Origin of the sequence: Thermomonas sp., assembly GCF_046293095.1 — a bacterium.
Lineage (GTDB): Bacteria > Pseudomonadota > Gammaproteobacteria > Xanthomonadales > Xanthomonadaceae > Thermomonas.
In genome coordinates this window covers 1-55615 of sequence record NZ_JBKBPN010000007.1, presented here as the reverse complement: position 1 = coordinate 55615, position 55615 = coordinate 1, and the positions used below count along the sequence as shown (strand labels likewise).

General features: G+C 69.1%; 56 protein-coding genes and 1 other RNA gene (1 of these 57 cut by a window edge). 27 read left to right on the top strand and 30 right to left on the bottom strand.

The features are described 5' to 3' along the window. From ACK4SG_RS11825 to ACK4SG_RS11815, 3 genes are all read right to left on the bottom strand, one after another. Window positions 1-505, bottom strand: the beginning of a protein-coding gene (locus ACK4SG_RS11825) for a citrate synthase (RefSeq protein ID WP_409601982.1). 785 nt of this gene lie to the left of the window's left edge; 505 of the gene's 1290 nt are visible here — the first part of the coding sequence; it begins with the start codon at window positions 503-505; its stop codon lies beyond the left edge, outside the window. Window positions 506-697: 192 nt separating this feature from the next. Continuing rightward, window positions 698-940: a type B 50S ribosomal protein L31 gene (locus ACK4SG_RS11820; protein WP_409601980.1), complete on the bottom strand. Its 243-nt coding sequence runs from the start codon at window positions 938-940 to the stop codon at window positions 698-700. A gap of 96 nt (window positions 941-1036) precedes the next feature. Then, complete coding sequence (locus ACK4SG_RS11815) at window positions 1037-1975, bottom strand: nucleoside hydrolase (protein WP_409601978.1); 939 nt, start codon at window positions 1973-1975, stop codon at window positions 1037-1039. Window positions 1976-2092: 117 nt separating this feature from the next. Here ACK4SG_RS11815 and cydP point away from each other — a divergent pair, with 117 nt between their 5' ends. Genes cydP through ACK4SG_RS11790 form a run of 5 tightly spaced genes read left to right on the top strand, consistent with a single transcriptional unit; the run spans window position 2093 to window position 5381 of the window. Beyond that, the gene (gene cydP / locus ACK4SG_RS11810) at window positions 2093-2251 is read left to right on the top strand and encodes a cytochrome oxidase putative small subunit CydP (RefSeq protein ID WP_409601976.1); all 159 of its coding nucleotides are present in this window, start codon (window positions 2093-2095) and stop codon (window positions 2249-2251) included. 5 nt (window positions 2252-2256) lie between these two features. Continuing rightward, window positions 2257-3858 carry a cytochrome ubiquinol oxidase subunit I gene (locus ACK4SG_RS11805; RefSeq protein WP_409601974.1) on the top strand — a complete coding sequence of 534 codons (1602 nt, stop codon included), beginning with the start codon at window positions 2257-2259 and terminating at the stop codon, window positions 3856-3858. Beyond that, entirely contained in the window at window positions 3851-4984 is a 1134-nt protein-coding gene (gene cydB / locus ACK4SG_RS11800; protein ID WP_409601972.1) for a cytochrome d ubiquinol oxidase subunit II, read from the top strand. The genes ACK4SG_RS11805 and cydB overlap by 8 nt, the downstream gene beginning before the upstream one ends. Next, the gene (gene cydX, locus ACK4SG_RS11795; RefSeq protein ID WP_409601970.1) at window positions 4984-5109 is read left to right on the top strand and encodes a cytochrome bd-I oxidase subunit CydX; all 126 of its coding nucleotides are present in this window, start codon (window positions 4984-4986) and stop codon (window positions 5107-5109) included. Before cydB ends, cydX begins: the two co-directional genes overlap by 1 nt. An 11-nt stretch (window positions 5110-5120) precedes the next feature. Beyond that, window positions 5121-5381, top strand: a complete 261-nt coding sequence (locus ACK4SG_RS11790; protein WP_409601968.1) for a cyd operon YbgE family protein — start codon at window positions 5121-5123, stop codon at window positions 5379-5381. A 10-nt stretch (window positions 5382-5391) separates the two neighbouring features. Here the strand turns inward: ACK4SG_RS11790 and ACK4SG_RS11785 are convergent, their stop codons facing one another. From ACK4SG_RS11785 to ACK4SG_RS11740, 10 genes are all read right to left on the bottom strand, one after another. Next, the gene (locus tag ACK4SG_RS11785) at window positions 5392-6522 is read right to left on the bottom strand and encodes an NAD(P)/FAD-dependent oxidoreductase (RefSeq protein WP_409601966.1); all 1131 of its coding nucleotides are present in this window, start codon (window positions 6520-6522) and stop codon (window positions 5392-5394) included. Then, window positions 6519-7043, bottom strand: coding sequence for a beta-lactamase hydrolase domain-containing protein (locus ACK4SG_RS11780; RefSeq protein ID WP_409601964.1), 525 nt, complete (start codon window positions 7041-7043; stop codon window positions 6519-6521). Before ACK4SG_RS11780 ends, ACK4SG_RS11785 begins: the two co-directional genes overlap by 4 nt. Then, the gene (locus ACK4SG_RS11775; RefSeq protein WP_072756583.1) at window positions 7040-7396 is read right to left on the bottom strand and encodes a carboxymuconolactone decarboxylase family protein; all 357 of its coding nucleotides are present in this window, start codon (window positions 7394-7396) and stop codon (window positions 7040-7042) included. Before ACK4SG_RS11775 ends, ACK4SG_RS11780 begins: the two co-directional genes overlap by 4 nt. A 20-nt stretch (window positions 7397-7416) precedes the next feature. Continuing rightward, window positions 7417-7857, bottom strand: coding sequence for a thioredoxin TrxC (trxC, locus tag ACK4SG_RS11770; RefSeq protein ID WP_072756582.1), 441 nt, complete (start codon window positions 7855-7857; stop codon window positions 7417-7419). Window positions 7858-7908: 51 nt separating this feature from the next. Next, window positions 7909-8331, bottom strand: coding sequence for a phosphate-starvation-inducible protein PsiE (locus tag ACK4SG_RS11765; RefSeq protein ID WP_072756581.1), 423 nt, complete (start codon window positions 8329-8331; stop codon window positions 7909-7911). Window positions 8332-8358: 27 nt separating this feature from the next. Continuing rightward, entirely contained in the window at window positions 8359-8832 is a 474-nt protein-coding gene (locus ACK4SG_RS11760; protein ID WP_409601960.1) for an OsmC family protein, read from the bottom strand. A 21-nt stretch (window positions 8833-8853) separates the two neighbouring features. Next, window positions 8854-12075, bottom strand: a complete 3222-nt coding sequence (locus tag ACK4SG_RS11755) for an efflux RND transporter permease subunit (RefSeq protein WP_409601958.1) — start codon at window positions 12073-12075, stop codon at window positions 8854-8856. A 10-nt stretch (window positions 12076-12085) separates the two neighbouring features. Continuing rightward, window positions 12086-13177 carry an efflux RND transporter periplasmic adaptor subunit gene (locus ACK4SG_RS11750; RefSeq protein ID WP_409601956.1) on the bottom strand — a complete coding sequence of 364 codons (1092 nt, stop codon included), beginning with the start codon at window positions 13175-13177 and terminating at the stop codon, window positions 12086-12088. Then, window positions 13164-13370 carry a DUF2892 domain-containing protein gene (locus ACK4SG_RS11745; protein WP_072755991.1) on the bottom strand — a complete coding sequence of 69 codons (207 nt, stop codon included), beginning with the start codon at window positions 13368-13370 and terminating at the stop codon, window positions 13164-13166. Before ACK4SG_RS11745 ends, ACK4SG_RS11750 begins: the two co-directional genes overlap by 14 nt. Window positions 13371-13481: 111 nt before the next feature. After that, window positions 13482-14771 carry an NAD(P)/FAD-dependent oxidoreductase gene (locus ACK4SG_RS11740; protein WP_409601954.1) on the bottom strand — a complete coding sequence of 430 codons (1290 nt, stop codon included), beginning with the start codon at window positions 14769-14771 and terminating at the stop codon, window positions 13482-13484. Between the two features lie 142 nt (window positions 14772-14913). Here ACK4SG_RS11740 and ACK4SG_RS11735 point away from each other — a divergent pair, with 142 nt between their 5' ends. Then, the gene (locus tag ACK4SG_RS11735) at window positions 14914-15267 is read left to right on the top strand and encodes an ArsR/SmtB family transcription factor (protein WP_409601952.1); all 354 of its coding nucleotides are present in this window, start codon (window positions 14914-14916) and stop codon (window positions 15265-15267) included. A gap of 14 nt (window positions 15268-15281) precedes the next feature. Then, on the top strand, window positions 15282-16166 hold the full coding sequence (locus tag ACK4SG_RS11730) for an MBL fold metallo-hydrolase (RefSeq protein ID WP_409601950.1): 885 nt from the start codon (window positions 15282-15284) through the stop codon (window positions 16164-16166). Window positions 16167-16250: 84 nt separating this feature from the next. Here ACK4SG_RS11730 and recG read toward each other — a convergent pair whose 3' ends face one another. The 6 genes from recG to ACK4SG_RS11700 all read right to left on the bottom strand — a co-directional run bounded on the left by recG (window position 16251) and on the right by ACK4SG_RS11700 (window position 23312). Continuing rightward, window positions 16251-18344 carry an ATP-dependent DNA helicase RecG gene (gene recG, locus ACK4SG_RS11725; protein ID WP_409601948.1) on the bottom strand — a complete coding sequence of 698 codons (2094 nt, stop codon included), beginning with the start codon at window positions 18342-18344 and terminating at the stop codon, window positions 16251-16253. Between the two features lie 40 nt (window positions 18345-18384). Continuing rightward, a complete protein-coding gene (locus ACK4SG_RS11720) occupies window positions 18385-18768 on the bottom strand; it encodes a RidA family protein (RefSeq protein WP_409601946.1) in 384 nt (127 codons plus the stop codon). Between the two features lie 68 nt (window positions 18769-18836). Next, window positions 18837-21008: a RelA/SpoT family protein gene (locus ACK4SG_RS11715; protein ID WP_409601944.1), complete on the bottom strand. Its 2172-nt coding sequence runs from the start codon at window positions 21006-21008 to the stop codon at window positions 18837-18839. 101 nt (window positions 21009-21109) lie between these two features. Further along, window positions 21110-21409 (bottom strand): DNA-directed RNA polymerase subunit omega, encoded by a 300-nt coding sequence (gene rpoZ, locus ACK4SG_RS11710; RefSeq protein ID WP_409601942.1) that lies wholly within the window; start codon window positions 21407-21409, stop codon window positions 21110-21112. 415 nt (window positions 21410-21824) lie between these two features. Then, window positions 21825-22442, bottom strand: coding sequence for a guanylate kinase (gmk, locus tag ACK4SG_RS11705; protein ID WP_409601940.1), 618 nt, complete (start codon window positions 22440-22442; stop codon window positions 21825-21827). 3 nt (window positions 22443-22445) lie between these two features. Then, entirely contained in the window at window positions 22446-23312 is an 867-nt protein-coding gene (locus tag ACK4SG_RS11700) for a YicC/YloC family endoribonuclease (protein ID WP_409601938.1), read from the bottom strand. A 67-nt stretch (window positions 23313-23379) separates the two neighbouring features. On the opposite strand from ACK4SG_RS11700, the gene rph reads away from it, so the two are divergent. From rph to pepQ, 6 genes are all read left to right on the top strand, one after another. Then, window positions 23380-24120 carry a ribonuclease PH gene (rph, locus tag ACK4SG_RS11695; RefSeq protein ID WP_409601936.1) on the top strand — a complete coding sequence of 247 codons (741 nt, stop codon included), beginning with the start codon at window positions 23380-23382 and terminating at the stop codon, window positions 24118-24120. Between the two features lie 12 nt (window positions 24121-24132). Next, entirely contained in the window at window positions 24133-24714 is a 582-nt protein-coding gene (gene rdgB / locus ACK4SG_RS11690; RefSeq protein WP_409601934.1) for an RdgB/HAM1 family non-canonical purine NTP pyrophosphatase, read from the top strand. Between the two features lie 62 nt (window positions 24715-24776). Then, window positions 24777-25928, top strand: a complete 1152-nt coding sequence (gene hemW, locus ACK4SG_RS11685) for a radical SAM family heme chaperone HemW (protein WP_409601932.1) — start codon at window positions 24777-24779, stop codon at window positions 25926-25928. Between the two features lie 78 nt (window positions 25929-26006). Continuing rightward, the gene (locus tag ACK4SG_RS11680; protein WP_409601930.1) at window positions 26007-28232 is read left to right on the top strand and encodes a DUF1631 family protein; all 2226 of its coding nucleotides are present in this window, start codon (window positions 26007-26009) and stop codon (window positions 28230-28232) included. After that, the gene (locus tag ACK4SG_RS11675; RefSeq protein ID WP_409601928.1) at window positions 28222-28566 is read left to right on the top strand and encodes a PilZ domain-containing protein; all 345 of its coding nucleotides are present in this window, start codon (window positions 28222-28224) and stop codon (window positions 28564-28566) included. Before ACK4SG_RS11680 ends, ACK4SG_RS11675 begins: the two co-directional genes overlap by 11 nt. A 70-nt stretch (window positions 28567-28636) precedes the next feature. Beyond that, on the top strand, window positions 28637-29953 hold the full coding sequence (pepQ, locus tag ACK4SG_RS11670; protein ID WP_409601926.1) for a Xaa-Pro dipeptidase: 1317 nt from the start codon (window positions 28637-28639) through the stop codon (window positions 29951-29953). 36 nt (window positions 29954-29989) lie between these two features. Here pepQ and ACK4SG_RS11665 read toward each other — a convergent pair whose 3' ends face one another. Both ACK4SG_RS11665 and ACK4SG_RS11660 read right to left on the bottom strand, forming a co-directional pair. Then, window positions 29990-31312: an aminopeptidase P N-terminal domain-containing protein gene (locus ACK4SG_RS11665; protein ID WP_409601925.1), complete on the bottom strand. Its 1323-nt coding sequence runs from the start codon at window positions 31310-31312 to the stop codon at window positions 29990-29992. A gap of 5 nt (window positions 31313-31317) precedes the next feature. Continuing rightward, window positions 31318-31860, bottom strand: a complete 543-nt coding sequence (locus ACK4SG_RS11660; RefSeq protein WP_409601924.1) for a UPF0149 family protein — start codon at window positions 31858-31860, stop codon at window positions 31318-31320. An 87-nt stretch (window positions 31861-31947) separates the two neighbouring features. Between ACK4SG_RS11660 and ACK4SG_RS11655 the strand changes: the two genes are divergently transcribed. From ACK4SG_RS11655 to ACK4SG_RS11610, 10 genes are all read left to right on the top strand, one after another. Next, window positions 31948-34248, top strand: coding sequence for a putative bifunctional diguanylate cyclase/phosphodiesterase (locus ACK4SG_RS11655; protein WP_409601923.1), 2301 nt, complete (start codon window positions 31948-31950; stop codon window positions 34246-34248). A gap of 9 nt (window positions 34249-34257) precedes the next feature. Further along, complete coding sequence (locus ACK4SG_RS11650) at window positions 34258-34479, top strand: TIGR02449 family protein (RefSeq protein WP_409601922.1); 222 nt, start codon at window positions 34258-34260, stop codon at window positions 34477-34479. After that, complete coding sequence (locus ACK4SG_RS11645; protein WP_409601921.1) at window positions 34476-34766, top strand: cell division protein ZapA; 291 nt, start codon at window positions 34476-34478, stop codon at window positions 34764-34766. The genes ACK4SG_RS11650 and ACK4SG_RS11645 overlap by 4 nt, the downstream gene beginning before the upstream one ends. A gap of 62 nt (window positions 34767-34828) precedes the next feature. After that, a non-coding RNA gene (gene ssrS, locus ACK4SG_RS11640) (6S RNA) lies at window positions 34829-35011 on the top strand. A gap of 29 nt (window positions 35012-35040) precedes the next feature. Further along, window positions 35041-35634 carry a 5-formyltetrahydrofolate cyclo-ligase gene (locus tag ACK4SG_RS11635; RefSeq protein ID WP_409601920.1) on the top strand — a complete coding sequence of 198 codons (594 nt, stop codon included), beginning with the start codon at window positions 35041-35043 and terminating at the stop codon, window positions 35632-35634. Between the two features lie 20 nt (window positions 35635-35654). Next, a complete protein-coding gene (locus tag ACK4SG_RS11630; protein WP_409601919.1) occupies window positions 35655-36125 on the top strand; it encodes an EVE domain-containing protein in 471 nt (156 codons plus the stop codon). A gap of 82 nt (window positions 36126-36207) precedes the next feature. Beyond that, on the top strand, window positions 36208-36855 hold the full coding sequence (gene rpiA, locus ACK4SG_RS11625; RefSeq protein WP_409601918.1) for a ribose-5-phosphate isomerase RpiA: 648 nt from the start codon (window positions 36208-36210) through the stop codon (window positions 36853-36855). Between the two features lie 137 nt (window positions 36856-36992). After that, window positions 36993-37625: a TetR/AcrR family transcriptional regulator gene (locus tag ACK4SG_RS11620; protein ID WP_409601917.1), complete on the top strand. Its 633-nt coding sequence runs from the start codon at window positions 36993-36995 to the stop codon at window positions 37623-37625. Window positions 37626-37790: 165 nt separating this feature from the next. Beyond that, a complete protein-coding gene (locus ACK4SG_RS11615) occupies window positions 37791-38444 on the top strand; it encodes a protein-L-isoaspartate O-methyltransferase family protein (protein WP_409601916.1) in 654 nt (217 codons plus the stop codon). Window positions 38445-38462: 18 nt separating this feature from the next. After that, complete coding sequence (locus ACK4SG_RS11610) at window positions 38463-39800, top strand: TolC family outer membrane protein (protein WP_409601915.1); 1338 nt, start codon at window positions 38463-38465, stop codon at window positions 39798-39800. Window positions 39801-39879: 79 nt separating this feature from the next. Here ACK4SG_RS11610 and waaA read toward each other — a convergent pair whose 3' ends face one another. Continuing rightward, window positions 39880-41172, bottom strand: coding sequence for a lipid IV(A) 3-deoxy-D-manno-octulosonic acid transferase (gene waaA, locus ACK4SG_RS11605; RefSeq protein WP_409601914.1), 1293 nt, complete (start codon window positions 41170-41172; stop codon window positions 39880-39882). 104 nt (window positions 41173-41276) lie between these two features. On the opposite strand from waaA, the gene lpxL reads away from it, so the two are divergent. Next, on the top strand, window positions 41277-42185 hold the full coding sequence (gene lpxL / locus ACK4SG_RS11600; RefSeq protein WP_409601913.1) for an LpxL/LpxP family Kdo(2)-lipid IV(A) lauroyl/palmitoleoyl acyltransferase: 909 nt from the start codon (window positions 41277-41279) through the stop codon (window positions 42183-42185). Here the strand turns inward: lpxL and ACK4SG_RS11595 are convergent. From ACK4SG_RS11595 to ACK4SG_RS11570, 6 genes are all read right to left on the bottom strand, one after another. Then, window positions 42176-43495, bottom strand: a complete 1320-nt coding sequence (locus ACK4SG_RS11595) for an O-antigen ligase family protein (protein ID WP_409601912.1) — start codon at window positions 43493-43495, stop codon at window positions 42176-42178. The two genes, lpxL and ACK4SG_RS11595, sit on opposite strands and share 10 nt — an antisense overlap. Then, entirely contained in the window at window positions 43492-44595 is a 1104-nt protein-coding gene (locus ACK4SG_RS11590) for a glycosyltransferase (RefSeq protein ID WP_409601911.1), read from the bottom strand. The genes ACK4SG_RS11595 and ACK4SG_RS11590 overlap by 4 nt, the downstream gene beginning before the upstream one ends. A 16-nt stretch (window positions 44596-44611) precedes the next feature. Then, a complete protein-coding gene (locus tag ACK4SG_RS11585) occupies window positions 44612-44824 on the bottom strand; it encodes a zinc-finger domain-containing protein (RefSeq protein WP_409601910.1) in 213 nt (70 codons plus the stop codon). A gap of 86 nt (window positions 44825-44910) precedes the next feature. Then, window positions 44911-45618: a pirin family protein gene (locus tag ACK4SG_RS11580; protein WP_409601909.1), complete on the bottom strand. Its 708-nt coding sequence runs from the start codon at window positions 45616-45618 to the stop codon at window positions 44911-44913. Between the two features lie 4 nt (window positions 45619-45622). Beyond that, on the bottom strand, window positions 45623-46327 hold the full coding sequence (locus ACK4SG_RS11575) for a YceI family protein (protein ID WP_409601908.1): 705 nt from the start codon (window positions 46325-46327) through the stop codon (window positions 45623-45625). Between the two features lie 36 nt (window positions 46328-46363). Continuing rightward, window positions 46364-46954, bottom strand: coding sequence for a malonic semialdehyde reductase (locus ACK4SG_RS11570; protein WP_409601907.1), 591 nt, complete (start codon window positions 46952-46954; stop codon window positions 46364-46366). Window positions 46955-47048: 94 nt separating this feature from the next. Here ACK4SG_RS11570 and ACK4SG_RS11565 point away from each other — a divergent pair, with 94 nt between their 5' ends. Next, window positions 47049-48038, top strand: coding sequence for a mitochondrial fission ELM1 family protein (locus ACK4SG_RS11565; protein WP_409601906.1), 990 nt, complete (start codon window positions 47049-47051; stop codon window positions 48036-48038). 66 nt (window positions 48039-48104) lie between these two features. On the opposite strand, the gene glnE is transcribed toward ACK4SG_RS11565, so the two are convergent. Beyond that, on the bottom strand, window positions 48105-50906 hold the full coding sequence (gene glnE / locus ACK4SG_RS11560; protein WP_409601905.1) for a bifunctional [glutamate--ammonia ligase]-adenylyl-L-tyrosine phosphorylase/[glutamate--ammonia-ligase] adenylyltransferase: 2802 nt from the start codon (window positions 50904-50906) through the stop codon (window positions 48105-48107). Between the two features lie 44 nt (window positions 50907-50950). Between glnE and ACK4SG_RS11555 the strand changes: the two genes are divergently transcribed. Then, a complete protein-coding gene (locus ACK4SG_RS11555; RefSeq protein WP_409601904.1) occupies window positions 50951-52438 on the top strand; it encodes an AAA family ATPase in 1488 nt (495 codons plus the stop codon). Window positions 52439-52610: 172 nt separating this feature from the next. Here the strand turns inward: ACK4SG_RS11555 and ACK4SG_RS11550 are convergent, their stop codons facing one another. Further along, complete coding sequence (locus ACK4SG_RS11550) at window positions 52611-54242, bottom strand: phytoene desaturase family protein (RefSeq protein WP_409601903.1); 1632 nt, start codon at window positions 54240-54242, stop codon at window positions 52611-52613. A 653-nt stretch (window positions 54243-54895) separates the two neighbouring features. On the opposite strand from ACK4SG_RS11550, the gene ACK4SG_RS11545 reads away from it, so the two are divergent. Beyond that, on the top strand, window positions 54896-55615 hold a 720-nt coding region (locus ACK4SG_RS11545), incomplete at its 3' end, for a hypothetical protein (protein ID WP_409602085.1).

The following is a 55615-nucleotide window of genomic DNA, read 5'->3' as shown; positions in this document are numbered from 1 at the left end:
TGGCGATCAGGCGGATCGCGGCCAGGCGGCGCTGCTCCGGATCCTCGAGGTTCAGGTCGTTGTGGTAGAAGCTGGCCAGCGACCCCAGCATGCCGGTCAGCATGGCCATCGGGTGGGCGTCGTGGCGGAAGCCGTACAGGAAGGTGCGGAACGCCTCGTGCATCATCGTGTGATGGGTCACCTCGTGCTCGAAGCTGGCCAGCTGCGCAGCGCTGGGCAACTCGCCGTGCATCAGCAGGTACGCCACCTCGGTGAAGGTGGACTTCTCGGCCAGCTGCTCGATCGGGTAGCCGCGGTACAGCAGCACGCCGGCGTCGCCGTCGATGTAGGTAATGGCCGACTTGCAGCTGGCGGTGGCGCCGAAGCCCGGGTCATAGGTGAAGCAGCCGGTTTCCTTGGGCAGCTTGGCGATGTCCACGCAGGGCTGGCCCAGGGTCGGCTTCAGCACGGGCATGACGACCGTCTTGTCGCCTGCGGTCAGGGTGATCTGGTCAAGTTCGGACACGATGCAACTCCATTGGGGGGGCGCGACAGGCGGCCCACGGGCCATGCGCCAGCGCATTGGAAAAGCGGATTATCGCATATGCCGCCCGCGCCCGACCCCGGACGAAAGTCGCACTCACTGGCCGCCGTGGCGCCAGAAACGAAACGGCCGCCCCGAAGGCGGCCGTTCTCGCAATGCAGCGTGCCTGTGCGCTTACTTGCCGTAGCGCTTGCGGAACTTGTCCACGCGGCCGCTGGTGTCGATCACCTTGTTCTGGCCGGTGTAGAAGGGGTGCGAGGACGACGAGATTTCCACCTTGATCAGCGGATACTCGTTGCCGTCTTCCCACTTCACCGTCTCCTTGCTGGAGAGGGTCGAGCGGGTCAGGATCTTGAAGTCCGAGGTCACGTCCTGGAAGACGACGTCGCGGTATTCGGGATGGATGCCGGCTTTCATGATGCAGACTCTGGGAGGATCGGAGAAAGAGCCGCGTATTCTAGCGGCCCTCCCGCCCCTGACGCAAGCCCACCCCTCCGGGCGGGCCCCGTCGGCCTAGCCAGCGGCCAGCGCCGCCTCGATCATCGCCTCGAACCGGGCCTGGTCGTAGCGCATCAGGATCGCCACATTGTCGGCCCGGCCACTTTGACGGTTCCAGTCCACCACGGTGGCCCCGCGGGTGTGGAGGCCGGCCACCTCCACTGCAAGCGGCCGCTCGAGCATCTCCAACGCACCCTCCGGCTGCAGGGCCAACGCCATCGCCAGCGCGTCGGCGGCGTGCCAACGCTCGCCACGGCCGGCCTTGGCCCAGGCGCGGGTATGGGCGGAAATGCCGGCATAGAAGCGCGCCCGCGGCGAGTCCGCCGCCAGCCAGCGCTCGGCATCGTCGTGGCGGAAGCCGTGCGCCAGCACCGCCTCCCAGTCGGCCAGCTCCACCTTCGGGAAGGCAGAAAACACGATGTGCGCCGCTTCAGGGTCGAACGCGATGTTGAATTCGGCGGCCGGCGTGATGTTGCCGTGCGCACTGACCGCGCCGCCCATCACCACACAGCGGGCGACGCGCTGCGGCAAGGTGGGATCCAGCTTCAGCGCCAAGGCCAGGTTGGTCAGCGGCCCCAGTGCGACCAGCAGCAGCCTGCCCGCGTGCTGGTGCGACAGCCGCAGGATGGCCAACGCGGCGTGCTCGGCCTCCGCCGCGCGGCCGGCCTTGGCGTAGCCTGTATCCCCGAAGCCGTCGCGCCCATGCACATAGGCGGCATCGCGGGCCGGGTGCACCAGCGGCGCATCGGCACCGGCGAACACCGGCGCGTCCACGCCGCACACCTCGCACAGCTTGAGGGCATTGGCGACGGTGTGGTCCAGACCGACGTTGCCAGCGGCGATGGTCAGGCCGACCACCTGGTAACGCGGGTCGTTGAAGGCCATCAGCAGGGCCAGCGCGTCGTCCACGCCGGGGTCGGTATCGATCAGCAACGGGGTACGGGCGGATGTCATCGGGACATTATGTCCCAGCGACGGCAGGCTGCGCCGGGACTATGCTGCCCGCCTAGTCATGCGCTTGCATGGCCGGGATTTTTATATTAGAATTTTCTAATACTACGGGCCGCCCCCATGGACCTGCTGCGCCGCGCCAAGCGCCACCTCGCCTGGATCCTGATCGCCAAGATCGGGCTGATCGCGTTGCTGTACGTCCTGTTCTTCTCCCCCGCTCATCGCCCGGACGTCGATGCCGACGCCGTGGGCCGCCGCCTTGAATCAACCCCGAGGTAAGTGCCATGCCTGACCTGCACGTCGTCGAGCTTTCGCGACTCCAGTTCGCGATCACCGCGCTGTATCACTTCCTGTTCGTCCCGCTCACCCTGGGCCTGGCGTTGCTGCTGGCCATCATGGAAAGCGTCTACGTGATGACCGGGCGCGTCATCTGGAAACAGATGGTGAAGTTCTGGGGCGTGCTGTTTGGCATCAACTTCGCCATGGGCGTGGCCACTGGCATCACCATGGAGTTCCAGTTCGGCACCAACTGGGCGTATTACTCGCACTACGTGGGCGACATCTTCGGTGCGCCGCTGGCCATCGAAGGCCTGATGGCGTTCTTCCTGGAAAGCACCTTCGTCGGCCTGTTCTTCTTTGGCTGGGAGCGGATGAGCAAGCTCCAGCACATGGTCGTCACCTGGCTCATGGCGCTGGGCGCCAACTTCTCGGCGCTGTGGATCCTGATCGCCAATGGCTGGATGCAGAACCCGGTGGGGGCGACCTTCAACTTCCACACCATGCGCATGGAAGTCACCGATTTCGCCCAGGTGCTGTTCAACCCGGTGGCGCAGTCCAAGTTCGTGCACACGGTCAGTGCCGGCTATGTCACCGGCGCCATGTTCGTGCTGTCGATCAGCGCCTGGTATCTGCTCAAGGGGCGCAACGTGCAGTTCGCACGGCGCTCGCTGACGGTTGCCGCAAGCTTTGGCCTGGCGTCGGCGCTGAGCGTGGTGGTGCTGGGTGACGAGAGCGGCTACACGGTGTCGGAAAACCAGAAGATGAAGCTGGCGGCGATCGAAGCCGAATGGCACACCGCCCCGGCCCCGGCGCCGTTCACCCTGATCGGCCTCCCCGACATGCAGTCCAAAGAAACCAAGGGTGCCATCCAGATTCCCTGGGTGATGGGGCTGATCACCACCCGTTCGCTGGATGAGCAGGTGCCGGGCATCCATGACCTGGTCGAGCAGAACAAGGCTCGCATCCGCAACGGCATCCAGGCCCACGCCGCGCTCAACGCGGTGCGCGCCGACCCCGACAACCCGGCCAAACAGCAGGCATTCCTGGACAAGCAGCAGGATCTGGGCTTTGGCCTGCTCACCATGAAGTACGTGGATGATCCGGCCAAGGCGGACGAGGCGGTCATCGAGCGTGCCGCCTGGGACACCGTCCCCAACGTGCCGGTGCTGTTCTTCTCGTTCCGCATCATGGTGGCGCTGGGCTTCTTCTTCATCGCCCTGTTCGCCTGGGCGTTCTATCTGTCGAGCCAGCGCAAGCTGGACAACCGGCTGTTCCTGCGCATCGCGCTGTGGAGCCTGCCGCTGCCCTGGATCGCCGCCGAGCTGGGTTGGATCGTGGCCGAGTACGGGCGCCAGCCGTGGGCGATCGACGGCGTGCTGCCGACGTTCCTGGCGGTGTCTTCGACCAGCACCGGCCAGGTCACCGGCAGCCTGATCGGGTTCGTCGTGCTGTACACCACGCTGGCCGTGTTCGACGTGTTCCTGATGCGCAAGATGGTCAAGGCCGGCCCGGAAGGGCTCCAGCTGTGGCCGCTGCCAACCGCGCAGCAGGCGCATCAGACCGATGCCGAGATCGCACCGACCGCCAAGGAGGTCTCCCATGTTTGACTATGCAACGCTGCGTGAACTCTGGTGGCTGCTGCTGGGCGTGCTGTTGATCGGCTTTGCCCTGACCGACGGCTACGATCTCGGACTGGGCGCGATCTACCGCTTCATCACCCGTGACGATGTCGAGCGGCGGATGGCGCTGGAGGCGATCGAACCCCACTGGGAAGGCCACCAGGTCTGGTTCATCCTTGGTGGCGGCGCGGTGTTCGCTGCCTGGCCGCTGCTCTACGCCGCTTCGTTCTCCGGGTTCTATTTCGCCATGCTGCTGGTGCTGCTGGCGCTGATCCTGCGCCCGGTTGGCTTCAACTTCCGCAACAAAGTCAGCGATCCCCGCTGGCGCAATGCCTGGGACTGGGCGTTGACGGTTGCGGGTGCGGTGCCCTCGCTGGTGTTCGGTGTGGCCTTCGGCAACCTGTTCCTGGGGGTGCCGTTCCACTTCACCGACACCCTGCTCCCGGTGTATGACGGCAGCTTCTTCGGGCTGTTCCATCCCTTCGCCCTGCTGGCCGGGGTGGTCAGCCTGGCGATGCTGGTGATGCACGGTGCCAGCTTCGGCGCCATGAAGATCGAAGGTGCGGTCGGTGATCGCGCCCGCACGGTCGCCCGCGGCGCCGCAGTGATCACGCTGCTGGCGTTTGTGGCGGCCGGGGTCTGGCTGTCTGCGCTGCCCGGCCATGCCATCGTCGGTCAGGCCGCGATGGATGGCCCCTCCAACCCGCTTGCCAAGCAGGTGACGGTGCAAGCCGGTGCCTGGCTGGCCAACCAGGAGGCGCACCCGCTGCTATGGCTGGTGCCGGGGCTGGCCGCGCTGGGCATGCTGGGCGTGATCGTCCTGCGTAACCGCGTCGCCGGCTTCATCAGCAGTTGTCTGGCTGTGGCCGGGGTCATCCTGACCGCGGGCATTGCCCTGTTCCCGTTCCTGATGCCGTCTTCGGTGCAGCCGGCGCATGGCCTGACGGTCTGGGATGCATCGTCCAGCGCACGGACGCTCGGCATCATGCTGTTTGCCGCCGCGGTGTTCCTGCCGCTGATCCTGGCCTACAGCACCTGGGCGTTCCGGATCATGCGCGGCCAGGTCACCCGCGCCCATGTGGAAGAACAAGCCCGTAATGGAGGAGGTTACTGATGTGGTACTTCGCGTGGATTCTCGGCATCGCCTTTGCTGCCGCCTTCGCCGTCCTCAATGCCATGTGGTATGAGCTGCTGAGCGACCGCGCGCACGGCGTCAAGGCGCCGTTCAAGGCGCCCTGAGGGTGGCGGGCATGACCCGCCTGGTGTCCCTGCTGCTTGGGGCCAGCCTCGCGCTGGCCCTGCTGTTCGTTCCGGCAGCACGCGGGCGCGCACTGACCGCCACCGAGCACGGGCTGATGACCTTGCTGCTGCTGGCCATCTGCGCGCTGTTCGTGCACGGCAGCGGGTTGCGCATGCAGACCCGTGCGCTGCGCTGGCTGTTCTCGCCATGGCTGCTATGGCCGCTGACCGGCCTGCTTGCCGCCGCTTTCTGGCGGCAGGCGGCCGGTTGAACCCTCAAGATCAGCGGTACTGGCGCAGATAGCGCTTCTCGAACGCGGCCTTTGCCCAATGCATCAGCCGAAGCGGCGGCAGGGCGCGATTGCGATCGCCGCGACGGCTGACCAGCAGCCCACGGTCGAGCGTATCGACGATGCAGATCAACTCCGGCGTGAAGGCCTCGTCCACCGGCTCGCCGCGCAGGGCGCGCAGCAGGTTGCGCGCGGCCACCTCGGCCTGAAGGTCGGCTTGATGCGCCTGCTTGGGCAGCCAGTCCGGGCCGGGATAGCTGCCGCCGTCGCCGGCCACAAAGGTGCAGGCAAACCCCGGCACCCGGCACTGGGCATCGGCCTGCACGAAACCACCCGGCGAACGTGGCAGCGGCGTGTCATCCAGCCAGGCCTGCCCGGTGAGGCCAGGCATGAACAGGGTCATCGCGCTGTCCAGGCGATCCTGCTCAAGCTGCACCGCATCGGCCTCGAAACGCACCGGCTTCTGGCCCAGCACTGTGTCGATGCCGCGCTTGCGCATCTCCGCCAGCAGCATGCCCACCGCCTTGTCGCCCAGACGCTGGCCGGGCTTGTCCGACGGGCTGAAGAACACCAGCCGGAAGCGATCACGCCGACGCTGTTTGCGTAGCAGGGTCTCGATGCCGAACAGAAACTCGAACACCGGCCCGCCGCGCATGGCAATGGGTTCGTTGGGGTTGGCACCAAAGCCAAAGCAGAGCGTGCCGCCGTCCAATGCCGCCAGGCGGTCGCGAATGGCTTCACCGGCACTGATCCCGTCGCAAGGAATGATGGCGCGCTCGATCCCCGGCAGCTTCCGCAGAAAGCGCGCCCCGGTAGCGATGATCAGGCCATCGTTGGCAACCTCGCCGGCATCGGTCTGCAGCACGCGGGCATCCGCCGACAGGCCGGTGGCGCTGGCACGATGGAAGTGGATGCGCTGGCGACGCAGGAAATTGCCGAGCGGTACCACCAGGTCCTCGCGCCGGCGCATGCCCGACGGCAACCAGATGCTGCCCGGCAGGTAATGCAGTTCATCGCGCGGCGCCACCAGCGTCAGCTCGGCGTCCGGCGCATGCCGGCGCAACGTGCGCAGCGCGGTCAGGCCGGCAAAGCCGGCGCCGACGACCGTGATCCGTGGCTTCATTCGCCCTCCACTGGGGCAAGCCCCAATGCCTTGCGTACCACCGGCTCCAGATGGGTCAGACCGGCCGCTTTGCCGAGCGCCAGCGCCTGCGCTGCCGGCAGCCCGTCCTGCTGCGCCTGCTCCAGTGCCAGCAAGGCACCGGCGCGGTTGCCGCTGGCGCAATGCACCAGCACACCGGCATGGGACGGCGCCAGCGCCTGATGCAACCTGCGCACATTCTCGTCCGTCAACCCAGCCTCGCCTTTGACGGGGATCTGCACATAGCGCAGGCCCGCCGCCTGAACCTCGGCCGCCTCATCGCGATCGGTGCGCTCACCGGGAGCCCGCAGGTCGATCACGGTGCGCACGCCCAGCGCCTTGAACGCCTGCCAGTCACTGGCCGCAGGCTGTCCGCTGGTGTAAAGCCCGGGCAGCGGTTGCTGCCAGGCAACGCTGGGCACAGGCGCATGGGCGCAACCGGCCAACGCCAGCGCAGCGGCACAGCCCATCCGCATCAGCGCTCGGCGAATGCCCATCTTCATGCGTCGATACCGGCCGCGGTCAGCTCATCAAAGGCGCGCAGTGTTTCGGCGGCATAGATCATCGATGGACCGGCGCCCATGTAGATCGCCATCGACACCGTTTCCAGCACCTCTTCGCGGGTGGCCCCCGCCTTGATGGCGGCCTTGACGTGGAACCCCACGCAGCCGTCACACCGTGCGGCAATGGCGATCGCAATGGCAATGAGCTCCTTGGTCTTGACGTCCAGCGCGCCGGGCTTGAGCGCCTCGCGCGCCAGCTGCGAGAAGCCGCGCATGGGGTCGGGTGCGCCCTGACGCAACTTGGCGATGGCGGCATTGAGATCGTCGATCAACTGCGGAAACGATTGACTCACGGAACATTCCTCACGTGGCTTTAGACAAACTGACGGGCCCAGCGCACGATGTCGTGCATGCCCATCGCCCCAGCCTGGCGGGCGATCTCCCGTCCCTGCTTGAACAGCACCAGGGTGGGAATGCTGCGGATTCCAAACCGGCCGGCAAGCTGCGGCTGCGCTTCGGTATCCAGCTTGGCCAGCCGCATCTGCGGCTCCAGCTGCGCAGCGGCCGCCTCGAACTGGGGCGCCATCATCCGGCACGGCCCGCACCAGGGCGCCCAGAAATCCACCAACACCGGCAAATCGGCGCGCTCCACGTGAGCGTGGAAGCCGGCGGCATCCAGCGCCACCGGATGCGCATCAAACAGCGCCGCACCGCACTTGCCACACTTGGGCGCATCGCCAAGGCGTGCTTGCGGCACCCGGTTGAGGCCGTTGCAGCGTGGGCAGGCAATGATCACCGCAGAGATATCCGTCATGTGAGCCAACTCCTTTGAATCCAGTCGTCACCCAAAAGAACAGGCCGTCGCCTACAAATCCTCATCGGGGCCATAGGGATAGCGTGCATGGCCGTAGCGCACCACCAGCACCGCCACCGCGAGGACCAGGATCGTTCCGGCGCCGGCAAGCAGAGCCATCGGTGCGGCCAGCGAAGTATCGGTCATCATGTGCCGCGCCACGCCCACCATGGCAATGTACAGCGGCATCCGCACCGGCATCTTGCCTTTGCGCCAGTACATTCCGACCAGCGCCACCATCTCCAGGTACATGAACAGGAGCAGCAGGTCGGCGATATCCACCTTCCCTTTGCCCAGCATGTGCAGGATCTCCGCCACCATCGCAACGACCGTGGCCGCCAGGATCACCATCAACCCGACCCGCTCGATCGCGCGGATGCCCCGACCAACGGAATGAATCGGTCGCTCCAGCAGCGGCGATCCAGACGTGCTCATCGGCTTCTCCTGCACAGGCGCGAATCGTCAGCGCGCTTGCGCTGTCCCAGGCACGTGGCGCACGCCATCGGCATCAACGATACGCACGTCCACCTGCATGCCCTCGCGCACGCTCTGGGTGACGATGCAGAACTCCTCGAACTGCGCCAACACCCGGTCGAAATGCTCCAACGACGCGGCCGGATCCGCCAGCTGGATCTCGACCTCGGCGCGCGGCAGGCGCCAGCGCCCTTGTGCGTTGCGTTCGCGGCGGGCGGTGATGCGGGTGCGGATCGGGCCCGGATTGTTTTTGAACTTGCGCAGCGCAAACACCAGGCTGGCCGACAGGCAGTTGGCCACACCTGCCAGCAGCAGGTGGGCCGGGCTTGGCCCTGCGCTGGCCCCCAGCGGGGCCGGCTCGTCGGTGTGCAGCGCGCCCAGCCCGGTGCCTTCGAAGCTGATCCGGAACGCGTAGGGGCCCTCCTGCTCCAGCAGAAGGTGGATGCCGCCGTCTTCGCTCATGTGTCTCCTCCCGTCATCGGCTTACGCGGCCTTGGCGGCGTCCAGCGTACGCCGCCGCAGCACGTAATAAAGCAAGGGAATCACCACCAGCGTCAGCAGCGTGCTGACGAAGATGCCGAAGATCAGCGAAATCGCCAGGCCGTTGAAGATCGGATCATCCAGGATGAAGAATGCACCCAGCATGGCCGCCACGCCGGTCAGGACGATGGGCTTGGCACGCACCGCACAGGCATCGATCACCGCATCCACCAGCGGCACGCCGCGCTCGGTCTCCTGGTTGATGAAGTCCACCAGCAGGATCGAGTTGCGGACGATGATGCCGGCCAGCGCGATCATGCCGATCATGCTGGTGGCGGTGAACTGCTTGCCCAGCAGGGCATGGCCGGGCATCACGCCGATCACGGTCAGCGGAATCGGCGCCATGATCACCAGCGGCACCAGGTAGCTGCGGAACTGCGCGACCACCAGCAGGTAGATCAGCACCATGCCGGCGGCATAGGCAATCCCCATGTCGCGGAAGGTTTCATAGGTGATCTGCCACTCGCCGTCCCACTTCACCGCATAGCCGCTGGTATCGGCCGGCTGGGTGATGAACGTCTGCGCCAGCGTCTGGTTGGCCACCTTGTGGTCGTCCAGCTGCCCGACGATGCCGAACATGCCGTACAGCGGGCTGTCCAGCTTGCCGGCTTCGTCTGCGGTCACGTAAACCACAGGCAGGCCGTCCTTGTGGTGGATGGCGCCGTCCCACGTGGCCTTCTCCACGCGCACCAGCTCGGTCAGCGGTACCAGCTGGCCCTGCGCGCCGCGCACTTTCAGCGCCAGCAGCGAAGCCAGCGATGCCTGGTCCTGCGCCGGCAGGCGCAGGCGCACCGGGCGCGGGTACTTGGATGCGCCGTCGTGCACGTAGGTGGCATCCAGGCCGGACACACCCATGGCGATGGCATCGGCGATGGCCGACTGCGGCACGCCAAGGCGCGCAGCGCGCTCACGATCCACCACGATCTGCTCGCGCGGCGCGGCGCTTTCCACGCTGGTGTCGACGTCGACAATGCCCTCGGTGGTGCCGAAGCGCTCCTTCGCAAGCGCCAGCGCGACCTTGCGCTGGCCGGCATAGTCCGGTCCGTACACCTCGGCCACCAGCGGCGATAGCACCGGCGGCCCTGGTGGCACTTCCACCACCTTCACCGAGGCGCCGTATTTCTGACCAATCTTGGCCAGCATCGGGCGCATCGCCAGGGCAATCTCATGGCTCTGCCGCTTGCGGTGGTGCTTGTCCACCAGGTTGACCTGGAGGTCGCCGACGTTGTTGCCTCTGCGCAGGAAATACTGGCGCACCAATCCATTGAAATTGATCGGCGCAGCGGTGCCGGCATAGGCCTGGTAATCCAGCACCTCCGGCACGGTATCGAGCTTGGCGGCCAGTTCGGCCAGCAGCGCATTGGTCTGCTCCAGCGTGCTGCCCTCCGGCATGTCCACCACCACCTGCACCTCGGACTTGTTGTCCAGCGGCAGCATCTTCAGCACCACCAGCTTGAACACCGCCAGCGACGCGGCCAGCACCACCAGGCCCACCATCGAGGCGAACAGCAGGGTGCGCTTGCGGCCGGCGCCATCGCCGCGCAGGAACGGTGACATCACCCGCTCGAACAGCCGGTGCAGCCACCCGGCCTGCTTCTCCTCGTGGACATGCCCTTCCTCTGCCGCATGCCCGTGACGGGCCAACAGCTTGAGCGACAGCCACGGGGTGACGATCAGCGCGATGGCCAGCGACAGCAGCATGCCCACCGAGGCGTTGATCGGGATCGGCCGCATGTAGGGCCCCATCAGCCCGGACACGAAGGCCATGGGCATCAATGCGGCAATCACGGTGAAGGTGGCCAGGATGGTGGGGCCACCCACTTCGTCCACTGCCGGTGGAATGGCCTCGCGCAAGGTCTTGCCGTCGCGCGTCATGTGCCGGTGGATGTTCTCCACCACCACGATGGCGTCGTCGACGAGGATGCCGATCGAAAAGATCAGGGCGAACAGGGACACGCGGTTGAGGGTGAACCCCATCATCCGCGAGGCGAACAGCGTCACCGCAAGGGTCAGGATGACTGCGGTGCCCACCACGATGGCTTCGCGCCAGCCCAGTGCGAACAGCACCAGCAGCACCACGCTGCCCGTGGCAAACACCAGCTTCTGGATCAGCTTCTGCGCTTTGTCGGACGCGGTGGCACCGTAATCACGGGTGATGGTGACCTGCACATCGTCCGGGATCAGCTCGCCGCGCAGCTGCTGGATGCGCTGGGCCACCGCGCGGGTGATGTCGGAGGCATTGCTGCCGGGTTTCTTGGCGATGGCAATGGTCACGGCCGGCGCCACCCCGGCCTGCGGCCCCTTGCGCCCGGCCGGGGCGCCGTGCCAGACATAGCGCGAGGCAAGATCGCCGCGCGGCTCGATCGTGGCCACGTCCGACAGCAGGATCGGTTTGCCGTCGCGGCTGCCGATCACCAGGTTGGCCACATCATCGGCGTTGGCCAGATAGGCACCGGCGGTGACCGGCATCGCCCCCTTGGCAGCATCCACCCGCTCACCGGCCTGGTGCACCAGGTTGGCGGCTTGCAATGCCTGCGCCAGATCGTTGACGCCCATGCCGTAAGCGGCAAGTTTGGCGGCGTCCAGGGTCACCAGCACGCTCTGGTCGGGCGCGCCGATGGTGTAGATGTCGCGGGTGCCGGGGATGCGCTTGAGCTCGGCTTCCAGCGTGTGCGCGACCTGCGCCAGCCGGGTGGCATCCGTGTGCGGGGCATCGCTCCACAGCGTGAGCGCCATGACCGGCACGTCGTCAATGCCCTTGGGTTTGACGATGGGTTGGCCCACGCCGGCCCGCTGTGGCAGGAAGTCGGCGTTGGAAAACACCTGGTTGTACAGGCGCACCAGTGCCGGCTGGCGCTGCACGCCCACTTCGAATTCCACCGTCAGCACGGCCATACCGGGACGGCTGATCGAGTAGACGTGCTTGACGCCCTCGACCTCGGACAGCTTCTGCTCCAGCGGCGTGGCCACCCACTGCTCGACATCGCGGCTGCTGGCGCCATCGAACGGGACGATGACGTTGGCCATGGTCACGTCGATCTGCGGCTCTTCCTCGCGTGGCGTGATGGCCACCGCGATCAGGCCCAGCAGCAGCCCCATCACCGCCAGGATCGGGGTGAGCGGGTTGTTCTGGAACGCCGCGGCCAAGCGGCCGGAGATCCCCATGCGCGCGCCCTCAGTCACGGCCGGCCCCCGCTGATTTGCGCAGTGCCGCCAACGCCTGCAGTGCCGCCACCGGATCGCGCGCCACCACATCGCCCGGCTCCAGCCCGGAGATCACTTCCACCTGATCGCCGCGCTGAGCACCCAGCCGCAGCTGGCGCAGCAGCAGGCGGCCATCCTGCACCACATAGACCGCGGTCAGCTCACCGCGCCGGGCCACGCTGGCGGAAGGGATGAACACACTGCTGCCGTCCTGGCCTTCAGCATCGGCGGCGAACACGACCTTGGCGGTCGTGCCGGGCGCCGGGTCCGGATCCAGCGTCGGCAGGTTCACCCGCACATTGACACTGTGGCTGAGCGGATCGGCGGCGGGGAACACCACCACGCTTTCGGGCGTGACCCGCCGGCCATCCGCCAGCAGCACAGTTGCCGACGGGTTGCGGCGGATGGCATCACCGCGGCTCTGCGGCACCGCCACCTCGATGCGCAGCGCGCCCGGGGCATACAGGCTCATCAGCGGCATGCCGGGCGCGACGGTTTCCCCGGGTTCCACCCAGCGCCGGCTGATCACGCCGTCATACGGTGCGCGCACCACGGTGTAGGCCGCCTGCTGGCTGGCCTGCGCCACGGCGGCCGCTGCCGCATTGCGTGCGGCCACCGCGGCGTCGCGGGCGGCGCGCGCCTGGTCAAGCTGGGCCTTGGAGACGTACTGCGTATCGGCCAGCGCGGAAAAGCGCCGGTAGTTCTGCTCGGCCTCCACGGCCTGCGCCTCGGCCGCACGCAGCTGTGCGCGCGCCAGATTGGCACCGGCTTCCTGCTCCACATTGCTGATCCGCAGCAACACGTCACCGGCACGCACGGCCTGGTTCACATCCACCCGCACCTCCAGCACGCGGCCCGAGGTCTGCGCCGCCAGATCAGCACGGCGGACCGCTTCCACCACGCCGTCCCAGCCGCGGCCGGGCATGTCGTTCCCGGCCTCGACCTTGAACGTGGCAAACCCAGCCGGAAGCGCGGGCGTGGTGGCCTGCGGCGTCTTCCCGCCGCAGGCGGCAAGCGCCAGTGCCAGTGCCGCCGGCAGCAGCAGTCGCTTACTTGAACGCACAGCCGCCTCCCTGCACACCCAGCTTCTTGAAGATCATCGCCGCCGGGCAGAACCCGGTGAAGCTGGCCTGCAGCATGTTCAGCCCGATGAAGGCGGTGAACAGCAGCCACTTCGGCGAGACGAAGTACACCAGAGCGACGCTGATCAGGATCATCACGCCAGCAAACGCCATCACGGCACGATCGAGGTTCATGGGGGATCTCCTTGCAAATAAAGTCGAATCAAACGGTTGCATTGCGGCTGTCGCGTCTGGCCCAACGCCGGGCATGACACAGGCAGGCACATCAGGACTGTCAGCGCGCCCTCAGGACGGGCGCTTGCCGTCTTTCAGCCGCTCGATCCCGAGCAGGCCGAGGATGTGCTTTTCGTAAATCGGTTCGCTGGTGCCATTGCGCATCTTGTAAAGGAAGTACTTCTCGAAGCCGATCTTGGCCAGGTGCACCCACTTGCCGATCTTGGTCCAGGTGACATTGCGCGGCGGAATCTGCGGCAGCGCCACGAAGGCCGCACCGGTATCACCCATGTCGGCCAGGCACACCGCATTCCAGGTGCCCTCGTAATCGGGGGTCCGGCCTTCCAGTTCGGCCTTGATGTTGCGGACGATGGTGGTGACCATCGACTCGATCATGAAGCCGGTCTTGGGCGCACCGGTCGGCACCGGGGTCGGCTCGACCGGCGGGATCGCCACGCATACGCCCGCCGAGAAAATCTTCGGATACTTCGGGCTGCGCTGATGCTTGTCCACGATCACGAAGCCACGCGGATTGCACAGCCCTTCCACCGCCGCCACGGCATCCACACCCTTGAATGCCGGCAGCAGCATGGAGAACTTGAACGGCAGCACCTGCGGCTCCAGCGGCTGGCCCTTGGCGTCATGCGGCACCACCGTCATCTCGCCATCGCGCACTTCCGCCACCTTGGCGTTTTCGATCCACTTGATGTGGCGCTGGCGCATCTCCGACTCCATCAGCCCCTTGGAGTCGCCCACCCCGCCCAGGCCCATGTGGCCGATATAGGGCTCGCTGGTGACAAAGGTGATCGGCACGCGATCGCGCAGCTTGCGCTTGCGCAGGTCGGCGTCAAGGATCATCACGAACTCGTAGGCCGGGCCAAAGCAGCTGGCGCCCTGCACCGCACCGATCACGATCGGGCCGGGGTTCTGCAGGAACGCCTGATAAGCCTTCCAGGCGTGCTCGGCATGCGGCGTGGTGCAGACCGACTGGGTGAAACCGCCGTCCGGGCCGGTGCCGGGCACTTCGTCGAACGCCAGCTTGGGGCCGGTGCAGATCATCAGGTAGTCATACGGGATGCGCTCGCCGCTGCCGGTGACCACCGCGTCGCCCGCAGCATCGATCTGCTCCACGCCGCTGCCGTCATAGCGAATGCCGTGCTTGCCCACGTGCGCGGCCACCGGCAGGGTGATCTGGTCCGGCGTGCGCCAACCCACCGCCAGCCAGGGGTTGGACGGCGTGAAGCTGAACTGCTCGCCCTTGCCCACCAGCACGATCTCATGCCCCTTGCCCAGCGTCTCGCGCAGCTCGTATGCCGCGCTCATGCCGCCCAGCCCTGCCCCCACCACAACGATCCTGGCCATTGGTATTCCCTCCTGTCGCCGTACCCGGCACTGAACGAACTTCAAATTTAGCGATTGCTAATATAAGTGTCAACTGATATAAAATCAACCCGCCGCCGGCATCCCGACCGTCCCGCAGGCCACAACCGCACAGCCACTTCCCATGAGCAAGCCCCGCAGTCCCATCCCTCCCACGCCCACCATGGATCCGGCCGCCATGCGCGCCCATGCCGCCGACGCGGCGCAGCTGCTGCGGGCACTGGCCAACGACAAGCGCTTGACCCTGCTGTGCCTGCTGGTGGAAGGCGAGCGATCGGTGGGCGAGCTCAATGCGAAGGTGGAACTGAGCCAGTCTGCCCTGTCTCAGCATCTGGCCGTCCTGCGCGCAGACGGGCTGGTGACCACCCGACGGGAAGCGCAGACCATCTATTACTCGCTGGCCGATGGCCCGGCCCACCGGATCCTGGAGGTCCTGCACGAGATCTACTGCGGCATCGCCCCTGCCTGCGCGGCATGAACACGGGTATCCGGATGCCTACCAACGCCGTCATCACGCCGTTCTTCCACGCGCCCAGCAGCACCTGGAGCTACGTGGTGCGTGACCCTGACTCCTTGGCGGCGGCGGTGATCGATGCCGTGCTGGACTTCGACCCCAGCGCCGCCCGGACCTCGACCACCTCGGCGCAGGCGCTGGTGGACCATGTGGCCCGCGAAGGACTGGATGTGCGGTGGCTTCTGGAAACCCACGCCCACGCCGACCACCTCAGCGCCGCGCACTGGCTGAAGTCGACGCATTGGCCGGAGGCCAGGCTGGCCATCGGCAGCGGCATCCGCAGCGTGCAGAAGACGTTCCGCCCGATCTTCAACCTGGGCGAGCACTTCCCCGTCGACGGCTCGCAGTTCGACCATCTCTTCGAGGACAACGAAACCTTCCGCATCGGTGCCCTGCAGGCCCGGGTGATCGCCGTGCCGGGTCATACCAGCGACAGCTGCGCTTATCTCATCGACGATGCCCTGTTCGTGGGCGACTCCCTGTTCATGCCCGATGGCGGCACCGCGCGGTGCGACTTCCCCGGCGGCGATGCGGCCACGCTGTACCGCTCGATCCAACGCCTGTACGCCCTACCCGACACCACCCGCGTGTTCGTTTGCCACGACTATGGCCCGAACGGGCGCGCGGTCGCCTGCGAGACCACGCTGGCGGAGCAGAAGCGCGCCAACATCCACGTGCGCGATGGCGTGTCCGAGGCCGAGTTCGTGGCCATGCGCAAGGCCCGCGATGCCACGCTGGCCATGCCGGCGCTGCTGCTGCCGGCTGTGCAGGTGAACCTGCGCGCCGGCGCGCTGCCGGAACCTGAGAGCAACGGCGTGCGCTACCTCAAGCTGCCGCTGGACCAGTTCGGCAAGGGCGACTGATCACACGGCGCGCTCGGCGCGCTCGGCGCCATCCGCCCCGTTTCGTCGCTCACCGCGAAAGTAGGAATGGCTGACGCGAGAGCCTTATGCTGCGGCGTAACGCGCCGCGCCTCCCACCCAGCGCGCGACAATGCGGTCGGCAAGCGCCGGTTGTGTCTGCAGCAGGCGATCGGCAAGCGCATGCACGCGTGGCAGCAGATCGGCATCGCGCGCCAGATCGGCCATGCGGAACGCAGCGATGCCGGTCTGACGGGTGCCCAGCAGCTCCCCGGGGCCGCGCAGCTCCAGGTCTTTTTCGGCAATGGCAAACCCGTCGCTGGTCTGGCGCAATGTGTCCAGCCGCTGCCGCGCCAGTGCCGACAGCGGCGACTGGTACAGCAGCACGCAGCTCGACGCCGCGCTGCCGCGCCCCACCCGTCCGCGCAGCTGGTGCAACTGCGCAAGGCCCAGACGCTCGGCGTTCTCGATCACCATCAGCGACGCATTGGGCACGTCCACGCCCACCTCGATCACCGTGGTCGCCACCAGCAGGCCCAGCGCGCCGTCCTTGAACGCACGCATGGTGGCCTGCTTTTCCGCCGCCTTCATCCGCCCGTGGACCAGCCCCACCCGCACGCCGGGCAGCGCCGCCTGCAAGGCCTCGAAGGTGGACTGCGCGGCCTGCGCCTGCACCTCGTCGGAATCATCGATCAGCGTGCAGACCCAATAGGCCTGCCGCCCCTCCGCGCACGCCACCCGGATGCGCTCCACCAGCTCGGGCCGGCGCTCCGCGGACAGCGCAATCGTCGTCACCGGCGTGCGGCCGGGGGGCAGCTCGTCGATGGCGGACACGTCAAGGTCGGCGTAGGCGCTCATCGCCAGCGTGCGGGGGATCGGGGTGGCCGTCATCACCAGCTGGTGCGGCACGCCGGCACGGCCCTTGTCGCGCAGCGCCAGCCGCTGGTGCACGCCGAAGCGGTGCTGCTCGTCGATGATGGCCAGCGCCAGGTCATGGAAGGCCACGCCCTCCTGCATCAGCGCGTGCGTCCCGACGACGACCTGCGCTTCGCCGGACGCCACCTCCGCCAACGCCTGCGTCCGCGCCTTGCCGGTCACCTTGCCGGCCAGCCAGCACAGGCGCACACCAAGCGGCGCAAGCCAGCCGCGCAGGGTGTGGTAGTGCTGCTCGGCCAGCAGCTCGGTCGGCGCCATCAAGGCCACCTGCCGGCCGTCGGCCACCGCCAGCAGCGCGGCCATCGCCGCGACCACGGTCTTGCCGCTGCCCACGTCGCCCTGCACCAGCCGCAGCATCGGCCGCGGCTGGCGCAGGTCGTCGCGCAGTTGGGCATAGACCCGCAACTGCGCCCGGGTCAGCGCGAACGGCAGGGATGCCTTCAGCTTTGCGACCAGCGTCTCGTCACCGCGCAGCGCGCGCGTGCCCTGGGCCTGCAGGGCCAGCCGCTGGCGACGCAGACTGAGCTGGTGCGCCAGCAGCTCTTCCAGCGCCAACCGCCGCTGCGCTGGATGCAGCCCACTTTGCAGGGCAGCAAGATCCGCATCGCGCGGCGGCGCGTGCAGGGTGAGGATCGCTTCGCGCAGCGTCGGCAACCCCAGCTGGTCCAACCACGCCTGCGGCAGCAGCTCCAGCGCCACCTCGTCCGGCAGCCGCTGCAGCGCCTGCAGCACCAGCTTGCGCAAGGTGGCCGGGCCGATGCCTTCGATGGCCGGATACACGGGATCCAGCGCCTCGCCCAGCGCATGGTCACCGGCGCCGAGAATGCGATAGCTGGGATGCACGATCTCCAGCCCATGCTGTCCCGGGCGCGGCGTACCGAACGCACGCACGCGCGCGCCCACCGCGAACTGCGCCACCTGCTGCGCGCGGAAATGGAAAAACCGCAGCACCACGGTGCCACCGTCCTCATCGACCAGGGCGACGCGCAGCATGGGGCGGTAGCGGAAGCCACGCTCGACCGCAGCCACCCGGCCTTCCACCTGCGCGGCAAGGCCGGAGCGCAACAGCCGGATCGGCACCAGCGTGGTGCGGTCTTCGTAGCTGCGCGGCAGATGCAGCCACAGGTCCTGCAGGGTGGCCAGCCCGCGCGCGGCCAGCTTTTCGCACAGCGCAGGCCCGACACCGGACAGGACGGTCAGCGGGGTGTCGGCGCCCGCGATGGCGTGGAGGGGTACGGCCGGCATCGCGACAGGATGCCGGCCCGTGCCGGTTTGCGCCAGCGGATCAGCGCAGGACCATCACGCCGTCCACCTCGAAGGCAGCGCCGCGCGGCAGTGCGGACGCCTGGATGGTGGAACGGGCCGGATAAGGCTGGCTGAAGTACTCTGCCATCACCGCGTTGACGCGGGCGAAATCGGCCAGGTCGGTCAGGTACAGGCCCAGCCGGACCACGTGGTCGAACGAACCACCGGCGGCCTCGCAGACCGCCTTCAGGTTGTCGAACGCTTGCCGCGCCTGCGCCTCGATGTCGCCCTCGACCATCTGGCCGGTGGCCGGCACCAGCGGCGTCTGCCCCGACAGGTACACGGTGTCGCCAGCACGGATCGCCTGGGAATAGGGGCCAATGGCAGCAGGCGCGGCGTCGGTATGGATCGGGGTGCGGGACATGGCGGCTCCGGAGTCGGACGGGAAAGCAGGCTGCGATTGTAACGTGCACCCCGCAGGCGCCAGCCGGCTCAGCAGCGCTGCACGTCCTGCACCACCTGCAGCCGGCGCACGCCGCGGATGACTTCGGCCAGGTGGCGCGCGTCGGCCACATCGATGCCGAAGCGCAGCACGGCGATGTTGCTGTCGCGCTCCAGATATTCCACGCGGTCGATGTTGGAATCCGCATTGGCGATGGCAGCCGCGACCTGCGCCAGCACCCCAGGGCGGTTCTCCACCTCGACGCGGATCGCCGAGCTGAAATGGCCCGACACCTCGCGATCCCAGCCGATTGCCACCCAGCGCTCGGGCGATTTGCGGTACTCGGCCAGGTTCGGGCATTCCATCCGGTGCACCACGATGCCTTTGCCGGCGCTGTGGTAACCCATGATCTCGTCGCGCGGAATCGGCAGGCAGCACTGCGCGAAGCTGATCACCCCGCGCTCGTTGCCGGTGATGAGGATGCGTTCCTGCGGCGCCAGGACCTCGCCAGCAGCCTGCTCCGCCTCGCCATGCGCCAGCGCCAGCGCGACCTGCGAGGGCATGCGGTTGCCCAGCGCAATGTCCGCCAGCATGGCCTCCAGCCGCGAGTAGCGGTTCTCCGCGAGGTAGGCATCCAGCCGCGCCACCGGGATGCGGTCCAACGCAGTGCCTTGGGCGCCCAGCGCACGATCCAGCATGTAGTGGCCCAGCTGCACGGCGTCCTCGTGCTCGAGCTGCTTGAGCTGCTGGCGGATTGCGGTGCGCGCCTTGCTGGTGGCCACGAACTCCAGCCACTGTGGGGTCGGCACCGCCGACTTGGCGGTGATGATCTCCACGGTCTGTCCGCTGGCCAGCTTGGTGCGCAACGGCGCCAGCCGCTTGTCCACACGCGCGGTGACCGCACGGTTTCCGACGTCGGTGTGCACGGCGTAGGCGAAATCCAGCGCGGTTGAATTGCGCGGCAGCGCCAGGATGTCGCCCTTGGGCGTGAACAGGTAGACCTCGTCCGGGAACAGGTCGACCTTGACGTTCTCCAGGAACTCCAGCGACGAACCGGTCCCGCGCTGGCTTTCCACCAGATTGGCGATCCAGGCCGCCGCCCGGCTCTGCGCGCTGTTGCCGGCGCCCTCCAGACCGATCTTGTACGCCCAATGCGCGGCAACGCCACGCTCGGCGATGAGGTCCATCTCGCCCGTGCGGATCTGCACCTCGATGGGCGAGCCGTAGGGACCGAACAGCACCGTATGCAAGGACTGGTAGCCGTTGGCCTTGGGAATGGCGATGAAATCGCGGAAGCGCCCGTCCAACGGCTTGTAGACGCCATGCACCACACCCAGCGCGTGGTAGCAATCCGGCACGGTGTCCACCACCACGCGGAAACCGAACACATCCATCACCTGGTCGAAGCTGCGTCGCTCCGCACGCATTTTGGTGTAGACGCTCCATGGCGTCTTGACCCGGCCGATCAGCCGATGGTTCAGTTTCTCCAGCGCCAGACGCTGCGCCAGCCGCGCCTCGATCTGCCCCAGCGCCTCGCGCCGCACCAGCGGCTGGCTGCGGATGCGCTTGGCGATCACCGCATGCCGCCACGGATGCAACGCCTTGAAGCCCAGATCCTGGAGTTCGGCCTTTATCAGGTTCATGCCCAGGCGCTGGGCAATCGGCGCGTAGATGTCCAACGTCTCGATGGCGATACGCCGGCGCGCCTCCGCCGACTGCGCGCCCAGCGTGCGCATGTTGTGCAGGCGGTCGGCCAGCTTGATCAGGATCACCCGCAGATCGCGGGACATCGCCAGCAGCATCTTGCGGAAGCTTTCCGCGGCCGCTTCCTGGCGGTCGGCGAAACGCACCTTGTCCAGCTTGGTCACGCCGTCGACCAGCTCGGCCACGGTCTCGCCGAACTGCGCGGCAACGTCGGCCCGGCTCAGCGGGGTGTCCTCGATGGTGTCGTGCAGGATCGCTGCGACCAGCGTCTCCACGTCCAGCCCCAGCTCGGCCAGCACCTGCGCCACCGCCACCGGATGGGTGATGTAGGGCTCGCCCGACTTGCGGGTCTGCCCGGCATGTGCCGCCGCGCCCACCGCCCAGGCCCGGCGCAGTTGGGCGCGCTGGGCATCGTCGAGGTAGTAGGCGGCCCGCTCCAGCGCCTGCACGTAGTCCGGCACCGCCGCCGCGTCGGGCGCGGTGTCGGGCAGGGCTAGCGCGGGATCGCCGGGCGTCATGCGTCGAGCCTAACCCTGCCGCGCCACGCCCGCAAACGGAACCCCACAACGCAGAAGCGGCCCCGCAGGGCCGCTTCCGTGGGCGATGGCGCAAGACGCGCTCAGTCGTCGCCCTTCATGTCGTCGTCGGCAGCCACCACCTCGGCCGCCGCCCACTCCAACGCCTCGCGCTCCTTGCGCTCGCGCTCGGCCTTCTCCACCGCATCGATGAAGTCGGTGTCAATGGCGCGGGCCGCGATCTCGCGCAGCGCCAGCACGGTCGGTTTGTCGTTGGCTTCGCTGTTGTCCAGCTTGGGCTCCACGCCGCCAGCCAGCTGGCGCGCACGCTTGGCCGCCATCATCACGAGTTCGAAGCGGTTGTCGACCACCTGCAGGCAGTCTTCGACGGTAATCCGGGCCATGTGTGTCCTGCGGCCAGCGGGCCGCGCAAGCGATCAAGGGGGCGGCAAGTCTAGCCGGCAGCGCAGCACTCCGCAAGGCCTCGCCTTTTAAATCAAATGCTTAGCACCAAACCACTGTCATCCTACCGCCTATTGCCCCACCCGGGCAGGCGATCCACCGGGAAGAACCGAACTCAGGAAGGTCTGAACAACGCCATCCTGGCGTTGTCAGCCCACGCCGTGCCCGGCATATGCCCGGGCGCGGCGCACGCGCATCCATCGCTTGCGCGATCGCTGCGGGGTCGGCCCTCCATGGGCGACGGGCATCTCCGAAGTTGTTCGGAGATTCCCCAATCCATCTCGGGACATGTCAGCCCATCCCGACGCGCGGGCTGGTCCGGACCCGGCGCCGCGAAACTCCGGTTGGACCGGGGGCCTACGGATCGACCAGCAGGGAGGTGATCAGCCTGGCGTGGCGGGCCACCTGGGCATCCCTGCGTAACCGGCTGGCGGTGAAGATGCTGCACATTTCGGCCACCGCCGTCTCGAACACCTCGTTGACGATCAGGTAGTCGAACTCGCCGTAATGGCTCATTTCCTCGCGCGCGGCCGCCAGCCGGCGCTGGATGACCTCTTCGCTGTCCTGACCGCGCTTGCGCATGCGCTCCTCCAGCGCCGCCCGTGAGGGCGGCAGGATGAACACGCTGACCGCGTCCGGCACCTTGGCGCGCACCTGGCGGGCGCCCTGCCAGTCGATTTCCAGCAGCACGTCGTGACCGGCCGCCAACAGCGGCTCTACCGACTGGCGGGCGGTGCCCTTCCAGTCGCCGTGGACACGCGCGTGCTCGAAAAAATCACCGGCCGCGACCATGGCCTCGAATTCCGCGGCGGTGACGAAGTTGTAGTGCTCGGCGTGACGCTCGCCCGGGCGCGGCGCGCGCGAGGTGAACGAGATGGACAGGCGGATGTTGGGGTCGCGGGCCAGCACCGCGTTGACGATGCTGGATTTACCGGCGCCCGAAGGCGCGGCGACGATGTAGAGGGTTCCGCGCATGGGCTACTCGATGTTCTGGATCTGTTCGCGGATCTGGTCGATCAGCACCTTCAGCTCGACCGCGGCATTGCTGGTGCGGGCGTCCACCGACTTGCTGCCCAGGGTGTTGGCCTCGCGGTTGAACTCCTGCAGCAGGAAGTCCAGGCGGCGGCCGACCGGCGCCTTGCCATCCTTCAGGATGCGGCGCAGTTCGACCAGGTGGCTGTCCAGGCGGTCCAGCTCCTCGTCCACGTCGAGCTTCTGCAGCCAGAGCACCAGCTCCTGCTCCAGCCGGCCGGGATCGGCCGGCTGCGCGAGGTCGGCCAGCCGCGCCTCCAGCTTCTGGCGCTGGCCGGCACGGATCAACGGCACCAGCGCGCGCACCTCGGCGGCGATGCGGGCGATGGCGTCGGCACGCTCGGCGATCACCGTCGCCAGCTTGCCGCCCTCGCGTTCGCGCGCGGCGGTGAAGTCGTCCAGCACCGTTTCCAGCAGGGCCAGCGCCTCGCGCTGCAGACCCTCGCCGTCGACACCGGACGATTGCAGCACGCCCGGGAACTGCAACAGATCGGTGAACGATACCTGCAGCTGCGGGAAAGCCTGCTGCAGGTGCTCGGCCAACGCGCCCAGCCTGGCCACCAGGGCCGCGTCAACCTGCAGGCCCTCGCCCCCGGCGGGTGCGGCACGCAGGCGCAGCACCAGATCCAGCTTGCCGCGCGACACCCGCGCGGCAACCTGCTCGCGCAGCGCGGATTCAGCGACGCGCAGTTCGTCCGGCAGGCGCAGGCCCAGCTCGAGGAAACGGTGGTTCACCGCGCGCAACTCGGCGGACAGCACGCCCCATGGGGTAGCGCGCTCGCCAGCGGCGAAGGCGGTCATGCTGCGGATCATGCGGTATCCAGGGCCATCGGGATGCGGATGGTAATCTAGCACCCCGTCGTTTTCCGGCCTCCCCCGCATGTCCTTCTCCCGTCCCAGCGGCCGCACCGCGGACCAACTGCGCCCCGTCTCCATCGAGCGCGGCTTCACCCGCCATGCCGAAGGCTCGGTGCTGGTCAGCTTCGGCGACACCCGCGTGCTGTGCACCGCCAGCGTGGAGAACAAGGCCCCCGCGTTCCTGCGCGGCAAGGGCGAGGGCTGGGTCACCGCCGAATACGGCATGCTGCCGCGCGCCACCCACACCCGCAGCGACCGCGAGGCCGCCCGCGGCAAACAGGGCGGCCGCACGCTGGAGATCCAGCGCCTGATCGGCCGCAGCCTGCGCGCCTGCGTGGACCGCGCGCTGCTGGGCGAGCGCACCATCACACTGGACTGCGACGTACTGCAAGCCGACGGCGGCACCCGCACCGCTGCCATCACCGGCGCCTACGTGGCGCTGGTCGATGCCGTGCAAGGCCTGGTGGCACGGCGCGAGCTGAAGCTGCCGGCGAACGGCCGCATGCCCATCGTCGGCGCGGTAGCCGCGGTGTCCGTGGGCATCTACCAGGGCGTGCCCGTGCTCGACCTGGACTACGCCGAGGACAGCGCCTGCGACACCGACATGAACGTGGTGATGAACGACGGCGGCGGCTTCATCGAACTGCAGGGTACCGCCGAGGGCCATGCGTTCCGCCGCGACGAGCTGGATGCCCTGCTGGCGCTGGCCGAGAAGGGCTGCGCCGCGTTGTTTGCCGCGCAGCAGGCGGCGCTGGCAAGGTAAGGGCCGGGCGCGATGGAACTGGTTCTGGCCAGCGGCAACGCCGGCAAGCTGGCCGAGTTGCGCGACCTGCTCGGCGACCGCTGCGTGCTGCACGCGCAGTCCGAGTTCGGCGTCGGCGATGCCGATGAAACCGGCCTGTCGTTCGTGGAGAACGCCATCCTCAAGGCACGCCACGCCGCGCGCGCCACCGGCCTGCCCGCCCTGGGCGACGACTCCGGCCTGTGCGTGGACGCGCTGGGCGGCGCGCCCGGCCTGTATTCGGCGCGCTACGCGGGCACCCACGGCGACAGCGAGGCGAACATCGACAAGCTGCTGCAGGCACTCGATGGCGTGCCTGACGATGCCCGCACGGCGCGCTTCGTCTGCGTGCTGGCGCTGGTGCGCCATGCCAACGACCCGATGCCGCTGATCGCGCAGGGCGAATGGACCGGCCGCATCCTGGCGGCACGCCGCGGCGATCGCGGGTTCGGCTACGACCCGGTGTTCTTCTCCCCCGCCCACGGGTGTAGCGCCGCCGAACTGCCCGCCGACATCAAGAACCGCGACAGCCACCGCGGCCGCGCGCTGGCCCGGCTGCGGGAATTGCTGGGGTAGCCACGCTCCGGCCGCATGCCGGCCCACCGGTCGCGGCTGGAGCCGCCCCTACGTCACGAACCATGCTGACCACGCCGCCTCTCTCGCTGTACGTGCACCTGCCGTGGTGCGTGCGCAAATGCCCGTACTGCGATTTCAATTCGCACGCCGGCAAGGGCGCGCTGCCGTTCGACGCCTATGTCGATGCACTGGTTGCCGACCTCGATGCCGACTTGCCGCTGGCCTGGGGGCGCGTGGTCCACAGCGTGTTCTTCGGTGGCGGCACGCCCTCGCTGTTCCCGCCGGAGGCGATCGACCGCTTCCTGCAGCAGGCCAGCGCGCGGCTGCGCTTCGCCCCGGACATCGAGATCACCCTCGAGACGAATCCCGGCACGGTGGAGCACGGCCCCTTCCCCGGCTATCGCGCGGCGGGCGTGAACCGGCTCAGCTTCGGCGTGCAGAGCTTCGACGACGGCTGCCTGCAGCGGCTGGGCCGGATCCATTCCCGCTTTGATGCCGAGCGCGCGGTGAAGGCCGCGCAGGACGCCGGCCTGGACAACCTCAACATCGACCTGATGTACGCACTACCGGGCCAGTCCCTGGCGATGGCGCTGGACGACGTGGAGCGCGCACTGGCGCTGGCACCCGCCCACCTCAGCCATTACCAGCTCACCCTGGAGCCGAACACCGTGTTCGCGGCGCGCCCGCCGCAGGGCCTGCCCGACGAGGACGACGCCTGGGACATGCAGGAGGCCTGCCAGGCCCGGCTGGCCGGGGCCGGCTTCGCCCAATACGAGATCAGCGCCTACGCCCGCCCGGGGCGGCAGTGCGCGCACAACCTCAACTACTGGCGCTTCGGCGACTACCTCGGGATTGGCGCGGGCGCGCACGGCAAGCTCACCTTGGGGGCCGACCAGCAGGTGCTGCGCCGCTGGAAGGTGAAGCATCCCACCGACTACCTCGCCAAGGCCGGCACCGCCGCGGCGGTCGGCGGCGACGAGGTGCTGACCCCACAGCGGCTGCCGTTCGACTTCATGCTCAATGCGCTGCGCCTGAACGAGGGCGTGCCCGCAGCGTTGTTCGAAGCGCGGACCGGCTTGCCTCTGGCCGCCATCGCCGACCGGCTGGCCGATGCCCGCGCGCGCGGCTGGCTGGAGCCCGACCCGGCCTGGCTGCGGCCGACCGAACTGGGCCGGCGCTTCGCCAACGACGTGATTGGCCTGTTCCTGGACTAGTCCGCGTGGATTGAGGCGCCCCCCGTTGCCGCATACCATGGGGCAATCGCCAATGCGCCAGGGGGGCGCCCACGCGCCGTGCCACCGTCCCGACCCAACGACCGCATAGAACCCGCCACGCTGGCCGCCGCCCGCTTGCCCAGCCGCGTCCGCCAGGCGCTGGAGCACCTGCTGCAGGGTCTGCGCGCCGCCATGGAGCAGGAACTGCCAAAAGTGCTGCAGGAAACCGAACTGGCACTGGCGCGCACCCCGCCTGTCAGCGACCCCAAGCTGGAGGCGGCCAGGCTGGCCTCGATGCGCAGTCTTGGTGGCGGCGTGCAGTTGTTTGTGCGCAGCTTCCTTGACCGGATCGAATCGGGTCTGGCCGGGCTGCAGTCCGCGCGGCGTGATGCCAGCATACCCGACGCCCCCCCTGTGCTGACCTTGAGCCTGGTGGAAGAGGACACTGTCAGCGACGAGTTCGTGCTGGACAACATGGCGAGCCGGATCGAGTCCCGCAGCAGTCTGGACCTGCAGTTGTTGTGCCAGCGCTTCGGCGTGCTGGCCGCCGCGCCAGCATTCACTGGCGAGACCCTGCCGCTGGGGCCGCATGCGCTGTGCGGTGCGCTGGCCACAGCTGCCGACCAGCTGCAGCTGTCGCGCCATGCGCGGATGCAGCTGTTCCAGCAGTTCGAGCGGATGCTGGTCGAGTCCTATCCCACGCTGGTGGAGGCCTTCAACAACAGCTTGATCGACGACGGCATCCTGCCGCATCTCAGCTTCGTGCCCATGCGCGTGCGCGGTGGCGGCGCGGCTGTCACCGCGCCTGCAGACGCGCCAGCGCGCGCAGGACGTGCCGATGATGCAGGCCAAGTCCATCCCCGGGCCATCGGCCAATCGACCGGAGGCGCCGGCAGTCCTGACTTCGCCGCCCTGCAGGCGCTGCTGCACCAGCGCCGCGCGCTGCTGGCCAAGCTGCGGCCGGGCAGCCGTGATGAGCGCCAGCTCGAAGCGCTGCCGCACGCGGAAGTGCTGGCCACTCTGGAGAGGATGCGCGGCAGCATCGGCAAGGCCGAGACCTTGGCCGATCTGCGCCAGATCCTGCTGGCACAGGCGCGCCAGGCCCACGGCCATGGGGTCGCACTCTCGGAAACGGACGGCGACAGCTTCGAACTGTTGTCGCTGTTCCTGTCGCAACTGCAGCGGGAATTGCGCAAGGCCAGTCCGGGCGAGGCGATGCTGGAGCGCCTGCGCCTGCCGCTGACGCAACTGGCGCTGCGTGATCCAGGTTTCTTCACCGACGCCACCCACCCCGCGCGCCAGCTGCTGGATGCCATCTCGTTGGCCGGTGCGCAATGGCTGGCCGAGGATGACCTGGATGCCCAATGGCTGGGCCTGCTGCAGCGTGCCGCTTCGCATGTGCAGCAGGACGCCAGCGGCGCCGTGGAAACCTTCGCGGAAGCCAACCAGACTCTGCAGTCCGGCCTGCAGGCGCTGGATCGCAAGGCCGAGATGGCGGAACGCCGGCAGATCGACGCCGCGCGCGGCCGCGACCGCCTGGAACTGGCGCGCCGGCACGCAACCCATGCGATCGCAGGCCTGCTGCAGGGCCGCACCCTGCCACGCTTCCATGCCACCTTGATGGAACAGGCCTGGGTGGACGTGCTGTCGCTGGCCCAGCTGCGCAGCGGCGAAGACTCGGATGCCTGGCGGCAACTGCTGGCGATCACCGCCCGCATCGTCGATGCAGCCAGTGGCGATGCCACCCAGCCGCCAGACCCGGCGGTGCTGGAACAGGTCCGCTCCGCGCTGGAACAAGTGGGCTATCACGCAGAGGATGCCGGCGCCATCGCCGCGCAGCTGGCCAACCGGCCAGACGCCGACGACGACCACGGCTCGCGCACCGAACTGCTGGTGCAGCTGCGCGCCCGTGCGCGCCTGGGCGCGGCTGGCGACACCCCCCAACCCGCGTCTTCCCCCGCTCCGCGGACACCCGCCGAAGAGGCCGCCTACCGGCGGCTGCGCACGCTCACGCTGCCGGCATGGGTGGACATCGATGAGCCCGGACAGGACGGCCCGCAGCGCCGGCGCCTGGCCTGGATCAGCCAGCACACGGATCAAGTGCTGCTGGTGAACCGGCGTGGCCTGCGTGTGGGCAACGACAATCTGGACGGGTTGGCACGCAAGCTGGCCGACGGCCGGCTGCGGCTGCTGGAGAACGTCGCCCCCCCGGCCGCCAACGCCTGGGACGCCACCCTCAACAGTCTGCAGCGCATCGCCCCGGGGGATGCCGCGCCGGACAAGGAGGCCCGCCATGACCGATGACCCGCGCCGCCGCCAGCCGCGCCGCGCCGTCCCCGGGCGGGTGGACGTCGTCGACACCCTCACCGAAGAGGTGGTGGGCTACCTCGGCAACCTGTCGGTGGGCGGGATGCTGCTGATCGCCAACCGTCCCCTGCCGGACGATGCGCTGTTCCAGTTCCGATTCCGCCTGCCCGACGGGATCGGCGCCGCGCAGCCGATCGAAGTGGGTGCGCACGTGCTGTGGCAGGAGCGCGCCGGCGCACCGGGACAATCCTGGATCGGCCTGCGCTTCCTCGGTCTGTCCGCCGAAGCCACCCGACGCCTGCGCGTCTGGACCACCCAACCCGAGCAGTAAGTCCGGCCCCGGCCTGCACCCGCGCGATGGATGCGCGACAATCGGGGCTCCCCCGCACAACGCAGCCGCCATGTCGTCCACCGTCCTGTCGTCCCTGTACCCGCAGCATCTGGAAACCCTGCAGACCCGCGCCGCCGAAGCGCTGCGCCGCAGCGGCCACGACCACTTGGTGGTCCCCAGCGGCAACGTTCACTACCACGCCTTCGACGACCGCGACTATCCGTTCGCGGTGAACCCGCAGTTCAAGGCCTGGCTGCCGCTGACGCAGGCGCCGGGCAGCTGGCTGGTCATCACCCCGGGCACGCGGCCTAAGCTGATCTTCCTGCAACCGCACGACTACTGGCACGTGGTGCCCGCCGCGCCCGCCGGCTATTGGGCCGAGCACTTCGACATCGAGGTCATCCGCACGGCCGACGCGGCGATCCGCCTGCTGCCGCCGGTCTTCCGCTGCGCCATCGTCGGCGAGCCGCACAGTGCGCTGGGCAGCTACGTGCCGAATAACCCCGAGCCGGTGATGCAGTACCTGGAGTACCACCGCGCGTTCAAGACGCCCTATGAGGTCGAGATGATGCGGCAGGCCAGCCGCATCGGTGTGCGCGCCCACCGCGCGGCGGAACGTGCGTTCCGCGCCGGCGCCAGCGAGTTCGGCATCCACCTGGCGTATTGCCAGGCCGCGGGCCAGGACGCCAACGACCTGCCCTACGGGAACATCGTCGCGCTCAACGAACACGCCGCGGTGCTGCACTACACCCACCGCGACCGCCTGCCGCCCGCACCGGTGCGCAGCTTCCTGATCGATGCCGGCGCCAGCTTCGGTGGCTACGCCAGCGACATCACCCGCACCTACTCGGCGGCTGACGACGAGTTCGCGGCGATGATCCGCGCCGTCGATGCCGCGCAGCTGGAGCTGTGCGACATGGTGCGCGCCGGCACCGACTACGCGCACATCCACCTGCAGGCGCACCGTCTGCTGGCCGGCGTGCTGCGCGACTTCGGCATCCTCAAGGTGTCGCCGGAAGAAGCGCTGGCCCGTGGCGTCTCCAGCGCGTTTTTCCCGCACGGCATCGGCCACGGCATCGGCTTGCAGGTGCATGACGTGGCCGGTTTCGCCGCCTCCGATGCCGGCGGCACGATCGAAAGGCCCGATGGCCATCCCTACCTGCGCCTGACCCGCACGCTGGCGCCCGGCATGGTGGTCACCATCGAGCCGGGGATCTACTTCATCGACATGCTGCTGGACGAGCTGAAAGCGAAGGGCCAGGGCGATGCGGTGGATTGGGATCGCGTGGACGCGTTCAAACCCTATGGCGGCATCCGCATCGAGGACGATGTGGTGTGCACGGACGACGCCCCGCTCAACCTGACCCGCGAGGCCTTTGCGGCGTGAGGTCCACGTCCCCGGCGCAGGGCGCCGGGGCCGCCATCAACCGGCCATCAGCGCCTCGACCTCGTCCGCGCTCCGCTCCAGCCCGCCGGTCAGTACGCGGTGGCCGTCGCGGGTGACCAGCACGTCGTCCTCGATGCGGATGCCGATGCCGCGCCACTTCGCCGGCACCGTGGCGTCGTCGGCGGGGATGTAGAGGCCGGGCTCGATGGTGAACACCATGCCCGGCTCGAGCAGGCGCGAGGCGCCGTCGATGCGGTATTCGCCGACGTCGTGCACGTCCAGGCCCAGCCAGTGCCCGGTCTTGTGGCGGTAGAAGCGCTTGTAGTCGCCATTGGCAACCACTGCCTCCAGTGATCCCTGCAACAGGCCGAGCGAGAGCAGGCCGTCGGAGAGCGTGCGCACCGCGGCCGCATGCCCGGCCTCGTACGGCACGCCGGGCCGCGCCTGCGCCAGCGCCGCGGCCTGAGCACGGCAGACCAGGTCGTGCAATGCGCGCTGCTCGCGGCTGAAACGGCCGCCGACTGGAAAGGTGCGGGTGATATCGCTGGCATAACCGCGGTACTCGGCACCGGCATCGATCAACACCAGCTCGCCCGCACGCGCTTTCGCGGCGTTGGCGCGGTAATGCAGGATGCAGGCATTGGCGCCGGCGCCGACGATGCTGGCATAGGCGGGCTCGGCGCCGTGGCGGCGGAACACCCGCTCCACCTCGGCCTGCAGTTCGTATTCGTGGATGCCGGGCCGGGCCGCGCGCATCGCCGCACGATGCGCCTCCACGCTGATGTCGGCGGCCTTCTGCATCAGCGCGATCTCGTCCGCCGACTTGAACAGGCGCATCTCGTCCAGCAGGTGGCCCAGTTCCAGGAATTCCTGCGGCGGCTGCGCACCCTGCCGCACTTGCGCGCGCACCCGGTTCAGCCAGCCGATCAGCTTGAGGTCGAAGTCGGGATCGCGGCCCAGGTGGTAGTGCACGCGACGGCGGCCTTCCAGCAGGCCGGGCAGGATGTCGTCGATGTCGGCGATAGGGTAGGCATCGTCCAGGCCCAACGCCTCCACCGCGCCCTCGGGACCCAGTCTGGGGCCATCCCAGCCCTCCCGCTCGGGGTCGCGCTCGCGACAGAACAGGATGGCTTCGCCGTGGCGGCGGCCCGGCACCAGCACCAGCACCGCCTCGGGCTCGTCGCAGCCGGTCAGGTACCAGAAGTCGGAGTCCTGCCGGTAGGGGTAGTGGGTATCACGACTGCGGATGCGTTCGGGCGCCGCCGGCAGCACCAGAATCGCGCCATCGCCGGCAGCCTGCATCAGCTGCCGGCGGCGGCGGGCCAGCACCTGGCGCCATTGGGCGGTGACCGGCCGCATCGGGATCAGTGCAGGCGCTGGCGGTGCTGCGGCCCCAGCGCGCAATCGGCGTGCAGCAGGAGCACCGCCATGCGCAGGTACTCCTCGATCTCGACCAACGCGTCCTCGTCGCTGCCGTCGTCGTTCTCGTCCACCTGCGCGGCGCCCAGGTTGGCCAGGTCACGTAGGGCCTCCTGCCCCTCCTCGGACAGCGGCTTGCCGTCAACCGCAAGGCCGAACCCGCCCAGGAACGCGCGGCACCACGCAAACAGCGCAGCGGCGCGGACCACGGTCTTCTCGCCTTCCGGCAGCAGCAGCTGGAAGCCGAAATCCGGATCGGCCAGCTGCGCCGCGCTGGCCGCGCGCAGACGGTCCAGCGCGTCATCCGGCTGCGGCGCCGGCAGGCCGGGATCGGCCATCACCAGGGCCGGCCAAGCAACAACGTCGGCACCGCCCGCCGCCAGCCAGCCGCACAAGGCGCCGTGCAGCTCGGCAGGGGTGCTGGCCAGCGCCAGTCGCTCGGACGCGGTGGCCACATCGACCCAGGAGGGCAACTCGGTTTCGCTCACGCGGGGCTCTCGCGCAGGGGGGCGTCCAGTCTAGCAATCGCCGGGCGGCGCTTGTTGCGGCCCACTGGCCGTGCCTACACTGCGCCGATGGGGTTTCGGGTCGCGATGAGGAGGACGGGACTGGCCGGCAGCGCGCTGCTGTGGCCCTCCGCTGCCCTTGCCGCGGATGCGGGATTGACCCCTGCCGATTCGCTGATCCTGCTGCTATCGCTGCTGGTCCTGCTCTTGGCCTGGCTGGCTATCGCCACCCAGCACCGGCGCGAACGCGAACAGCGCGCGCACCAGCGTGCGCAGCGGGAGCACGAGCAGCAACTGTGGCTGTCGCTGTGGGCCTCCAGCGAACTGTACTGGCGCTACGACCTGCGGAAGCGGGCGCTGGAGGTGATGCGGGTCACCCCGAACCGGGACGACCGGCTGACGGTCCATTCCGGCAACGGCGAGCCCCCGCAGATACACCAGGACGACCTGCCGCACGTGCTCGACCGGCTGCGTACCTACCTGCGCGGCGCATCGCAGGTGTTCGTGTCCGAACACCGGATGCTGGGCGAGGACGGCCAGTGGCAGTGGATGCGCGTGCGCGGCCGGGCGGTCCAGCATGACGACCAGGGCCGGGTGGTGTGCATCGCCGGCACCGCCCGCAATATCGACTCCCTGCGCGAGCTGGAGAGCCAGAACCAGATCGCCACCGAAGTCATGCGCAACATGGCCGAATCGGTGGCCGTGATGGACGAGGACTTCCGCTTCATCGCGGTGAACCCTGCCTTCAGTCGCGTGACCGGCTATCCCGAGGACGAGGTCATCGGCCGCGATACCAGCCTGCTGAACGGCGACCGCCACGATCCTGCGTTCTACCAGGACGCCCGCCAGGCGATCCTGGCCCAGCAGGACTGGCACGGCGAAATGTGGCAGCGCCGCAAGGACGGAAGCGACTTCCTGTGCGCGATGCGGTGCAACCAGATCCTGGAGCCCACCACCCGGCGACGCCTGCTCGTGCTGGTCGCCAGCGACATCACCGAGCGCCACAGGATCGAGCAAGAGCTGCGCTACCTGGCCAACTACGATCCACTGACCAACCTGCCCAACCGCACCCTGCTGGCCGAGCGGCTGTCGCACGCCATCGTCGCCGCACGCCGGCGCGGCACACGGCTGGCCCTGCTGTTCATCGACCTCGACAATTTCAAGAACGTCAACGACTCGCTGGGACACGCCACCGGCGACCGCGTGCTGCGGGCCGCGGCGCAGCGGCTGCAGGAGGTGGCCAGCCAAGGCTGCACCGTCGCCCGCATCAGCGGCGACGAGTTCGCGGTGGTGCTGGAGGACGTCGCCGACCCGGCCGAAGCCGACCTGTGCGCCGCCCGCATCATCACCGCCTTCGACGCACCGCTGCGGCTGGACGAGCGCTACGAATTCACGATTTCGCCGTCGATCGGCATCAGCCTGTTCCCCGACCACGCCCAGGTCCCCACCGAGCTGCTGAAGCATGCGGACACCGCGATGTACCAGGCCAAGGGCAGTGGCAAGCGCGCCTTCCAGCGCTATGCGGATGCTATGGACGGCAACATCCGCCGCCGCGCCAGCCTGATCGTAGCGCTGCGCAGGGCGGCCGAACGCGGCGAGCTCTCGCTGGCCTACCAGCCGGAGCGGGTGCTGGCGGACGGCCGCTGCGGCGCGGTCGAGGCGCTGCTGCGCTGGACCAGCCCGGAGTACGGCAGCATCGGGCCTGACGAATTCATCCCGCTGGCCGAGGAAAGCGGTGCCATCGTCCAGATTGGCGAGTGGGTGCTGCGGGAGGCCTGCCGCACGCTGGCCGCCTGGCAACGCGCCGGGCTGGACCCCCGGGTCAGGATGTCGGTGAACGTCTCCGCCCTGCAGCTGCTGCGCAGCGACCTGCCGGGCGCGGTCAGCGCCGCGCTGCACGACAGCGGCCTGCCGGCCTCGGCGCTGGAACTGGAACTCACCGAAAGCGTGCTGATGGCCAACGCGGAAGTCGCGCGCGAGCGTCTGCACGCGTTCCGCACGCTGGGTGTCTCCATCGCGGTCGACGACTTCGGCACCGGCTACTCCTCGCTGGCCTACCTGCACCGCCTGCCGATCAACACACTGAAGATCGACAAGGCCTTCATCGACGGGCTGGTGTCGCCCGACGACCACGAGGATGCCACCATCACCACCACCATCATCGCGATGGCCCGCACCTTGGGCCTGCAGGTGGTGGCGGAAGGGGTGGAGACCGCCGGCCAGCTGGCCTTCCTGGAACGGCATGCCTGCGACATGGCGCAGGGCTACTGGATCTCGCGCCCGCTGCCGGACCAGGCCTGCCTGCAGTTTCTGCTGGAAACGCAGGCGCCCCGCGGCGCGCGGCTTGACCCCGCCACGCCGCCTGCCTAAGGTGCGCGGATGGACGAACGCGACCTGCAAGGCGAACTGCACAAGCTGCTGGCGCGGATCGACCTGCTGGGCGCGCGCATGCAGCGCCTGCAGGAGGAAAACCGGGTGCTGCGCCAGCAGGTCGAGCAGATGGCGAGCGAGCGCGCCCAGCTGCTGGCCAAGCAGGAACAGGCGCGCAGCCGCGTCGAGGCGATGATCGGGCGCCTGAAATCGCTGGAGCAGCACACATGAGCGAACCGGTCACCGTCCGCATCCTGGACCGCGAATACACCGTCGGCGTCAGTGACGACGAGCGCGCCGGGCTGGCCTCGGCCGCACGCATGCTGGACGCGCGGATGCGCGAGCTGCGCGGCGGCAACAAGATGGTTGCACCGGACCGCCTGGCCGTGCTGACCGCGCTGAATCTCGCCCACGAGTTGCAGCAGCAGACGGCCAAGCCGGCCGCGCCCGGCCGCGCCGCGCTGGCGCTGATCGACGAGGCCAACCGCAAGCTGGACGCGCTGCTGGCGCAAAGCTGAATCCCGCCGACGCGGGCCGTCACATGCGACGTCGCATCGGCGGCGAGCGGCTATACTGTGCGCGTCCTCTGCCGTGAGCGACGGTGTGCGAAACATTCGCCTTGTCCCTTAACAACGACCGCGGGGACGTAATGGCAGCCGGGAGTGCAGGTCCGCCCCGAGCGGAAAGCCCGATGGCCGCCACGCGTTCCCACTTGAACCCCGGGTTCAAGGTCGTTCCGCACGCATCGCCACGGCGGAGACATTCCTTCCCCGCAGCCCGGCCCGTCCCCGCGTGAGTCCGCCCCCCGACCGCGCCGCGTTGCGCAAGATCCTCCGTGCCCGCCGCCGCGCCCTGCCCGCCGCCGCCCGCATTGCCGGCGCCGAAGCGCTGGCCGACCGCCTGCTGGCCCTGCCGTTCCTGCCCGCCACCGGCTACGTGGCCGGCTACTGGGCGATGGACGGCGAAATCGGCCTGCACGCCTTCCAGTTGCGCCTGCCGGCCGGGCTGGTCTACTGCCTGCCGCTGCTGCACGACGACGGTACCCTGCGCTTCGCGCCGTGGCGGGCGGGCGATCCGCTGGTCACCAACCGCTTCGGCATCCCCGAGCCCGATGTCACGGTCGACGGCGCACTGCGCGCCGAGGACATGGCGCTGGTGGTGCTGCCGCTGGTCAGCTTCGACGACGATTGCCACCGGCTGGGCATGGGCGGCGGCTGGTACGATCGCAGCCTTGCTGTCCGCCGCCACCAGCCCGCGCCGCCGTGGCTGGTAGGCGCGGCCTTCGCCACCCAGCGGGTGGACGCATTGCCGCGTGAAGCCTGGGACGTGCGCCTGGACGCCGTCTGCTGCGAGGACGCCACCCTGATCGCCACGACCGCCGGATAGGACCGGACAGGAACCGACGCATGAGCCCGCGCAAGCGCTACTGGATGATGAAGTCCGAACCGGACGCCTTCTCCATCGACGACCTGGCGCGGGTCGGCACCGAGCCGTGGAACGGCGTGCGCAACTACCAGGCGCGCAACTTCATGCGCGACGGCATGCAGGTGGGCGACGGCGTGATGTTCTACCACTCCAACTGCAAGGTGCCGGGCATCGCCGGCCTGGCCACCGTGGCCAGCGCCGCGTATCCCGACCCCACCCAGTTCGATGCCGGCTCGGACTACTTCGACCCCAAGGCCACGCGGGAGGCCCCGCGCTGGTTTCTGGTGGACGTCGCCTTCCAGCGCAAGCTGCGGCGCGTGATCCCGCTGGAAGAGATCAAGCGCCACGCCGACGCGCTGGGCGAAGGCTTCCCGCTGACCGCCAGGGGCAACCGGCTGTCGGTGTTCCCGGTCACTGCCGCGCAATGGAAGCTGCTGCTCACGCTGGAATGAGCGCGCCGCTTCGCTGACCCGGCGCATGCCGGCCACAGCTGGCATCCCTTCCTTTTTCTCCCTACACACCGCAGGTTCCCGCATGTCCAACGCCAAGAAACTCGCCGCCGAGAAAGCCATCGATTACGTCGAGGACGGCATGATCGTCGGGGTGGGCACCGGCTCCACCGTCGCTTACTTCATCGACGCGCTGGCGGCGTGGAAGGACCGCATCCAGGGGGCGGTGTCCAGCTCCGAGCAGAGCACCGCACGCCTGAAATCGCATGGCATCGAGGTGATCGACCTCAATGCCGCCGGCCCGTTGCCGCTGTACGTGGACGGCGCCGACGAATGCAACCCGCACAAGCAGCTGATCAAGGGCGGCGGCGCGGCGCTGACCCGCGAGAAGATCATCGCCGAGGCCAGTGAGCGCTTCGTCTGCATCGTGGACCCCAGCAAGCAGGTGGACGTACTGGGCAAGTTCCCGCTGCCGGTGGAAGTGATCCCGATGGCGCGCAGCCTGGTGGCCCGCGAGATCCTGCGCATGACCGGCGGTCAGCCGGTATGGCGCGACGGCGTCACCACCGACAACGGCAACATCATCCTGGACGTGCACAACCTGACCATCGTCGACCCCCTGACGATGGAGCGTGAACTCAACCAGATCCCGGGCGTGGTCAGCGTGGGGCTGTTCGCGCGCCGCCCGGCCGACGTCGTGATCGTTGGCGGACAGCCGCCGCGGGTGTTCTGACGCCTGCCCTGCGGGCAACGCCGCCGTCGGCCCTGCCTTCTGGCAGGGGCAGGCCGGGGACGGACGGCAAGGCCGCATCCATATATTGAACTGCGCGGTATGGTATAAACACCGTAACCCCGCTGCCCGCCCTGCGCATGCCCCGCACCGCCGCCTGCAAACCCGCCGGCCCTGGCCGCCCCAAGGATCTCGCCAAGCGCGCCGCCATCCTGGACGCGGCCAAGCGGCTGTTCGTCCAGCAGGGCTTCGACCGCGTCAGCATGGATCAGGTGGCCGCCGAAGCCGGGGTCTCCAAGCTCACCGTCTACAGCCACTTCGGCGACAAAGACCGCTTGTTTGCCGAGGCGGTTCGCGCGCATTGCGAACAGGGCATGCCCACCCGCCTGTTCGAGCCGGATCCGCAGGTGCCGCTGCGCGACCGCCTGCTGGAAATCGCCCAGGCCTTCTTCGCGATGGTCATGAACCCCGAGGCCATTGCCGGCCATCGCATCCTGTGCTCGCCGCAAGTCGCCACCAGCCACATGCCGGCGATGTTCTGGGAGGCCGGCCCGCAGTGCGTCCAGGACGCCTTTGCCGCACTGCTCCGGCGCCGCATCGCCGCCGGCGAGTTGGACATCGACGACCCCGACCGTGCCGCCAGCCACTTCTTCGCCCTGCTCAAGGGCGAACCGCACGCGCGTGCAGTGCTCGGCTGCCCTACCGATGCCCCGGCGCAGACGCATCTGGCCAGCGTGGTGGAACTCTTCCTGCGTGCCTATGGACGCCGCTAAGGCTGCCCGCACGCGTGCCGACAGGCGCCTGAACGGCACGGCGGCCCACCCGTGCGCCGGTGACTTCCGGCACTGCGTGCTGGTGTACCGGTACGGCCAGACTGCCGGCAGACAGGGCGCCCGCAGTACTACAATGAACAGTTCCCTGCAACGGATTTTCCCCACATGAACATCGACTTCGCCCGCGCCCGTGAAACCATGGTGGAACAGCAGGTGCGTCCTTGGGACGTACTGGATCCGCGCGTGCTGGAGACTCTGGCCCGGATGCCGCGCGAGGCCTTCGTGGCCGATGCGCTGCGCAGCCTGGCCTATGCCGATATCGCACTGCCGATCGGCCATGGCGAGACGATGATGAAGCCGGTACTGGAAGGCCGCACGCTGCAGGCGCTGCTGCCCACTGCCACCGAGAGCGTGCTGGAGATCGGCGCCGGCAGCGGCTACCTTGCCGCCTGCCTCGCCCAGCTGGCGCGCGAAGTGGTGGCCATCGATCGCCATGCCGATTTGGCCGACGCGGCACAGGCACGCCTGGCGGCGCAGGGCATCGGCAATGCCAGCGTGCATGCGGCCGATGCGTTCGCCTGGTCGCCGGGCCGCGGCTTTGACGCGATCTGCGTCAGCGGCGCGGTGGCCAGCATCCCGGCCCGCTTCCTGGAATGGCTCAACCCGGGCGGCCGCATGTTCGTGGTGCACGGCCATTCGCCGGCGATGGAGGCGGTGCTGGTGCACCGCACGGTCAACGGCAGCCGCGTCGAGTCGTTGTTCGAAACCGACCTCCCCTATCTCGCGGGCGCCGAACCGGTGCCCGCGTTCACTCTCTAAACCCTCCGAGGCTCCCCCATGTCGCGTCGCCCGCTTGCCCTTGCCCTTGCCCTCGTCCTGCTGCCGGCTGCGGCGCAGGCAGACGACCTGCTGCAGAGCTACCAGAAAGCACGCAGCAGCGACCCGCAGTACGCCGCCGCCGAAGCCAACCGCGCGCTGGCCGCCGAGCAGCCGGTGCAGGCGCGCGCCAACCTGCTGCCCAACCTGGGCGGCTCGGTGGGCAGCACGCGCATTGACAACGGCGGCCCCGGCGGTGCGTCGCGCACCGGCTCGTGGGGCCTCAGCCTCAACCAGTCGCTGCTCAGCCTGGGCAACTACAGCGCGCTGCGCGGCGCCAAGGCGCAGGACCGCGCCGGCGGCTTCACGCTGGAATCCGCGGGCCAGAACCTGATCACCCGCACCGCCGCCGCCTATTTCACCGTGCTGGTGCAGCTGGAAACGCTGACCGCGGCCGAGGCCGCGGAAACCGCGTTGAAGAAGCAGTTCGACTTCGCCAGCAAGCGCCTGGAAGTGGGGCTGGCGCCAATCACCGACGTGTACGAAGCCCGCGCCCAGTACGACGGTGCACGCGCCAACACCATCCTGGCACGCAACGCCGTGCGCGACGCTTACCAGGCCCTGGTGCAAATCACCGGCGCCCCGGTCGCCAACCTCAAGGGCCTGCCCGATGACTTCAAGCCGGCGCTGCCGCCGGAGAAGGGCCTGGATGCCTGGGTGGCCGACGCGCTGGCCAACAACCCCGACCTGAAGGCGCAGCAAGCCACCCTGGAAGCCGCCGAAGCCGGCGTCTCCACGGCACGCGCCGGTCATTACCCCACCCTGGGGCTGCGGGCCGACTACGAAAAATACATCCCCGGCCTGTACGACAACCCGGCCTTCGTCGGCAGCAACAACGCCAACACCAGCGTCGGCCTGACCCTGAACATCCCGATCTTCTCCGGCTTCGCCACCCAGTCCGGCGTGCGCAGTGCGCTGGCCCAGCGCGATGCCGCGGCGGATGCCGTGGAGCAGACCCGCCGTGCGATCGAGCGCAGCACGCGCAATGCCTACCAGGCGCTGGTGGCAGGCATCAGCGAAGTGGAAGCCCGCCGTCTGGCGCTGGTGGCCGCGCAGAGCGCCTATGACGCTTCGCAGGTTGGCCTGGAAGTGGGCACGCGCACGGTGCTGGACGTGCTGAACAACCAGCGCACCCTGTTCTCCGCCCAGCAGGCGTATGCGCAGGCCAAATACAACTTCCTGCAGGCACGCCTGCAGCTGGAGCAGTCCGCCGGCACCCTGGACATTGCCGATGTCGAGGACATCAACCGCCTGCTGACCACCGACAAACCCATCGAGCCGTCCCTGGCGGACCGCTGAGTCCGCGCGGCAGCCCGGCCCCGCAACCCCCATGCAGCCAGGTGCGCAACCGCGCACCTGGGGCATCGCAGGGCCCGGCTCAGGGCAGCGGCAGGCTGGGCGCGATCAATGCCAGCGTGCGCTCCAGCGCACCGCGCCCCTCCGCCAGCAATCGCGCCGCGCCCTCGACCATCTCCCGACGCGCCTGCGCATCCTCGAACAGTTCGCGCAGCGCATCGCCCAGCGCATCGGCATCGTCCACGACGCGCATCGCCTGCGCCTCGCGCAGGCGGCGTGCGATGTCGGCGAAGTTGTGCAGGTGCGGACCGCTGAGGATGGCCGTCCCGGTGGCCGCGGGCTCCAGCAGGTTGTGCCCGCCGATCGGCTGCAGGCTGCCGCCGACGAAGGCGATGGCCGCGCAGGCGTAGAAGCGCGGCAACTCGCCCAGCGTGTCGATCACGAACACGCCAGCGTCCGATCGCGGCCAGGTGTCGCCACTGCGGCAGGCCACGGCGAAGCCGGCCTCGCGCGCGGCCAGCGCTGCGGCGCGGAAGCGCTCGGGATGACGCGGCGCCCACAGCAGCAGCGCATCGGGATGGTGCTGGCGCAGGCGCCGGTGGGCAGCCAGCACTGCAGCTTCCTCCTGCGGATGGGTGCTGGCCGCGATCCAGACCGGACGCGCCACCCCCAGCGCCGCGCGAAAGTCGGCGACAAAGCCGGTGGTGTCCACCTCGGCCATGTCGAATTTGAGGTTCCCGGTGACCTGCACGGCCTGCGGCCGCGCGCCCAGTGCAACAAAGCGCCGCGCGTCGTCTTCCGACTGTGCCGCGACCCGATGCACGCTTGCCAATGCCCGCCGCACCAACGGTGCCAGCACGCGGTAGCCGCGCAGGGAGCGCGCCGAAAGCCGCGCATTGAGGATGTAAGTGGGAATACCGCGATCACGGCAGCCAAACAACAGGTTCGGCCACAGCTCGGTCTCCACGATCAGCGCCAGCACCGGACGGAAACGGTCCAGGAAACGACCGACCGCACCCGGCAAGTCGTACGGCAGGTAGACATGCAACACCGCGTCGCCCCACAGTGCTCGCACGCGCTCGGAACCGGTCGGCGTGATCGTGGTGATCACCAGCGGCAGGTCCGGGCGCAGCGCCCGCAGCCGGTCGACGAGCGGCGCGGCGGCGTTCACTTCGCCCACTGATACCGCGTGCAGCCACAGCGGCGCAGCAGGCGTTGCCGGCGGATAACTTGCGTAGCGTTCGTCCCAGCGCTGGAAGTAGGCGCGCTGGCGGAAACCGCGCCAGACCAGGTGGTACAGCGTGACCGGGACAAGCAGGTACAACGCGGCCGAATACAGGCCGCGCAGCACACGCTCTGTGAGATCGGCCTGCATCCGCACAGGATAGCGAAGGCGCGGGGGCGTAGAACACTGCGCGTGGCGCAGCGCCCGCGGCGCCGCGCATCGCCAGCCCCCGGTGCTGCCACTAGAATCGGGGCATGCGCACGACGACACCCGACCGCCCTTCGCTGGCACCGCGCCACTGGCCCGTGTGGCTGGGCGTGGGCCTGTGCATGGCGCTGGCGCGGCTGCCCTGGGGCCTGCAGCGCGCACTGGGCGCCGCTACCGGCTGGCTGGCGCTGCACCTGCTGCCCGACCGGCGTGAAGCCGCGCGCACCAACCTGGCGCTGTGCCTGCCGGAGCTGGACGACGCTGCGCGCGAGGCGCTGCTGCGCGCCAACTTCCGCGACGTCGGCATCGGCCTGTTCGAGTTCGCCCGCGCTTGGTGGGGTGACGTCGCGCCGATGCGCGCCACTGCCCGCATCGAGGGCCTCGACATCCTCCAGCGCCTGCAGGCCGAGGGGCGCGGCGTGCTGCTGGTCTCCGGCCACTTCATGACCCTGGAGCTGTGCGGCCGCCTGCTGTGCGACCACGTGCCGCTGGCCGGCATGTACCGCAAGCATCGCAGCCCGGTGATGGAATGGGCCGTGCTGCGCGGTCGGCTGCGCTATGCCAGCGCGATGTTCGGCAACGGCGATACCCGCGCGGCGATCCGCCACCTCAAGCGCGGCGGCATGCTCTGGTATGCCCCGGACCAGGACATGCGCGGCAAGGACACCGTGTTCGCGCCCTTCTTCGGTATTCCCGCTGCCACCATCACCGCCACCCACCAGTTCGCGCGGATGACCGGTTGCGCGGTGGTGCCGTTCTTCCATCGCCGCGAAGGCAGCCGATATGTCCTGCGCATCGGTGAGCCCCTGGCACCGTTCCCGACCGGGGACGCCGTAGCCGACAGCACCGCGATCAACGCGGCGATCGAAGCGATGGTGCGTGAGGCGCCATCGCAGTACCTCTGGCTGCACCGGCGCTTCAAGCGCCAGCCGGACGGCCGGTCGCGCTACGACTGAGCGGCGTCCTCCGGGCCATCGCGGCCCCACAGGCTGCCCGCGTACAGCGCGGCGAGCAGCAGCAGCACGCTGCCCCAGAAGGTCGAATACGCCGCAAGGTGGGTGTTGAGCGGGAATACGCTGGCCGCCAGTGCCAGCATCGCAGGCCGGGCACGCTCGCGTGCGGCGGGGGCGGCATAGCGCCAGGCCCGCCACGCCAGCGCCGCACCGGCGAGCCACAGCAACAGGCCCAGCACGCCGGTTTCGCTGAGCACCTCCAGCACGATCTGGTGGGCGTGGAAGGCGGCGCCGCTACCCCAGGCCGCTGGCCTGCCAGGCTCCGGATCACACGCCGGAAACGCCTCGCGGAAGGCGCGCGGCCCCACGCCGTTGATGGGATGTTCGCGGATCATGCACAGTGCGGCAGACCAGATGCGACCCCGGCCGGACAGCGCGGCATCCACTCCGTCCGGCTGCGCGGTCAACGCCAGTGCGGTGCGCTGCACGCGTTGGTGCACTTGCGGCGAAACCGCGCTGGCCGCGGCCAGCACCAGCGCGCTGGCCACGAAGAGTGCCGCCAGCCTGCGCGCCCCCAACGCGCGCCAGCCGGTCCACACCAGCACCAGCGCGAAGGTCAGCCACGAGGCCCGCGAACCGGCCAGGATCAGCACAACGCCCATCGCCGCGGCGGCCAGCAGCCAGCCCGCCTGCCCCAGGCGCTCGCGCGCAGCCGCCAGGGCGAACGGCGACAGGCTGGCCAGCACGATGCCCAGCTTGAGGTTGCAAGGCCCCAGCACGCCCGACAAGCGGTCCGCTGCGGCGATCTCGCGGGCCGAGCACATGCCGTGGCCGCTGATCGCGTGCTTGGCCTGGTCGAGGAGCCAGAACAGCGGACTGGTGCCGATGGCGGCCTCGACCAGCGCATCCGCGGTCCATGCCAGCGCGATGACTGCCAGCCCGCCGAATGTCCTGCGTCGGCCTTGCTCGTTGGCAACCGCGGCGGCCACCACCCAGAGGAAGGGCAGATAGCGCAGGTCGATCAGCACCTCGCGCAGCGCGCGCAGGCCGTCCTCGGCATCCACTGCCGCCAGCACTTCGGGCAACCAGTAGGCGGCAAACAGCACCGAGGTGAGCGCCCAGGCGGGCCCACCCAGCAACTGCTCCCCGCCACGGAAGCGGCTGGCCAGCAGCCTGGTCAGACCCGCCAGCGCGCCCAGCACCAGCACCGCCTCGGCGATGCCGCGTGCAGGCCAGAGCGCCACGAAGGTCAGCACCCAGGCGGGTGCCCACCGCCAGCCCGGCGCCTGTCTCTGTGTCTCGATCGCGATCATCCGGCCATGCTCCCGTACAGCGCCAAGGTCGCCTCCTGCATCGCGCGAAGGGTATAGGGCATTGCCGCCGATGGCGATGGCGGGGCGTGCAGCAGCGCACGGGCGCGCACAGCCAATGCATCGGTATCGAAGGTCGTCACCGCGCCCGCAGGCTGCAGCTCTTCCAGCAGCTCGCCGACCCCGCCATGCGCCCAGCCCAGCACCGGCCGGCCCACCGACAGCGCCTCGATCACCGTGCGCCCGAACGCTTCCGGCTTGCGCGACAGCTGCAGGACCAGGTCACTGGCTGCGTAGGCTTCCGCGATCGCAGCGGTCGGCGCGGTGATCGCCAGCGCCGCCTCCACGCCAGCGCTGCGCGCCAGCCCCCGCAATTCGTCCAGGTAAGCCTCGCGCCCGGCCTGCAGCGCGCCCGGCAACCAGAGGCGGACGTCGTCCCCTCCTGCACGCAGCGCCGCAAGCAGGGCGATGGCATCGGTGTGGCCCTTCAGGCGGGTGCCGCGGCCGGGCAGCAGCAGCAGCGGCCCCGTACCGCCAAGCGCCGGATGCAGCGCCGCCACGCGCGTGCGCGCAGCGCGGTCCGGCCAGGGCGCCGGCGGGAACTCCGCCGCGTCGATCCCGCGCGGAATCACCACCAGCCGGGCGGGATCCACCCACGGGTAATGCCGCAGCAGATGGGCGCGCACGGTGCGCGACACGCAAATGACCCGCTCGCCGCGCGCCATGATGGCGCTGTAGCGGGACGGCGAATTCAGGCCGTGGGCGGTGGTGATGAAACGCGGCCCACCGTCGCCCATCCCGCGCAACGCCAGCCACGCCAGCCATGCCGGCAGGCGCGAGCGTGCGTGGACGATGTCCGCATCACGGACCAGGCGCCGCAGTGCGGGCACGTGGCGGAGCACCCACGGCGACTTGCGACCGATGTCCAGCGCCACGTGCTGCGCACCCAGCGCCTCAAGCCGCGGCAGCAGCCGGCCGCCAGCGGAAACAACCACGGCGCGATGGCCGGCGCGCACCAGGGCGTCGGCGATTTCCAGGGTGGAGCGTTCGACACCGCCCGCGTCCAGCGCCGGCAGCAGCTGCACCACGGTCAGGCGGCGCATCGCGGGCGCCGCAGGCTCAGTCGACCAGGACGTAGGTGGTGCCGCAGTACGGGCACTTGCTGCGACCGCCTTCTTCCACGATCGACAGGTACACGCGCGGATGCTCGTTCCACACCGCCATCGACGGCAGCGGGCAGCTCAGCGGCAGGTCGGCTCGACGCACTTCGTAGTGCGAGCGGGCGGCATCGGCGCCGGGGGACGTGGAAGCAGGACGGGCAGGCTCGGCCATGATGGATGCAATCGTGCGGAACCGTGGGAGTTTACCGCAGGGGGCGCGGAAGCAGGTGCACCGGCCGCCCGTGGCCTGCCCGCAGCTTACGCCGGCAATTCAAACAACAGCACATCGCTGACGGCGGCCAGGCCGCGCAGGGCCAGCGTGCCGCCCTCTTCGACCAGCCCCAGCGCATCGCCGGCCGCCAGCACGCGCTCGCCCACGGCGACTTCGCCGGCGGCCACGTGCAGCCAGTAGCGACGGCCCGGATCCAACGCGGCGTCCAGCGCATCTCCCGCCAGCAGGCGGGTGGCGCGGAGGATGGCGTCCTGGCGCAGCGCGATGGCCCCGTCGGCGCCGTCCGGGGCGGCCAGCGCCACCCAGCGTCCTCGGCGGTCGTCCGGCGCGAAGTGCTTCTGGTCGTAGGCCGGCGCGTGGTTGAGGCGCGCCGGCTGGATCCAGATCTGCAGGAAGTGCACCGGCGCGACGTCCGAGCCGTTGTACTCGCTGTGCTCGATGCCGTGGCCGGCACTCATCCACTGCACGTCGCCGGCATGGATCACGCCGGCGTTGCCGGCGCTGTCCTTGTGCGCCAGCGCTCCGTCCAGCACCACGCTGATGATTTCCATGTTGGCGTGGCGGTGCGGGGCGAACCCGCCGCCAGGCGCGACGGTGTCCTCGTTGATGACGCGCAGCACGCCGAAGCCCATCCACGCCGGATCGTAGTAGTGACCGAAGGAAAACGTGTGCCGGCTCTGCAGCCAGCCCAGGTCCACCGCACCGCGCGCCGCGGCCGGGCGTTCGACGATCATGGCCTCAGCCCTGCGGCGCGGCGTCGGCGGCCGGCGCGTCGGCCAGCGTGCCTTCGGTGGTGATGCGCAGCTGCACCTCGTCACTGACGTTCGGCGCATAGGCGCCCACGCCGAAGTCGGTGCGCTTGACGGTGGCGGTGGCGGAGAAACCGATCGCCTGCTTCTTCAGCATCGGGTGCTCGCCGGCGCCGTTGAGGGTGACGTCCAGGGTCACCGGCCGGGTGATGCCCTTGAGGGTCAGCTCGCCGGTTACGGTGAGCTTATTGGGGCCGGCGGCGGCCACGCGGGTGCTCTTGAAGGTGGCAGTCGGGAACGCGGCGACGTCGAAGAAATCACCGCTCTTCAGATGCTCGTCCAGCTTGTCCACGAAGGTGTCGATGGCGGTGACCGGGAGGGTGACCTGGACGCTGGACTTGCTGACGTCGGCGGCGTCATACACCAGGGTGCCCTCGCTGATGGCGAAGTGGGCGCTGGGCTGGGAGAACCCGAAGTGGGTCCACTGCGCCAGCACGTCGGTGTGGCTGGGGTCGAGCACGTAGGTGCCGGACACGGGCGTGATCGCCGCGACGGCCGGAGCAGCGGCGGGGGCCTGGGCGGCAACCGGTGCGGCAACGGGCGCGCTGGCAGCCGGCGCGGCCGATTGGCTGCAGGCGGTGACGGCTGCAGCGATGGCCAACGGCAACAACAGGGTGCGGATCGTGGTCTTCATGGGCGGGAGCCGAATGGATGTAGGGGGCGAGAGGGGTCAGGCGATGCGGCAGGCTTCGTCGAAGCCCAGGCGCGGGGAACGCGGGAAGATGCTGGCGGGGTCGCCATGGCCCAAGTTGACCAGGATGTTGGAACGGACGGACGTGCCGGCGAAGAACGCTTCGTCCACCTTGGCATTGTCGAAGCCGGTCATTGGCCCGCAGTCCAGCCCCAATGCGCGCGCAGCCAGGATCAAGTAGGCGGTCTGCAGGGCGCTGCTGCGCATCGCCACCCAGGCCAGATTGGCCTCGTCGCGGTGCTCGAACCAGGCCTTGGCGTCGGTGTGCGGAAACAGCACCGGCAGCTTCTCGTAGAAGCGCATGTCGTAGCCCACGATGGCCACCACGGGGGCCGCCATGGTCTTCTTGTAATTGCCCTCGCTCAGCGCCGGGCCCAGCTTGGCCTTGGCCTCGTCCGACTTCACGAACACGATGCGCGACGGCGTGGTGTTGGCCTCGGTGGGGCCGAACTTCATCAGGTCATACAGCCGGCGCAGGGTCTCGTCCGACACCTCGCCGGTGAAGGCGTTGTAGGTACGGGCGGTGCGGAACAGCTGGTCGAGCGCGGCATCGGAGAGCATCGAGGACATGGCATTCCCTGTATCGTGTATGGGCGACAGTGCACAGTGTATAGTTCCACTGGCGCGCGCAATGCAGCATATTCGGAACGAATAGATGCAGAACATGCAACGAAGCGCGCCTTCGCCCCCTGCCATTTGCGCCCTGCACGACGGCCGCGCAGGCAATGCCCGGCAGGCACTGGCACTGGCGCATGCCCTGACTCCGCATCCCGATGCACATGTGCTGGCAGCGCGCGCCCCCTGGCGCTGGTGGGCGCCGCGCAGGCTCCCCGGCGATGGTGCCGCGTTCGGTCCGGACTTCGCTGCGCTGCGTCGGCAGCCCCCCGCCCTGGCCATCGGCTGCGGCCGTCAGGCCGCGCTGGCCACCCGGCTGCTGCGCACGCGCGGCAGCATGGCGGTGCAGATCCTGGACCCGCGCCTTGACACCCGCCACTGGGATTTGGTGGTCGCACCGGCCCATGACGGCCTGCGCGGCGACAACGTGGTGGCCACGCTGGGCAGCCTGCATCCGGTGGACGACGATTATCTGCTTTGCGCGATTGCCGCGTTTCCCGCGCTGGCCGCCCTGCCTTCCCCGCACACGGTGCTGCTGGTCGGCGGGCCCACCCGGCATGCGGGGCTGGACGACGACGCTTTCGAATCGCTGCTGCAGCGGCTGGCAGCGCAGGCACGCGCGGAAGGCGGCAGCTTCAGCGCGATCGCCTCGCGGCGCACGCCGCCCGGCTGGCGCGCGGCGCTGGGACGCGTGGATGCCGCGCTGCCCGGCCTGCGCTGGCGCGACACCGGCGACGGCGCCAACCCCTATGCCGGGCTGCTGGCCTGCGCCGACCGGCTGGTCTGCACGCCGGATTCGGTGAACATGCTCAGCGAGGCCGCAGCGACCCGCGCGCCGCTGTTCGCATGGGCGCCGGAGCGGCTGCAGGGCCGGCCGCGCCAGTTCCTCGACGCCCTGCTGGCCAGCGGCCGAGCACGCCCGCTGGACGAGGCGTTGGCGGCCTTCCCCGTCACGCCGCTGCGCGAAACCGCACGCGTGGCCGAGGTCGTGCGCGAACGCCTGGGGCTGGCCACTGCCCCGATGTCGGCCAAGGCCTGACCACGGACGACATGCGCCACGGCAACGCTGGGCGATGCACCCACCGTCCTCTGCGACGGCGAAGGGTCACTGACCCGCGGCCTGCCCCCCGTCCACGAACTGCAGCCCCTGCGCATCGATCGCCGCGCGGATGGCGGCGCGGGCCTGCACAATGCGGGCGTCGTTCGGCGCACGCCGCGGGCGTCGATCCAGCGTGCAGCGCAGGCCGGTATCCAGCAGGTCGGCGTGCGCCTGCACCAGCGCCGCGTGGGTGGCCGCATCCAGCGCCCCCACCGCATGCGCCGCATCCAGCAATGCCGCAGTGGCGCGCGGCACCCGCAGTGCCGGTGCGCGGGCAGCGTCGCGCAGCACCAGGAACTGCAGCAGGAACTCCAGATCGACCAGGCCGCCCTCACCCTGCTTCAAGTCGAACAGCGCAGCGTCGCTCCGGTCCAGTTCGGCGCGCATCCGGCGCCGCATCGACCCCACGTCGTTGGCCAGCGCATCCGCTGCACGCGGCATCGACAGCACCTCGGCACGCACGGCCTCGAACACGGCCGCCAGCGCCGCATCGCCGGCAATCGCGCGGGCGCGCACCAGCGCCTGATGCTCCCAGGTCCACGCCCGGTGGCGCTGGTAGTCGGTGAAGCTGGCCAGCGTCGATACCAGCAGGCCCTTGGCGCCGTCCGGGCGCAGGCGCACATCGACATCGAACAAGCGGCCAGCACCCGTCCGCACGCCCAGCAGGGCCACGATCTTCTGTCCCAGCCGCGCATACCAGCGCGGCGCATCCAGCGGGCGCGGGCCGTCGGACATCGCCTCGATCGGCGCATCGAACAGGAACACCAGGTCCAGATCCGAGCCGAAGCCCAGTTCCTCGCCGCCCAGGGTGCCGTACCCCAGCACGGCGAAGCGGCCGCCGGGGATCTCGCCGTGCGCCGCCCGCACCTCGTCCGTCGCCAACCGCAGCACGCAGGCGACCACCGCATCGGCCAGCCGGGCCAGCCGACGCGCGCAGTCCTGCGCATCGATGCGGCCGTCCAGCAGCGCCAGCGCGAAGCGGAAGCTGAGTGCTTGCCGCACTTCGTTCAGCGCGTCCAGCGACGCCTCGATATCGCCGTCGCGCAGCACCGCGGCACACTGCGCCCGCATCGCGTCCGCATCCGGCAGCTCGCCGCCCACGCGCACGTCCAGCAACTCGTCCAGCAGCAGCGGATAGGCGGCCAGCCGCTCGCCCAGCAGCGCGCTGCGGGCCAGGGTATCGACCAGGCGCGCCACCGCCACCGGCTGCTCGTCAAGCAGCGCGAGGTAACTGGAGCGACGCAGCAGCGTGTGCAGCAGCGGCAGCACCCGCCGCAGCACGGCATCGGGCTGGACCGACGCAGCGGCCTGCTGCAGCAGCGCAGGCAGCACCCGGTCGAGGCGCGCGCGCGCCGCATCCGACAGCTCGCGCACGCCGGGCGTGCGCGCGAAATCGCGCAGGGCGGCATGCAGGTCGCCGGCATGCGCGAAGCCGGCGGCCGCCAGCGTCTCCGCCCCGCCGTGGTCGGGCAAGGCGCGCCAGTAATCCGCCAGCGCGTCGCTGCCACTGGCGCGGCGGCGGCGCGGCGCCAGCAGTGCGGAAAATTCCTCCGTGACGCGCGCCCGGTGCCCGGCCAGGGCCGCCGCCAGCGCCGCCCAGTCGGCGAAATCCAGCGTGATTGCAATGCGCGCCTGTGTCAGTGCATCACCCGGCAGCGCATACGTCTGCGCATCCGCCAGCATCTGCAGGCGGTTCTCCAGCCGGCGCAGGAAACGGTAAGCCTGCGCCAACGCCTCGGCGGCCTCCACCTCCATGTGGCCAGCGTCTGCCAGCGCGTGCAGGGCCTGCAGCAAGCGTCGGGTGCGCAGTGCCGGCTCGCGTCCGCCGCGGATCAGTTGCAGCGCCTGCGCCAGGAATTCGATCTCGCGGATGCCACCCGGGCCCCGCTTGATGTCGTCGGCCATGTCCTGTCGCGCCACCTCGGCAGCGATCATCGCCTTCATCGCGCGCAGGCCATCCAGCGCGCCGTAGTCCAGATAACGCCGGTACACGAACGGCCGCAGCGTCTCCAGCAGGCGCGCGCCGGCGTCCAGGTCGCCCGCCACCGGCCGCGCCTTCTGCCACGCGTAGCGCTCCCAGTCGCGGCCCTCGCGCTGGAAGTACTGCTCCATCGCCGCGAACGACAGCGCGATCCGGCCGGCGCTGCCGAACGGGCGCAGCCGCAGGTCCACGCGGTGGCAAAAGCCGTCCGCCGTCACCTCGTCCAGCAGCTTGGCCAGCTGCTGGCCCAGCCGCGCGAAGTAATCCTGCGCGTGCAGCGGGCGCGGGCCGTCGGACTCGCCTTCGTGCTCGTAGGCGTAGACCAGGTCGATGTCGGAGCTGAAGTTCAGCTCGCTGCCGCCCAGCTTGCCCAGGCCGAACACCACCAGCCGCTGCGGCGTGCCGTCGCCCGCGCGGACCACGCCGAAGCGGCGCGCGAAGTCGGCTTCCAGTGCCTCCAGCGCCAAGCGCAGGCAGGTTTCCGCCAGCGCGCTGCTGCCGGCCAGGATTTCCTCCACGTCCGCGCCTTCGACCACGTCGCGCCACACCAGCCGGGTGGACTCGGCTTGCCGGTAGCGCCGCAGCTGGCGCGCCCAATCGCCGGGCGCATCGGGCGCCAGCACCGGCGGCGCCAGCGGCGTGGCCGCATCGGCCCGCAGCGTCGCCAACAGCGCGCCCTGGCGCGCCAGCACGTCAATGGCGAAATCGCTGGCCAGCGCCAGACGCGCGACGGCGGCCTCGTCCTGGAAATCGCAGCCGGCAGCGCGCAGGCGCACCAAGGCGCGTTCGCGGATGCCGGCCAGCGCCGGCGTGGTGTCTTCGCTCATGGCCTGATTGTGGCATCGCCGGCGCGCGGCTATCGTGCGCCACCATGAGCGAATTGCTGGATCTTGCCGCGCTGCTCCGCGCGGACACCCCGCTGCTGGTGATCGAAACGCCGGACGAACACCGGGTGATGGAGCTGTTCCGGCAGTCGCTGATGCACGTCTGGCGGGCACTGTACCGCTGGAGCGTCACCGAGGGCCTGCGCCGGATCGACATGGACCGCGAGGACGACAGCGGCCTCGCGCCCGACCTCAGCGCCACCCTCAACGCGATGCGCGATGCCCAGCAGCGCGGCGTCTACCTGCTGATGGACGCAACGCCCTATCTCGGTTACGCCAGCTACCAGCGCGCCCTGCGCGACATCATCCAGCGCCGCGGCTGCCAGCCGCACGTCGTGGTCCTGGTGGGCACCAAGGTCGAGCTCCCCGAGGCGCTGGCACCGTTCGCGGCCCGCTTCTCGCTGCGCCTGCCGGATGCCAACGCCCTGCTCAAGCTGGTCAAGGACGAGGCACGCGAGTACGCCCTTCAGAACGGCGGCAGGCGGGTGGAAGCGAACGCCGACGCGGTGCGCCAGATCGTCCGCAACCTGCACGGTCTCACCCTCACCGATGCGCGCCGCATCGCCCGCCACCTGATCTGGCGCGACGGCGCGCTGGACTTCGACGACCTGCCGGAACTCGCGCGCCTCAAGTTCGACCTGCTCAACAAGAGCGGACACCTGCATTACGAGTACGACACCGCGCGCTTCGCCGACGTGGGGGGTGCGGCGCGCCTGAAGCGCTGGGTGGAACAGCGCCGGCCGGCGTTCACCCAGGATCCCGCCCCGCCCGGATTGCCGCCGCCGCGCGGGATGCTGCTGCTCGGGGTGCAGGGCTGCGGCAAGTCCCTGCTGGCCAAGGCGGTCGCCGGCGGCTTCGGCGTGCCGCTGGTGCGGCTGGACTTCGGCGCCCTGTACGACAAGTACCAGGGCGAGACGGAAAAGAACTTGCGCGACGCCCTGGCCTCGACCGAGCAGCTGGCGCCCTGCGTGCTGTGGATCGACGAAATCGAGAAGGCGCTCGCCACCGACGGCGGCGATACGGACGGCGGACTGTCCCGGCGCGTGCTGGGGCACCTGCTGACCTGGATGGCGGAGCGCCGCAGTCGCGTCTTCATCGTCGCGACCGCGAACCAGGTGCAACAGCTGCCGGCGGAGCTGCTCCGCAAGGGCCGCTTCGACGAACTGTTCTTCGTCGACCTGCCCGGCCCGGCGACCCGCGCCGAGATCTTCGCCCTGCACCTCGACCGCCGCGGACTGCCGCGCGACCGGATCGACCTGTCCGCGCTGGCGGCCGCGGCGGACGGCTATTCCGGCGCGGAGATCGAGCAGGTCATCGTCAGCGCCCTGTATGCCGCGCACGCCAGCGGCGGGACCCTGGACACGCACCTGCTGATGCAGGCGATCCGCGACACCCGACCGCTTTCCGTGGTGATGGCCGAACAGGTGCAGGCGCTGCGCGACTGGGCACTGCCACGCACGGTGCCGGCGGACTGAGGCCGCGCGTCACCCGGAGCGCAGGCATAAAAAAGCCCGCTTCGACCGGAGTCTCAGCGGGCCTGCTCCCTCCCCCACGTCGGGACGCGGGGTGATCGTGAAGGAAGCGTTAGTGCCTTGCACGCTGCACTGCAAAAAAGGACTCGCCGGTTCACGAATGCCGACGCAACAGTCAGTCCGGCCGCGGCCCCTTGCCCAGGTCCTTGAGGATTTCCCGCGCCGCGTTGCGCCCCGGCAAGCCCGTCACGCCGCCACCGGGATGGCTGCCGGAGCCGCACAGGTACAACCCGCCGAACGCACCGCGGTAGGCGCCCTGGCCCAGCAGCGGGCGCGCGCTGAACATCTGGTCCAGCCCCAGCGCGCCGTGGAAGATGTCGCCCCCCATCAGGCCAATGCGCCGCTCCAGGTCGAGCGGACTCAACGCTTCATACCCCAGCACGCTGCGGGCGAAGTTGGGCGCGTAGTCGTTGACGGTGTCGATCATCAGCTTCGCCACGGTGTCGCGGTGCGCGTCCCAACCACCGTCCGCATCGGCGATGGCCGGGTTCACCTGCTGGCAGAACAGGCTGGCCACGTGCTGGCCGGGCGGCGCCAGTGTGTCGTCCAGGGTCGAGGAGATCACCACTTCGACGATGGGCTTGCGCGCCCAGCCGGGGTTGTGCGCGCGCGACTTGGCATCGAAATAGGCCTGCTCGAAATACCGCAGCGACGGCCCGATCAGGATGCCGCTCTGGTGGTGCGGCTGCAGCCGGGTGCCGGGCATGGCGGTGAAATCCGGCAACTCCGACAGCGCCACGTTCATGCGGAAGGTGCCAGACCCGCAGCGATAGCGGCGGATGCGCTGCGCGGTGTCATCGTCCAGCTGGCCAGGCTTGACCAGTTTGGAATACAGCAGCTTCGGGTTGAGATTGCTGGCGACGATGCCAGCGCGCAGCTCGCGCCCGTCCGCCAGCGTCACGCCCACCGCCTTGCCGCCTTCCACCAGCAGCTGCGCCACCTCGGCCTCTGTTTCGATGGCCACGCCGCGCGCTTCGCACTCCTTGCGCATGGCCTGGGTGATCGCGCCCATGCCGCCGATAGCGTGGCCCCACGCGCCGGCCTTGCCGTTCACCTCGCCGAACACATGGTGCAGCAGCACGTAGGCGCTGCCCGGCGTGTACGGGCTGGCGAAATTACCGACGACCGAATCCCAACCCAGCGCGGCCTTCAGTGGCTCGCCCTCGAACCAGTCGTCCAGCAGCTCGCCGGCGGACTTGGTGAACAGGTCCAGCAGGTCGCGGCGGCCGCGCATGTCCAGCGACTTCAGCTGCTTCGCCACCGCCGCGGAGTGGAGCCAGTCCGCCAGCACGAAGCGATCGCTCACGTTCGGCGGCGTGCGCCGCATCAGCTCGCGCAGCACGACGACGATGCGATCGAGCATGGCGTAGTACTCCGGCAGGCGCTGCGCATCGCGCGCCGACCACTTCGCCACCTCGCTCTGCGTGTGCTCGCCGCCGAGGCGGAAACTGCGCCCGTCCGGCAGCGGCAGGAAATTCGCGTAGGGCCGCTCGACCACGCGCAGGCCGTGCTCGTGCAGACGCAGGTCGCGGATCACCGCCGGGTTCAACAGGCTGACCGTGTAGCTGGCCACCGAATTGCGGAAGCCGGGATGGAATTCCTCGGTCACCGCCGCGCCGCCGACCAGGTGGCGGCGCTCCAGCACCCGCACCTTCAGGCCGGCACCCGCAAGATAGGCGGCGCAAACCAGGCCGTTGTGGCCGCCGCCGATGATCAGGACATCCTGTTGCGTGTCGCGCACGTGCACCCACCGGATCCGGGACGATGCGCCGATGATCCGCGCCCGGCCGTGAAAACGGAAGGCCTGTTGAAGTGGCCCATCCCGGCCCGGAAAGCAGCGTCGAGACACATGCTGGTGCTGCAGGCGTTGGGCGCTACCGCATGGCGATGCAACCCGTCCGCGGGGTGATGGTGCATTCCGGTCAAGGCTCCCAGTTCACCAGCAGCCGCTGGCATCCGTTCCTGAAAATGCATCGGATGGTGCCGCGAAATCACCAAGGTTCAGTGGATTATTCAGACCTTGCCGAGGAAAGGTCTGAGCAACTCCGCTGCCCTCGGCAAAAATTCGGTTAGAACCCGGCGAGTGCTCACCCTCGAAATGCGGTGATGGCGCCGGTGTCTGCGGGAGCGCAGGCACAAAAAACCCCGCGAATCCGCGGGGTTGGCTGCGACACGTGGTTGGTGGCTATGGGTGGACTCGAACCACCGACATTATGAGAACGTGTGCGATCGGATATCTCATTGCCGTACAAAATACCGGAAAATACTTCGTTATACATCAGATGCTTAGGCGACCCCTGACAGGCGATCTACTTTAAAGTCAATCTAAGCTATACAAAATCGGACACAGAGCCTTGTAGAACGTGTACCCTGACACTCCGACGCCCAGCCTGAGTCTGTGTGCCTGATCTGGTAGCTACGCCCAACGGGGAGGTCGCGGATGACGACGCCGCACTCGCAGCCATTTTTCCAACCCCGGCTGGAATCGAGGCAGTCTGGCTTATAGAAGCGCTGCTCAGCGTTTTCGATTCAGTGCCTTGGGCAACAGCACTGCTCGGCGGGGACCAGTACAGATCGGTCTTGGAGAAGATCCTCGAGCGCCGCAATTTTTCTTTGCCTGACGGGCAAAAAGGTCGATTACGCGTTGAGCTGACCGGGCAGTACGCCGCCGCAGGGTTGATGGTCGGCAGACGGGGCGAACTTCCCGTTCGAAGCATGCAGTCGTTCCGCGCTCTGATATGGCTTGTCTTAAAGCATTCCACCACCAGCCGGAACGCTACACACGTCCGAGATCTCGCGAACGCTGTTCGCGCAGCGGCCAACTTGAGGGGCGGCCAACCTAACCCGCTCAATGACGTATTACCTAATCTAGCCGCGGCAAATTGCCTGCAGCAAGCCATCGAGAGCCTCGCCCCCCTCGACAGTTCAACCCACCAGACACTGAAAAACACTTGGGTGACATGGCTGCGCCCGTCTCTAGAGGCCTTAGAGAAAGACCCGGGTTCTACCCCGAAATCACGGACGGTTGTGAAAGAGCTGAGAACTTCTGATCCTGCCTGGCGACCCTACGTCGCATCCTCGGGTTGTGGAATCGCTCGATGTATTCGAACACATCGGACC

Coding starts and splice junctions, on each gene's coding strand:
- cydX (WP_409601970.1), top strand. CDS start 4,984: ATGTGGTACTTCGCGTGGATTCTCGGCATCGCCTTTGCTGCCGCCTTC.
- cydP (WP_409601976.1), top strand. CDS start 2,093: ATGGACCTGCTGCGCCGCGCCAAGCGCCACCTCGCCTGGATCCTGATC.
- ACK4SG_RS11650 (WP_409601922.1), top strand. CDS start 34,258: ATGGACGAACGCGACCTGCAAGGCGAACTGCACAAGCTGCTGGCGCGG.
- glnE (WP_409601905.1), bottom strand. CDS start 50,906: ATGAGCGAAGACACCACGCCGGCGCTGGCCGGCATCCGCGAACGCGCC.
- gmk (WP_409601940.1), bottom strand. CDS start 22,442: ATGCGCGGAACCCTCTACATCGTCGCCGCGCCTTCGGGCGCCGGTAAA.
- ACK4SG_RS11585 (WP_409601910.1), bottom strand. CDS start 44,824: ATGGCCGAGCCTGCCCGTCCTGCTTCCACGTCCCCCGGCGCCGATGCC.
- rph (WP_409601936.1), top strand. CDS start 23,380: ATGTCCTTCTCCCGTCCCAGCGGCCGCACCGCGGACCAACTGCGCCCC.
- ACK4SG_RS11790 (WP_409601968.1), top strand. CDS start 5,121: ATGACCCGCCTGGTGTCCCTGCTGCTTGGGGCCAGCCTCGCGCTGGCC.
- ACK4SG_RS11785 (WP_409601966.1), bottom strand. CDS start 6,522: ATGAAGCCACGGATCACGGTCGTCGGCGCCGGCTTTGCCGGCCTGACC.
- rdgB (WP_409601934.1), top strand. CDS start 24,133: ATGGAACTGGTTCTGGCCAGCGGCAACGCCGGCAAGCTGGCCGAGTTG.
- rpoZ (WP_409601942.1), bottom strand. CDS start 21,409: ATGGCCCGGATTACCGTCGAAGACTGCCTGCAGGTGGTCGACAACCGC.
- ACK4SG_RS11675 (WP_409601928.1), top strand. CDS start 28,222: ATGACCGATGACCCGCGCCGCCGCCAGCCGCGCCGCGCCGTCCCCGGG.
- ACK4SG_RS11615 (WP_409601916.1), top strand. CDS start 37,791: ATGAACATCGACTTCGCCCGCGCCCGTGAAACCATGGTGGAACAGCAG.
- ACK4SG_RS11555 (WP_409601904.1), top strand. CDS start 50,951: ATGAGCGAATTGCTGGATCTTGCCGCGCTGCTCCGCGCGGACACCCCG.
- ACK4SG_RS11620 (WP_409601917.1), top strand. CDS start 36,993: ATGCCCCGCACCGCCGCCTGCAAACCCGCCGGCCCTGGCCGCCCCAAG.
- cydB (WP_409601972.1), top strand. CDS start 3,851: ATGTTTGACTATGCAACGCTGCGTGAACTCTGGTGGCTGCTGCTGGGC.
- ACK4SG_RS11700 (WP_409601938.1), bottom strand. CDS start 23,312: ATGATCCGCAGCATGACCGCCTTCGCCGCTGGCGAGCGCGCTACCCCA.
- ACK4SG_RS11720 (WP_409601946.1), bottom strand. CDS start 18,768: ATGTCCCGCACCCCGATCCATACCGACGCCGCGCCTGCTGCCATTGGC.
- ACK4SG_RS11630 (WP_409601919.1), top strand. CDS start 35,655: ATGAGCCCGCGCAAGCGCTACTGGATGATGAAGTCCGAACCGGACGCC.
- ACK4SG_RS11815 (WP_409601978.1), bottom strand. CDS start 1,975: ATGACATCCGCCCGTACCCCGTTGCTGATCGATACCGACCCCGGCGTG.
- ACK4SG_RS11805 (WP_409601974.1), top strand. CDS start 2,257: ATGCCTGACCTGCACGTCGTCGAGCTTTCGCGACTCCAGTTCGCGATC.
- ACK4SG_RS11655 (WP_409601923.1), top strand. CDS start 31,948: ATGGGGTTTCGGGTCGCGATGAGGAGGACGGGACTGGCCGGCAGCGCG.
- ACK4SG_RS11765 (WP_072756581.1), bottom strand. CDS start 8,331: ATGAGCACGTCTGGATCGCCGCTGCTGGAGCGACCGATTCATTCCGTT.
- ACK4SG_RS11575 (WP_409601908.1), bottom strand. CDS start 46,327: ATGAAGACCACGATCCGCACCCTGTTGTTGCCGTTGGCCATCGCTGCA.
- ACK4SG_RS11610 (WP_409601915.1), top strand. CDS start 38,463: ATGTCGCGTCGCCCGCTTGCCCTTGCCCTTGCCCTCGTCCTGCTGCCG.
- ACK4SG_RS11760 (WP_409601960.1), bottom strand. CDS start 8,832: ATGAGCGAAGACGGCGGCATCCACCTTCTGCTGGAGCAGGAGGGCCCC.
- lpxL (WP_409601913.1), top strand. CDS start 41,277: ATGCGCACGACGACACCCGACCGCCCTTCGCTGGCACCGCGCCACTGG.
- ACK4SG_RS11755 (WP_409601958.1), bottom strand. CDS start 12,075: ATGGGGATCTCCGGCCGCTTGGCCGCGGCGTTCCAGAACAACCCGCTC.
- pepQ (WP_409601926.1), top strand. CDS start 28,637: ATGTCGTCCACCGTCCTGTCGTCCCTGTACCCGCAGCATCTGGAAACC.
- hemW (WP_409601932.1), top strand. CDS start 24,777: ATGCTGACCACGCCGCCTCTCTCGCTGTACGTGCACCTGCCGTGGTGC.
- ACK4SG_RS11665 (WP_409601925.1), bottom strand. CDS start 31,312: ATGCGGCCGGTCACCGCCCAATGGCGCCAGGTGCTGGCCCGCCGCCGC.
- waaA (WP_409601914.1), bottom strand. CDS start 41,172: ATGCAGGCCGATCTCACAGAGCGTGTGCTGCGCGGCCTGTATTCGGCC.
- rpiA (WP_409601918.1), top strand. CDS start 36,208: ATGTCCAACGCCAAGAAACTCGCCGCCGAGAAAGCCATCGATTACGTC.
- ACK4SG_RS11715 (WP_409601944.1), bottom strand. CDS start 21,008: ATGACGCCCGGCGATCCCGCGCTAGCCCTGCCCGACACCGCGCCCGAC.
- trxC (WP_072756582.1), bottom strand. CDS start 7,857: ATGACGGATATCTCTGCGGTGATCATTGCCTGCCCACGCTGCAACGGC.
- ACK4SG_RS11780 (WP_409601964.1), bottom strand. CDS start 7,043: ATGAAGATGGGCATTCGCCGAGCGCTGATGCGGATGGGCTGTGCCGCT.
- ACK4SG_RS11820 (WP_409601980.1), bottom strand. CDS start 940: ATGAAAGCCGGCATCCATCCCGAATACCGCGACGTCGTCTTCCAGGAC.
- ACK4SG_RS11570 (WP_409601907.1), bottom strand. CDS start 46,954: ATGTCCTCGATGCTCTCCGATGCCGCGCTCGACCAGCTGTTCCGCACC.
- ACK4SG_RS11645 (WP_409601921.1), top strand. CDS start 34,476: ATGAGCGAACCGGTCACCGTCCGCATCCTGGACCGCGAATACACCGTC.
- ACK4SG_RS11590 (WP_409601911.1), bottom strand. CDS start 44,595: ATGCGCCGCCTGACCGTGGTGCAGCTGCTGCCGGCGCTGGACGCGGGC.
- ACK4SG_RS11740 (WP_409601954.1), bottom strand. CDS start 14,771: ATGGCCAGGATCGTTGTGGTGGGGGCAGGGCTGGGCGGCATGAGCGCG.
- recG (WP_409601948.1), bottom strand. CDS start 18,344: ATGCCGGCCGTACCCCTCCACGCCATCGCGGGCGCCGACACCCCGCTG.
- ACK4SG_RS11730 (WP_409601950.1), top strand. CDS start 15,282: ATGCCTACCAACGCCGTCATCACGCCGTTCTTCCACGCGCCCAGCAGC.
- ACK4SG_RS11565 (WP_409601906.1), top strand. CDS start 47,049: ATGCAACGAAGCGCGCCTTCGCCCCCTGCCATTTGCGCCCTGCACGAC.
- ACK4SG_RS11745 (WP_072755991.1), bottom strand. CDS start 13,370: ATGAACCTCGATCGTGCCGTGATGGCGTTTGCTGGCGTGATGATCCTG.
- ACK4SG_RS11580 (WP_409601909.1), bottom strand. CDS start 45,618: ATGATCGTCGAACGCCCGGCCGCGGCGCGCGGTGCGGTGGACCTGGGC.
- ACK4SG_RS11595 (WP_409601912.1), bottom strand. CDS start 43,495: ATGATCGCGATCGAGACACAGAGACAGGCGCCGGGCTGGCGGTGGGCA.
- ACK4SG_RS11735 (WP_409601952.1), top strand. CDS start 14,914: ATGAGCAAGCCCCGCAGTCCCATCCCTCCCACGCCCACCATGGATCCG.